Origin of the sequence: Paracoccus sp. SSJ (genome assembly GCF_030234105.1) — a bacterium.
GTDB classification, from domain to species: Bacteria; Pseudomonadota; Alphaproteobacteria; order Rhodobacterales; family Rhodobacteraceae; genus Paracoccus; species Paracoccus denitrificans.
This window is the reverse complement of sequence record NZ_JASSPE010000003.1, coordinates 1-56,098: the sequence shown is the minus strand read 5'-3', so window position 1 is coordinate 56,098 and position 56,098 is coordinate 1. Positions and strand designations below refer to the sequence as shown.

The 56,098-nt window shown below is 68.4% G+C and carries 53 protein-coding genes (1 of these 53 cut by a window edge); 15 read left to right on the top strand and 38 right to left on the bottom strand.

What is annotated here, in order from left to right:
- Positions 1-894 carry the 5' portion of a YeeE/YedE family protein gene (locus QPR87_RS04180; RefSeq protein WP_041530453.1) on the bottom strand. It extends 168 nt beyond the left edge of the window, so only the first 894 of its 1,062 coding nucleotides appear in the window; it begins with the start codon at positions 892-894; the stop codon falls past the left edge of the window.
- A 463-nt stretch (positions 895-1,357) separates the two neighbouring features.
- Here QPR87_RS04180 and QPR87_RS04175 point away from each other — a divergent pair, with 463 nt between their 5' ends.
- Complete coding sequence (locus QPR87_RS04175) at positions 1,358-2,371, top strand: glycosyltransferase family 2 protein (RefSeq protein WP_285048491.1); 1,014 nt, start codon at positions 1,358-1,360, stop codon at positions 2,369-2,371.
- The gene (locus QPR87_RS04170) at positions 2,368-3,441 is read left to right on the top strand and encodes a hypothetical protein (protein ID WP_285048490.1); all 1,074 of its coding nucleotides are present in this window, start codon (positions 2,368-2,370) and stop codon (positions 3,439-3,441) included. The genes QPR87_RS04175 and QPR87_RS04170 overlap by 4 nt, the downstream gene beginning before the upstream one ends.
- A 15-nt stretch (positions 3,442-3,456) precedes the next feature.
- Here QPR87_RS04170 and QPR87_RS04165 read toward each other — a convergent pair whose 3' ends face one another.
- Positions 3,457-3,825 (bottom strand): winged helix-turn-helix transcriptional regulator, encoded by a 369-nt coding sequence (locus tag QPR87_RS04165; RefSeq protein ID WP_011750393.1) that lies wholly within the window; start codon positions 3,823-3,825, stop codon positions 3,457-3,459.
- 135 nt (positions 3,826-3,960) lie between these two features.
- On the opposite strand from QPR87_RS04165, the gene QPR87_RS04160 reads away from it, so the two are divergent.
- Positions 3,961-4,509 (top strand): FMN-dependent NADH-azoreductase, encoded by a 549-nt coding sequence (locus QPR87_RS04160; protein WP_011750394.1) that lies wholly within the window; start codon positions 3,961-3,963, stop codon positions 4,507-4,509.
- Positions 4,510-4,528: 19 nt separating this feature from the next.
- Here the strand turns inward: QPR87_RS04160 and QPR87_RS04155 are convergent, their stop codons facing one another.
- From QPR87_RS04155 to QPR87_RS04120, 8 genes are all read right to left on the bottom strand, one after another.
- Positions 4,529-5,698: an NnrS family protein gene (locus QPR87_RS04155; RefSeq protein ID WP_285048488.1), complete on the bottom strand. Its 1,170-nt coding sequence runs from the start codon at positions 5,696-5,698 to the stop codon at positions 4,529-4,531.
- The gene (locus tag QPR87_RS04150; protein ID WP_011750396.1) at positions 5,695-6,444 is read right to left on the bottom strand and encodes an ABC transporter ATP-binding protein; all 750 of its coding nucleotides are present in this window, start codon (positions 6,442-6,444) and stop codon (positions 5,695-5,697) included. Before QPR87_RS04150 ends, QPR87_RS04155 begins: the two co-directional genes overlap by 4 nt.
- Positions 6,441-7,259: an ABC transporter permease gene (locus QPR87_RS04145; protein WP_011750397.1), complete on the bottom strand. Its 819-nt coding sequence runs from the start codon at positions 7,257-7,259 to the stop codon at positions 6,441-6,443. The genes QPR87_RS04150 and QPR87_RS04145 overlap by 4 nt, the downstream gene beginning before the upstream one ends.
- Positions 7,256-8,251: an ABC transporter substrate-binding protein gene (locus QPR87_RS04140; RefSeq protein ID WP_285048486.1), complete on the bottom strand. Its 996-nt coding sequence runs from the start codon at positions 8,249-8,251 to the stop codon at positions 7,256-7,258. The genes QPR87_RS04145 and QPR87_RS04140 overlap by 4 nt, the downstream gene beginning before the upstream one ends.
- A 106-nt stretch (positions 8,252-8,357) precedes the next feature.
- Positions 8,358-8,663, bottom strand: a complete 306-nt coding sequence (locus tag QPR87_RS04135) for a TehB family protein (protein ID WP_285048484.1) — start codon at positions 8,661-8,663, stop codon at positions 8,358-8,360.
- Positions 8,660-9,280, bottom strand: a complete 621-nt coding sequence (locus QPR87_RS04130; RefSeq protein WP_285048482.1) for a hypothetical protein — start codon at positions 9,278-9,280, stop codon at positions 8,660-8,662. The genes QPR87_RS04135 and QPR87_RS04130 overlap by 4 nt, the downstream gene beginning before the upstream one ends.
- 3 nt (positions 9,281-9,283) lie before the next feature.
- On the bottom strand, positions 9,284-9,691 hold the full coding sequence (locus QPR87_RS04125; protein ID WP_104491071.1) for an RrF2 family transcriptional regulator: 408 nt from the start codon (positions 9,689-9,691) through the stop codon (positions 9,284-9,286).
- 140 nt (positions 9,692-9,831) lie between these two features.
- Positions 9,832-12,051, bottom strand: a complete 2,220-nt coding sequence (locus QPR87_RS04120) for a TonB-dependent receptor family protein (protein ID WP_285048480.1) — start codon at positions 12,049-12,051, stop codon at positions 9,832-9,834.
- Between the two features lie 323 nt (positions 12,052-12,374).
- Here QPR87_RS04120 and QPR87_RS04115 point away from each other — a divergent pair, with 323 nt between their 5' ends.
- Positions 12,375-13,307, top strand: a complete 933-nt coding sequence (locus QPR87_RS04115; RefSeq protein WP_011750403.1) for a sugar-binding transcriptional regulator — start codon at positions 12,375-12,377, stop codon at positions 13,305-13,307.
- 3 nt (positions 13,308-13,310) lie between these two features.
- Here QPR87_RS04115 and QPR87_RS04110 read toward each other — a convergent pair whose 3' ends face one another.
- From QPR87_RS04110 to QPR87_RS04055, 12 genes are all read right to left on the bottom strand, one after another.
- A complete protein-coding gene (locus QPR87_RS04110; RefSeq protein ID WP_285048478.1) occupies positions 13,311-14,753 on the bottom strand; it encodes an FGGY-family carbohydrate kinase in 1,443 nt (480 codons plus the stop codon).
- Positions 14,754-14,767: 14 nt separating this feature from the next.
- Positions 14,768-15,424 carry an HAD family hydrolase gene (locus QPR87_RS04105; RefSeq protein WP_230999903.1) on the bottom strand — a complete coding sequence of 219 codons (657 nt, stop codon included), beginning with the start codon at positions 15,422-15,424 and terminating at the stop codon, positions 14,768-14,770.
- Between the two features lie 3 nt (positions 15,425-15,427).
- Entirely contained in the window at positions 15,428-16,891 is a 1,464-nt protein-coding gene (locus QPR87_RS04100; protein ID WP_285048476.1) for a mannitol dehydrogenase family protein, read from the bottom strand.
- 69 nt (positions 16,892-16,960) lie between these two features.
- Positions 16,961-17,959 (bottom strand): ABC transporter ATP-binding protein, encoded by a 999-nt coding sequence (locus QPR87_RS04095; RefSeq protein ID WP_011750407.1) that lies wholly within the window; start codon positions 17,957-17,959, stop codon positions 16,961-16,963.
- Positions 17,960-17,970: 11 nt separating this feature from the next.
- The gene (locus QPR87_RS04090) at positions 17,971-18,801 is read right to left on the bottom strand and encodes a carbohydrate ABC transporter permease (RefSeq protein ID WP_285048474.1); all 831 of its coding nucleotides are present in this window, start codon (positions 18,799-18,801) and stop codon (positions 17,971-17,973) included.
- Positions 18,802-18,806: 5 nt separating this feature from the next.
- A complete protein-coding gene (locus tag QPR87_RS04085; protein ID WP_011750409.1) occupies positions 18,807-19,676 on the bottom strand; it encodes a carbohydrate ABC transporter permease in 870 nt (289 codons plus the stop codon).
- Positions 19,677-19,774: 98 nt separating this feature from the next.
- A complete protein-coding gene (locus tag QPR87_RS04080; RefSeq protein ID WP_285048472.1) occupies positions 19,775-21,082 on the bottom strand; it encodes an ABC transporter substrate-binding protein in 1,308 nt (435 codons plus the stop codon).
- A gap of 148 nt (positions 21,083-21,230) precedes the next feature.
- Positions 21,231-21,695, bottom strand: coding sequence for a preQ(1) synthase (gene queF / locus QPR87_RS04075; protein WP_285048470.1), 465 nt, complete (start codon positions 21,693-21,695; stop codon positions 21,231-21,233).
- Positions 21,696-21,710: 15 nt separating this feature from the next.
- Entirely contained in the window at positions 21,711-22,418 is a 708-nt protein-coding gene (gene queE, locus QPR87_RS04070) for a 7-carboxy-7-deazaguanine synthase QueE (protein WP_285048468.1), read from the bottom strand.
- Positions 22,415-22,768: a 6-pyruvoyl trahydropterin synthase family protein gene (locus QPR87_RS04065; RefSeq protein ID WP_011750413.1), complete on the bottom strand. Its 354-nt coding sequence runs from the start codon at positions 22,766-22,768 to the stop codon at positions 22,415-22,417. The genes queE and QPR87_RS04065 overlap by 4 nt, the downstream gene beginning before the upstream one ends.
- Positions 22,768-23,469 (bottom strand): 7-cyano-7-deazaguanine synthase QueC, encoded by a 702-nt coding sequence (gene queC / locus QPR87_RS04060; RefSeq protein WP_285048466.1) that lies wholly within the window; start codon positions 23,467-23,469, stop codon positions 22,768-22,770. The genes QPR87_RS04065 and queC overlap by 1 nt, the downstream gene beginning before the upstream one ends.
- 94 nt (positions 23,470-23,563) lie before the next feature.
- Positions 23,564-23,770, bottom strand: coding sequence for a hypothetical protein (locus QPR87_RS04055; RefSeq protein ID WP_285048465.1), 207 nt, complete (start codon positions 23,768-23,770; stop codon positions 23,564-23,566).
- Here QPR87_RS04055 and ligD point away from each other — a divergent pair.
- Positions 23,742-24,659 (top strand): non-homologous end-joining DNA ligase, encoded by a 918-nt coding sequence (ligD, locus tag QPR87_RS04050; RefSeq protein ID WP_285048464.1) that lies wholly within the window; start codon positions 23,742-23,744, stop codon positions 24,657-24,659. The two genes, QPR87_RS04055 and ligD, sit on opposite strands and share 29 nt — an antisense overlap.
- A 9-nt stretch (positions 24,660-24,668) precedes the next feature.
- Here the strand turns inward: ligD and QPR87_RS04045 are convergent, their stop codons facing one another.
- Genes QPR87_RS04045 through ugpB form a run of 4 tightly spaced genes read right to left on the bottom strand, consistent with a single transcriptional unit; the run spans position 24,669 to position 28,813 of the window.
- Positions 24,669-25,730 carry a sn-glycerol-3-phosphate import ATP-binding protein UgpC gene (locus QPR87_RS04045; RefSeq protein ID WP_011750416.1) on the bottom strand — a complete coding sequence of 354 codons (1,062 nt, stop codon included), beginning with the start codon at positions 25,728-25,730 and terminating at the stop codon, positions 24,669-24,671.
- Positions 25,731-26,594 (bottom strand): sn-glycerol-3-phosphate ABC transporter permease UgpE, encoded by an 864-nt coding sequence (gene ugpE, locus QPR87_RS04040; RefSeq protein WP_011750417.1) that lies wholly within the window; start codon positions 26,592-26,594, stop codon positions 25,731-25,733.
- Positions 26,587-27,468 (bottom strand): sn-glycerol-3-phosphate ABC transporter permease UgpA, encoded by an 882-nt coding sequence (gene ugpA / locus QPR87_RS04035; protein WP_011750418.1) that lies wholly within the window; start codon positions 27,466-27,468, stop codon positions 26,587-26,589. Before ugpA ends, ugpE begins: the two co-directional genes overlap by 8 nt.
- Positions 27,469-27,517: 49 nt before the next feature.
- Complete coding sequence (ugpB, locus tag QPR87_RS04030) at positions 27,518-28,813, bottom strand: sn-glycerol-3-phosphate ABC transporter substrate-binding protein UgpB (RefSeq protein ID WP_011750419.1); 1,296 nt, start codon at positions 28,811-28,813, stop codon at positions 27,518-27,520.
- 439 nt (positions 28,814-29,252) lie between these two features.
- On the opposite strand from ugpB, the gene QPR87_RS04025 reads away from it, so the two are divergent.
- From QPR87_RS04025 to QPR87_RS04015, 3 genes are read left to right on the top strand one after another with little or no spacing between them, the layout of a single operon-like run.
- Positions 29,253-30,131, top strand: a complete 879-nt coding sequence (locus QPR87_RS04025; RefSeq protein ID WP_285048462.1) for a YcaO-like family protein — start codon at positions 29,253-29,255, stop codon at positions 30,129-30,131.
- Between the two features lie 8 nt (positions 30,132-30,139).
- Positions 30,140-31,555, top strand: a complete 1,416-nt coding sequence (locus tag QPR87_RS04020; RefSeq protein ID WP_285048461.1) for a peroxidase family protein — start codon at positions 30,140-30,142, stop codon at positions 31,553-31,555.
- Between the two features lie 13 nt (positions 31,556-31,568).
- Positions 31,569-32,297, top strand: a complete 729-nt coding sequence (locus QPR87_RS04015; RefSeq protein WP_104491082.1) for a hypothetical protein — start codon at positions 31,569-31,571, stop codon at positions 32,295-32,297.
- Here QPR87_RS04015 and QPR87_RS04010 read toward each other — a convergent pair.
- The 6 genes from QPR87_RS04010 to QPR87_RS03985 form a co-directional block, all read right to left on the bottom strand.
- Positions 32,294-34,183, bottom strand: coding sequence for an AfsR/SARP family transcriptional regulator (locus QPR87_RS04010; protein ID WP_285048460.1), 1,890 nt, complete (start codon positions 34,181-34,183; stop codon positions 32,294-32,296). The genes QPR87_RS04015 and QPR87_RS04010 overlap by 4 nt on opposite strands.
- Positions 34,184-34,310: 127 nt before the next feature.
- Positions 34,311-35,090 (bottom strand): SagB/ThcOx family dehydrogenase, encoded by a 780-nt coding sequence (locus tag QPR87_RS04005; RefSeq protein WP_285048459.1) that lies wholly within the window; start codon positions 35,088-35,090, stop codon positions 34,311-34,313.
- Positions 35,091-35,094: 4 nt separating this feature from the next.
- Positions 35,095-36,405, bottom strand: a complete 1,311-nt coding sequence (locus QPR87_RS04000; RefSeq protein ID WP_285048458.1) for a YcaO-like family protein — start codon at positions 36,403-36,405, stop codon at positions 35,095-35,097.
- On the bottom strand, positions 36,402-37,517 hold the full coding sequence (locus tag QPR87_RS03995; protein WP_285048457.1) for a TOMM precursor leader peptide-binding protein: 1,116 nt from the start codon (positions 37,515-37,517) through the stop codon (positions 36,402-36,404). The genes QPR87_RS04000 and QPR87_RS03995 overlap by 4 nt, the downstream gene beginning before the upstream one ends.
- A complete protein-coding gene (locus QPR87_RS03990; RefSeq protein WP_285048455.1) occupies positions 37,489-39,351 on the bottom strand; it encodes a RiPP maturation radical SAM C-methyltransferase in 1,863 nt (620 codons plus the stop codon). Before QPR87_RS03990 ends, QPR87_RS03995 begins: the two co-directional genes overlap by 29 nt.
- A 31-nt stretch (positions 39,352-39,382) precedes the next feature.
- A complete protein-coding gene (locus tag QPR87_RS03985; protein ID WP_011750428.1) occupies positions 39,383-39,775 on the bottom strand; it encodes a hypothetical protein in 393 nt (130 codons plus the stop codon).
- A 605-nt stretch (positions 39,776-40,380) separates the two neighbouring features.
- On the opposite strand from QPR87_RS03985, the gene QPR87_RS03980 reads away from it, so the two are divergent.
- A complete protein-coding gene (locus tag QPR87_RS03980) occupies positions 40,381-42,081 on the top strand; it encodes an ABC transporter ATP-binding protein (protein WP_285048454.1) in 1,701 nt (566 codons plus the stop codon).
- Positions 42,082-42,186: 105 nt separating this feature from the next.
- On the opposite strand, the gene QPR87_RS03975 is transcribed toward QPR87_RS03980, so the two are convergent.
- Positions 42,187-44,247, bottom strand: a complete 2,061-nt coding sequence (locus QPR87_RS03975) for a TonB-dependent receptor domain-containing protein (protein WP_285048453.1) — start codon at positions 44,245-44,247, stop codon at positions 42,187-42,189.
- A 159-nt stretch (positions 44,248-44,406) separates the two neighbouring features.
- Here QPR87_RS03975 and QPR87_RS03970 point away from each other — a divergent pair, with 159 nt between their 5' ends.
- The 6 genes from QPR87_RS03970 (at position 44,407) to QPR87_RS03945 (ending at position 51,076) form a co-directional block, all read left to right on the top strand.
- Positions 44,407-45,447 (top strand): hemin-degrading factor, encoded by a 1,041-nt coding sequence (locus QPR87_RS03970; protein WP_011750431.1) that lies wholly within the window; start codon positions 44,407-44,409, stop codon positions 45,445-45,447.
- Positions 45,444-46,319 (top strand): heme/hemin ABC transporter substrate-binding protein, encoded by an 876-nt coding sequence (locus QPR87_RS03965; RefSeq protein WP_285048452.1) that lies wholly within the window; start codon positions 45,444-45,446, stop codon positions 46,317-46,319. Before QPR87_RS03970 ends, QPR87_RS03965 begins: the two co-directional genes overlap by 4 nt.
- On the top strand, positions 46,319-47,395 hold the full coding sequence (locus tag QPR87_RS03960) for a FecCD family ABC transporter permease (RefSeq protein ID WP_285048450.1): 1,077 nt from the start codon (positions 46,319-46,321) through the stop codon (positions 47,393-47,395). The genes QPR87_RS03965 and QPR87_RS03960 overlap by 1 nt, the downstream gene beginning before the upstream one ends.
- Positions 47,392-48,165, top strand: a complete 774-nt coding sequence (locus QPR87_RS03955) for a heme ABC transporter ATP-binding protein (protein ID WP_285048448.1) — start codon at positions 47,392-47,394, stop codon at positions 48,163-48,165. Before QPR87_RS03960 ends, QPR87_RS03955 begins: the two co-directional genes overlap by 4 nt.
- A 100-nt stretch (positions 48,166-48,265) precedes the next feature.
- Complete coding sequence (locus tag QPR87_RS03950; protein WP_285048447.1) at positions 48,266-49,249, top strand: zinc-dependent alcohol dehydrogenase family protein; 984 nt, start codon at positions 48,266-48,268, stop codon at positions 49,247-49,249.
- A gap of 57 nt (positions 49,250-49,306) precedes the next feature.
- Positions 49,307-51,076, top strand: coding sequence for a PHA/PHB synthase family protein (locus QPR87_RS03945; protein ID WP_285048446.1), 1,770 nt, complete (start codon positions 49,307-49,309; stop codon positions 51,074-51,076).
- Here the strand turns inward: QPR87_RS03945 and QPR87_RS03940 are convergent.
- The 5 genes from QPR87_RS03940 to QPR87_RS03920 form a co-directional block, all read right to left on the bottom strand.
- Positions 51,073-52,176, bottom strand: a complete 1,104-nt coding sequence (locus QPR87_RS03940) for an acetate/propionate family kinase (protein WP_285048445.1) — start codon at positions 52,174-52,176, stop codon at positions 51,073-51,075. The two genes, QPR87_RS03945 and QPR87_RS03940, sit on opposite strands and share 4 nt — an antisense overlap.
- Positions 52,173-53,207, bottom strand: coding sequence for a bifunctional enoyl-CoA hydratase/phosphate acetyltransferase (locus tag QPR87_RS03935; protein ID WP_267892658.1), 1,035 nt, complete (start codon positions 53,205-53,207; stop codon positions 52,173-52,175). The genes QPR87_RS03940 and QPR87_RS03935 overlap by 4 nt, the downstream gene beginning before the upstream one ends.
- Positions 53,208-53,272: 65 nt before the next feature.
- Entirely contained in the window at positions 53,273-53,644 is a 372-nt protein-coding gene (locus QPR87_RS03930) for a response regulator transcription factor (RefSeq protein ID WP_285048444.1), read from the bottom strand.
- Positions 53,645-53,737: 93 nt separating this feature from the next.
- Positions 53,738-55,453 (bottom strand): cation acetate symporter, encoded by a 1,716-nt coding sequence (locus tag QPR87_RS03925; protein WP_285048443.1) that lies wholly within the window; start codon positions 55,451-55,453, stop codon positions 53,738-53,740.
- Positions 55,450-55,758, bottom strand: coding sequence for a DUF485 domain-containing protein (locus tag QPR87_RS03920; RefSeq protein ID WP_011750441.1), 309 nt, complete (start codon positions 55,756-55,758; stop codon positions 55,450-55,452). Before QPR87_RS03920 ends, QPR87_RS03925 begins: the two co-directional genes overlap by 4 nt.
- Positions 55,759-56,098 lie beyond the last annotated feature (340 nt).

The window sequence follows — 56,098 nt, the reverse complement described above, 5'->3', positions numbered from 1 at the left end:
CGCCGCCCCCAGCATCGAGCGCCGCATCTGCCCCTCGCCCTCGAAGCCCTGGAACTTCAGCCGCCGCTTCAGCGCCGCCGACAGAAAGGCCCCGGCAAAGACGCCCGGCACCAGGCCGATGTCGAAATCCAGCCCCGGTTTTTCCGTCAGAAAGAACATCAGCGTGCTGGCAGAGGGCCCCGAGAAGGTGGCCGATGTCACGCTGACCGGCTCGAAAGCCTGTTGCGACAGGGAAAAGGTCAGCACCCAGCCAAGCGCCACCGCAAATCCCGCACCCGAAGCGAAGACAAGCACCCGCACGCCGATCCGGTTCGCCCGTGCCAGCCAAAGCGCCGCCGCGGCAAAGCCGAAGCCGATCAGGATGGCGCCGGATTCGGGCAGGGGCAGCGCCGTCAGCAGGCTGACATTGCGCCCGCCCGCCGTGGTCCACAGCCCCGCAAGCTCTTGCCGCAAGGGGGCCAGCCAGCCATGCAGCGCCATCTGCGCCACCACCGCGAAGATCAGCCCCGACACGACCGAGCGCAGGTTCCCGGTGGCGGCCAGCACCAAGAGCCGCCCCGAACAGCCCCGCGCCAGCACCATGCCCGCGCCGAACATCAGCCCGCCAATCACCGCACCGGACCAACTGCCGGTAACGGCCATCATCCGGGCGTCCTCGGCTCGAAACAGCCCCAGCAGGCGCGCGCCCTGCACCCAGATGACCGCAGTGGAAAAGGTCAGCAGCCACACGGCAACCCTGGGCCCCAGGCTGCCGCGGGCGAACTCCACCGTCGCGGCCCGCAGGCAAAAGGACGAACGCTCGGCGGAAAAGCCGAAGACGGCGCCGACCAGAAGACCGAAGAGCGCCGCCAGATACGGCTCGGGGAAATGCTCGAGAAGAAGGGCAAGGTCCATGACAACCGTCCTTTTCGACATATGACCCCAGGCATGTCGGCCGCGCCTTGACATGAATCATATCCCCGCCGCCGCGAATCCAGAAGCGCCAGGGCATGGAGAGATATCTGCGGGCCAAGGGCCGCAGCCCCTCCTGCCACCCATCCTGACGTTCAAGGTTGTTCGGCGGATCGGGGTTTCGCCAATAACGAGCGCACCGCCATTTTTTACACGCCGGGCGCCTGTATTTTAAGGCATAGCGGACACTTGCGCGCTTGACTTGGTCCCGGGACGCACTCAATCTTATTTGAAAGGCCAGCGATCCAAGGGGGAAATAAGGGAACCGTATATCCAGGGATGTTCTCGGCCATCAGGAAACCACGCCGTCTTCTGGAATCGGGCAATTGGAGATCGAATGATTAGCCGCATAATCGGCGGGGTCTCCCGCGTGGTCAGGAGAAGGGTGGCCCAGCAAAGGCGCTGGATGAAAACGCGGCATCTGCATGGCCCGGAATTCGTGGAACTTTCCGATACGCAAGCCATGGTGACATTGCTTGCACGCAACTCTTCCTGGTTCATTCGGAAGTTCATCGAGCATCATTTTTCGCTTGGCGCAGCACATATCCTTGTGATCGACAACGGCTCGACCGATGCAACCGTAGATATTTGCAGGAATTATGATCGGCTGACCGTTCTGCAGAACGACCTGCCGGCCAAGCTGTATGAAAGCGCATTGCGCTCGGAATTGTCGCAAAGGGTTGCAAAGGGCGGATGGATACTGTTCGCCGATTCCGACGAGCTGATCGAAATTCCCACCGGTGGGTTGACCCGGTTGCTGGGATATTGCAACGATCGGGGATATACTTCGGTCTTGGGGCAAATGCTCGATCACTTCTCAACCCTGCCCTATCGTGAATTGCGATATATGGATTATGCGGAATCCATCAAGGCGCATAATCTCTATTCCGTCAGGCATATCGAGGTCATTCCATATTCCGACCAACATGCCACGAGCTTCAACTGGTTCCTTCGCAACAATATATGCAACCATCCGCAAATAAGCTTTCGGCGCGGCGGCGTGCGGGCCGAGCTTTTCGGAGAAAATCCCTTTCTGTCGAAACATTCCCTCGTGCGGAACCTGCCCGGCATAACGCCGATGCCGCACCCGCATTGCGCCACGAACGTCACGCTGGCCGATACCATGCTGCTTGTCCGCCATTACAAGCTGGCCGGGGATTGGGTGGCGCGCGACCGGCTGGCGATCCGCGAGGGCCGGTGGGATCACGGCGAGGACAGCAGGCGCATTTCCGCCATCGGCGACGAAAACGCCATGCGGCTGGACCCGCAGGAGCCTCGTCCATGGCGCGGGATCGATACCTTGCGGGACGAGGGCTTTCTGTTCTCGTCAGCGGAGTTTCTCGCCGCCATGCAGGACGATCCCGAAACATCCGGCCAAGTCGCATGCGCCCAGATCAGAGCAGGGGGAGCGGGTCCTTGAAAATCCTTCTTTTCCAGATCTACGGAAATCAGCGCGCCTATCATCTTGAACTGACCTACAGCGTCCTTTCCGCCATGCGCTTTCTGCAGGACGACCCGGCCGGGATTCGCATTGTCCTGGCCGCGGATGCGGAAAACCGTCGCCCCGATCTTCCCGCCGATCACCTGCCGATCACGCCCGATACGCTTCTGGAATGGCAGATGAACGGCAGCTATACCCATGCCATCCAGGCCCATGCCCTGCACCATGCCGTCCGGCATTTCGACGCGCCGACGATCCTGATCGACAGCGATACCGTTTTCCACGCCCACCCCAAGCACCTGTTCGACCGGATCGGGCCGGGCAAGACCCTGATGCATGCCCGCGAAGGAATATTGCGGGACAGCCCGGAATGGCCGGAATGGGAAAGCCTGATCCGCAATACCAGCGGCGTATTGGCAGGCTGGCCGGTCGACCGGAATACGGTCATGCACAATGCCGGCGTTCTGGGCCTGCACCCCAGCGACGCCGCGCTCATGGAGGGCGTAAAGGCCGCGATGCAGGAAATCCGCGCACAAAGCTCGGTGTTCACGGCCGTGCAACTGGCCGCGTCGCTGGGTTTCGGCAATGAGACGGAACTGTCGGATTGCGACGACCTGGTCGAGCATTATTGGAACGGGCCGCGGGCCTATTACCACTATCAGATCAAGCGCATGTTTCCGAAAATCCTGCAAGGTGGCGGGATAGAGGGAATGAACACGCCGCTTGCACCGCTGGAAAGAAACCCGCCCTGCCGGATGGGAAACCGCATTGCCGCGCGAATCAAGCGGATGCGGCGGGGCGGCGATGGCGAATATGCCTATGCCTATCTGGCCTATCTCAATGCGCTGTCGCTGCGCAGAAGCGATATGGACATGGCGAATGTGTGGGCGGTCACGGCATTGGACATGCTGTCATGGGGCGTATCGCGCCAACACCAGGAAATCACTACGGATTTCGCGCATTTCTCTCCGGCCGGCCTGGATGCGCAAGACTGGATGCAACCCACCTTGCGCCGGCGTTGGCATGATTACTGGGCGGCGCGGACATGACCTGAAAAGGCGGGGCTAGACCTTTTCGCCATTCGCCCGGTCGAAGCGCGACTGGGCGGTATGGATCGCGTCGATATTCGCCATCGCCCATTCCGCAAGGGCGCAGACCGGCTTGCGCAGCGATTGGCCAAGCTCGGTCAGTTCGTAATCCACGCGGGGCGGGATGCTGGGCGTCACCGTGCGCGACACCAGCCCGTCGCGTTCCAGCCCGCGCAGGGTCAGCGTCAGCATGCGCTGGGAAATGCTGGGGATCTCGCGCCGCAATTCGTTGAACCGCTTCGGCCCTTCGGCCAGGACCGAGACGATCAGCAAGCTCCATTTGTCGCCGATCCTTTGCAGGACGGCGGTGAAGGCCCTGCAACCGAAACTGTTCGGATCATGCATCTGGTTTCTCCGGTTACCTCGGTGTGACCAGGTCACAGCCATGTAAGTGCGGCACAGGATTGTGCCTTCTTGCGGGGGGTTCCCCGATGGTTACTTAGGGGATCTGAGTATAGATTCCATACCTAGGAGACAAGAGTGACCATCCTGCATATCGACAGCAGCATCACCGGCGAGAACAGCGTCAGCCGCATCGTCAGCCAGGCGATCATCGACCGGCTGGCCGAGGCGCAGCCCGGCATCCCCGTCATTCGCCGCGATCTTGCCAGCGCGCCGCTGCCGCACCTGACGCTGGATGCGCTTGGCGACACTTCGGTGCTGGACGAGTTCCTGGCCGCCGATACGGTGGTGATCGGCGCGCCGATGTATAACTTCACCCTGCCCAGCCAGCTCAAGGCATGGATCGACCGCATCGTCGTTGCCGGCAAGACCTTCCGCTATACCGCCGAAGGGCCGGAGGGGCTGGCCAAGGGCAAGCGCGTGATCGTCGCCCTGGCGCGCGGCGGTTTTTACAGCGACGAGGCCAGGATCGCGCTGGAGCATCTGGAGAGCTATCTGCGCTCGGTCTTTGCCTTCATCGGCATCGAGGCCGAATTCGTGATGGCCGATGGCGTGAGCATCGGTCCCGAACAGCGCCAGGCCGCCATCGACCAGGCGCTTGGCCAGACCCGGCAGCTTGCCGCCTGAGCGCGCCGCCGCCTGTCCTTCACGGCAGGCGGCTGATCGCCGGCCAGTAATCGGCCAGCCACAGCAGGAACGCCGCCGCCCACAGGACCGCCGCGACCAGATGCAGCGGGCCGGGCGGCCAGGGCATCAGCCCCATCTCGGGCAGGGCGCGCAGCAGCACCGCCGCGGCGGCCAGCACGAAAGCGGCCCGGGTCTGCCAGTTCAGGCCCAGCCCCTGCCCGGTATGGAACCGCCCCGCAATCGCCAGCACCGCCAGGACGCCCAGGCCCAAGCCCCCCATCAGCGCCAGGTGCAGCGGCCCGGCCTCGGCCCAGGGCGCGCCCAAGGCTGCGGCACCCAGACCCAGCAGCCCCACGCCGGCAAAGCCCGCCGCCGCCATCAGCACCATGATCTCGGCGCGAAACGCCTCGGGGCCGACAAAGCCCTCGGCCATGCGGTCCATGAAGGCGGCGCCGGCGGCGATCCACAGAAAGCCCGCGACCGCCGGCGACAGGCCCGCAACCTGCCCGATCAGCGCCAGGGCCACCAGCCCGGCCGACAGGTTCAGCCGCCCCGGATGCGGCCGGAAGGGCGAGGTCCTTTCGCTGGGGTCCAGCACGATGTTCGTGACCGGCACGGTGATCCGCGCCAGGGCAAGGGCGAGCAGCCCCAGAAACACCAGCCCCGCGATGCGCAGCCATTCCGCCGCCGCCTCGGCCTGCCCCGCCAGCATCGCCATGCGCGCCATCAGCCCCGCCAGCGTCAGCGCGAAAAGCCAGCCCGCAAAGCTTAGCAGCCGCGTCGTGCGCTGCTCCAGCGAGACCTTCAGGAAATAGGCCAGCAGCAGCACCAGCCAGGCCAGATCCGCCAGCATCGCCGGCAGGATCAGCGCGTCCGCGCCCATAAGCCCCGCGATCCGTGCCAGCCCCCAAAGCGCGGCAAGCCACCACAGCGGCCGCCCGCGCAGGCGCGGCGTGTCGGTCCATTCCGGCGCGGCAGTGGTCAGAAAGCCCAGCAGCGCCGCGCCCCAGGCGCCGAAGATCATCTCGTTCGCATGCCAGATGCCGGGCGGGATCCGGCGCGCAAAGGGCAGGTCGAAGGACCAGAGCGCCACCCAAAGCAGCGGCCACAACGCCGCATGCAGCGCCGCCAGCGGAAAGAACAGCCTGAAGCCTTCGTCGGAAAGCACGCGATGCAAGGGGGGCTTCATGGGCGCAGCCGTTCGTCGATGTCGTGGATATGCGCAAACAGCGGGTCGGCGGTCAGGTAATGCTGGCGCAGGGCAAAGATCGCCGCCTCGTCGCGGGTTCCGGGGTTGCCGGGCGGCAGGCGCTCGCCCGCGATGCCGCGCCCGCCCGCGTCCAGCACCAGGATGCGGTGGCTGATGCGGATCGCCTCCAGCAGGTCGTGGGTGATGAACAGCGCCGCGAACCGCGCCGAGGCGGCGGCCTCGATCACCAGGTCCTGCATCCGCCGCTTCAGCGCGACATCCAGCGCCGTAAAGGGTTCGTCGAAATAGATGAAATCCGGGTCGGTCACCAGCGCGCGGGCGATGGCGGCGCGCTGGCGCATGCCGCCCGAAAGCTCGGAGGGGTATTTCCCCAGGTCCTCGGGCAAGAGCCCGGCGCGCAGCGCGGCATCTCCGATCATCCGGCGCCGCATCCGGCGCGGCGCGCGCGACAGGCGCAGCGGAAAGCCGATATTGCCGGCCGCCGTCGCCCAAGGCATCAGTCGCGGATCCTGAAACACCATCGCATGGCGAAGGTAGCGGCGGGCGACGCGCCCCTCGCGCGGCTCGACCAGCCCGGCGGCGATATGGGCGAGGGTCGACTTGCCCGAACCCGACGGCCCGACCAGCGCCACGATCTCTTGCCGCTCGACGGTCAGGGTGATGCCCTCCAGCACGGTGCGGCCGAAAAAGGCGTGGCCGATGCGATTCAGCTCCAGCAGGCTCATCGCTTGACGCCCCAGGGTGCGGCGGCCTCGCGCCAGCGTTCCAGTTCGGCCCGGACCGGGCGGATCAGGACGTATTCGACAGCGATCAGCGCGGCGACGGCCAGGCTGACCCAGGCCAGCGCCTCGGCGATGTCCAGCATGGCCCGCGCCCGCGCCAGCGCACCGCCGATGCCGCCGGCATTGGCCAGCAGCTCCGCCATGATCGCGACCTTGAAGGCCGAGCCGAGTGCCAGGATCAGCGCCGGGAACAGCTGCGCCGAAATCTGCCGGGCCGATACGAACAGGAAGCGCCGCAAGGGGCCGGCGCCAAAGACCCGCGCCATGTCGTCAAGGCCGCGGTCGCGCGTCACCACCCCCTCGACCGCGCCGACAAAGACCACAGGCGTGGCCGAGATCAGGATCGTCACCGCCACGGTCATGTCCGAGGGGCCGAACCAGATCATCGCCAGCACGATCCAGGCGATCGGCGGCACGCCCAGAAGCAGGGTCAGGACCGGCCGCGACAGCCGCAGCGTGGCCGGCGAATAGCCCGCCGCCACCCCGGCCAGCGTGCCGATCAGCGCGCAAAGCCCGAAACCGGCCAGCGCCCGGGCGGTGGTCAGCGCCAGCAATTCCTGCGCCCTGCCCTCGTGCAAAAGCCGCGCCGCGGCGGCCAGCGTGTCCAGCGGCGCGGTCAGGATGAAGTCGCCATAGGCCTCGTGCCCCGCCTGCCACAGCGCACCGATCAGCGCGAGCCCCGCCAGCCCGGCCCAGGCCGACCACAGGAACCGGCCCAGCCGCGCCAGCCGGTCGAGACAGGCCGCAAGCAGGCTCACAGCAGATAGAACCCCGCATCGGGCAGCTTGCCGCCGATGATCGCGGCATCGGTTTCCGCCATCAGCGACAGGATCGCCTCGACGGCCGGCCGCGCCTCTCCGGCCGGGCGCACGGCCAGCCGGGAATGGGGAACCGACAGCGCCAGGATCGGGGCGGGCATGTCCAGCGGGCCGGAGGCTTCGGTCGCGGCCTGCACCGGATCGGCCAGAACCTCGTCATTCGCCCGCACCAGCGCGGCCTGCAACGGCTCCAGCAGTTCCGCCCCCTCGGCCAGAAAGGCGTCGGTCGCGGCCAGCCCGGCCTGCGGCAGCACCGGGCCGACATCGCCCTGCCGGCCCCATTCCGCTTGCAGGTCGATCACCCGGGCGAAAGCCTTGCCCACCGTCCGGCCGCGCATGATCGCGACGCTGGAGGCAGGCTCGCTCAGCAGCGCCGCCTCGATCTGGCCGGCCAGCAGCATCTGCGCGGCCTCGATGGGGCTGCCGACGGGCACCAGTTGCACCTTGTCGGCGATGCCCTGCCGCGCCAGCAGCGCGCGCAGCACGAAATCGGGCGTGTCGTTGACGAAGGGCACGGCCAACCGCCGGCCCTCCAGCGCCGCGAGATCCGCGACCGTGCCGGATTCGGCCACGATGAACAGCAGCCCGTCCGTCATCGTATTGACCAGCCGCAGCCCCATGCCGCGGTTGTAAAGGTTCGCCGCGACCTGCACCGGCACCACCGACAGGTCGATGGTCCCCGAGGTCAGGCCGGCGCGCAACTCGTCCGGGCTGCGCCAGACGGTCAGCGACACCTCGGCCGACAGATCCTTCAGCGCGCCGCTGGCCACGGCATGGGCCAGGGTGATGCTGGGTCCGGCAGGCGGGCCGAACAGCGCCAGACGGGCAAGCGGCGCAGCGCGCAGGAGGCGGGGTGCCGCCAGCGTGGCGGCCAGCGCCCCCGCCCCGGCAAGGACGGTGCGGCGCGAGGGATTGCGAAGGATAAGGGACATGGCTGCCCTCCTGGCAGGCGCAAAGTGAACGAGGGGTCGCTGGCGGAGGGCTGGCGCGGCGTTGTCGATACCATAGGCCGGCACGGCCGGGCATCCTTGACATAGGTCAGGTCGAGGCCGCGAAATCGCCCGGCCGGGCACAGAACTCGACGAAAAACCGCACCGGCGCCGGGGCCGCAACCTCGTGCGGCCGCTCTGGATGGATCAGCGGATGGATGCCCGGCCCCAGCAGCAGTTCGGCACCGTCCACCAGATCGCGAAAGAGCAGCCGCCCCTCCAGCACATGCAGCCGCGCCCAGGTGCCGGGGCGGGTGGCATGGGCACGCAAGAGACCACCCGGCACGGTGGTTTCAGTGAATTCCGGGGTGCGCCGATAGGGGGCGGCGTCACCGGGCCAAGCCGGGCGGTTCATTCCGCCGGCCAGTCGTAGAGATGGATCAGCTTGGGGTCGTCGGCCGCCGCCAGCATCCGGCGCACCCGGTCCTGGAACAATACCGCGAAACGGGCCTGTTCGGCCGGATCGGTCAGTCCCGCGACCGCGGGCGGCATCAGGTCGGCGATGGCCGGGTCGTGCGGGACATGGCCGGTGTCGATGTCGATGACCACGCCCGCGCCATCATCGCGCCGCCGCAGCGCCATGACGCCGTCGATCGGCGCCTCGAAGCGCAAAAGCCCGCGGCGCGAGAACAGATGCCCCGACCCGATGCCGTGAAAGCCGCCCTCGGCCGCGGCACCCGTGACCAGCGTCGCGACCGAGGCGGTGACGCCGGTCGTGCCCTGCGCAACACCGTCGCGCATATGGACCTCGATGCCGCCGCGTTCGGGCAGGTCGTCGCCGTAAAGCCATTCCAGCCCGGCCAGCACCATCAGCCAGGCGCCGGCGACTACCGGGCAGGAATGGCCGCAAAGCCGCACGGCATCGGCATAGCGATAGGTCATCGCCCCGCCCTCGGCCGTGCCGAGAAAACCCGCCAGCGGATCACGGACCCGGATCACCGGCGCATCGTCGAAGAAGGCGGGAAAACCCATGGCTCACTCCTGTTCGTCGGCCAGCAGGTCGGCCAGCGTGCGGCGGTCCATCACCTGCAGGAAGGCGGCAAGCGCATCCCGGATCGCCGCGTCCAGCGCACCGGGGCGGTTGGGATCGCGGATCTCTTCGGGGCCGAAGCATTCGGCGGCGGCCATGTCCGGCTCGGTCACCCGCAGCACCTCGCCCAGCCGCAGCGCGGCCGGATCGCGGCCCAGCTCCAGCCCGCCCGAGCGGCCGCGAACCGAGTTCAGGAACCCTGCCCGCGTCAGCACATTGGCCACCTTGGTCAGATGGCTGCGCGAGATGTCATAGGCAAGGGCCGCCTCTTCGATGGTCACCAGCCGGTCGGGATGGCGCGCCGCATAGATCAGCAGCCGCAGCGCGTAATCCGAAAAGCTGGTCAGTCGCATGAAGGGGGCTTCCTCGATCCGCCCGCACAAAAGCACGGCCCGCGCCCGCCGGTCAATGGCACGCACCGGGACACGGTGCGGCCCTCTCGCATGAACCGCAGGCAAGGCATGGGGCATCCGGGCGGCGGCGCGCTCCATCATCAGAACCGCAGCCGCGTGCCCAGATAGAAGGCCCGCCCTTCGCCCGGGATGAAGGCCGCCTGCCCCGCCGAGGCCTGGTCCACGACCAGCGTCGAGGCGGCATAGCGTTCATCCGTCAGGTTGGTGACCTGGAGATGGACCAGGGCATTCGGCGTCAGCGCGTATTCGACCCCCAGATCGACCAGCGCATAAGAGTCGTTGAATACCGTGTTCATGTTGTCCACCGGCGTCTTGCCCGGCACCCAATGCAGCTTGCCGGTGACCGTCAGCCGCTCGGCCGGGCGCCAGTCCAGCACCAGCGAGATCACGTTGCGCGGCGCGCCGGCGATGCGGTTGTCGCCGCGCAAGGGATCGTCGTCAAAGCGGAAATCCTGCCAGGTCCATGCCAGCCGCGCCGCCAGCGTTTCCGCAAGATCGCCCGACAGGCCAAGCTCGACCCCGCTGTGCCGCGTCCGCCCGGCATTGACCGAGGCCAGCGTGGCGCCGGTCACGTCGCGCAGCGAAAGCAGTTCGTTCTTCAGCCGCGCGTGATAGACGGTCGCGTCCCAGGACAGGTTCTGCCATGTCCCGCGCCAGCCCAGCTCCAGCGTGGTCGAGGTCTGCGCCTCCAGGTCGGGCGTCGCGAACATCGCCGCCGGCGCCGCGGGATCGGCGGGGTTCGGCCGGCCCGGCCCGCTGTTCGGCGTGCCGCCCACCGTGCCCAGCAGGTCGTCATGGGTCGGCGGCTCGAATCCGCGCGCCAGCGAGATCCAGGCGAACTGCCCCTCGGCCGGGGTCCAGGACAGGGCCAGCGCCGGCGTGAAGCCGCTATAGCTGCGGTCGTAGCTGGTCGAGACCGCCGGCACCGCCCCATCGGGCAGGCGCATGCCGGGGTTCATCGGACTGTAGGCCACCGTCGGCCGGGTCGCCCCGCCCCAGCGGTCATCGCTTTCGCGACTGGCATGGTTGAAGGCGATCGAGGGCGACAGGGTGAACCCGCCCAGCGGCAGGTTCGCCCCGGCAAAGACCGACAGCGTATCGGCCGTCAGCCGGTTGCGGCCGAAGGCCGGGCCGCGCGCGCCGCCCAGGTTGTGGAAATAATCGCGGTCGGCCTTGCCGAAGGACCAGGTCAGGCCGGTCTCGAACAACGGCAACGCGCCCTCGCCCAGCCGGCTGTAGCGCGCGGTCAGCGTCGCGTCGGTGCCCTCGGTGTCGCGGAACCCAGCCGAGATCGGAAAGGCAAAGCTGTCATCCGTCCGCGACAGGCTCAAGCCGAAGTCATAGATGTCCGCGCCGCGCTCCAGCGTCGTCCGCGCCCCGGCCAGGGTCTGCCGGGTCTCGCGCCGCGGCCGGTCGCGCAGCACGTTCGGCCCCGGCCCCACCGGCACGCCGCCGACGATCACCGGCCCGGCATGGTTGCTTTCTGGATCGTTCTGGATCGCGTCCCAGGTCAGCGGCCCGGCCACGTCGAATTCCAGGTCGGTATGGCTGAGGAACAGCCGCGTCACCGCCTCGCCCGTCTGCAAGGTGACGTTGCCGCCGATCCCCGTGCGGCGCGAGCCGTTGTAGTCGCGATAGCCGTCCTTCTGCGCATGTTCGAAGCGCAGCAGCACATCGGCGCGCTCGCCGTCGATGCCATAGCTGCCCGCGACCTCGCCCCGCCCGAAGCTGCCGCCGCCGAAGCTGAGCCGCATCCCCGGCGCCGAGGCCCCCGAGGGCGAGGCGAAGTTGATCGCGCCGCCCAGCACGTTCGCGCCGATGCGATTGGCCGAGGCGCCGCGAAACACCTCGATGCTCTCGGCCTGGCCGGGCGCCGCAAGGCCGACGACATAGGAGCCGTCGGCGCGGTTCACCGGCATGCCGTCCTGAAGGATCAGCAGGCCGCGCTCGGCCGGGTTCTGTTGCAGGCCCGAGCCGCGGATCTGGATGCGCGGCTGGTCGTTGCCGCCGAAGAACTCCTGCACGACGACGCCGGGCACCTCGGACAGCGTGTCGGCCAGCGTCGGCGCCGCCTCGCCCGACGCATCGCTGCGGTCGATCAGCGCCACAGCGCCCGGCGTCGCCTCGAAGCGCCGCGCGGTGGTGTCGGCGCGGATCTCGATCTGGTCCAGCACGATCACCGCGCCGGGCGAGGCCGATTGCGCCAGCGCAGCACCCGCCTGCAAGGACAGGCCGGCGGCCAGCCCGGTCAGCGCGGGGATCATCCGGGGAAAGGCTCTGGTCTTGTCGTCTGCATCCATGGCGGCACGTCCTTGATCTTCCCGCGAGGGACAGCGCCGGCGGCGATGCACAGGCGCGAGGGTGGCAATGAGACGGCTGGCACAAGGCTTGCGATGCGGCATGGCGGCTGCGGGCATGGGCTGCGGGCGCGCCGGAATGAGCCCGTCTTGGATAGGCCAATCAAACATGAATGTGAAGGTCATATTTTAGCCAAGGCACTTTTGCCGCAGCCCGGCGCGCGAGCGGGTGCGCGGGGTGCGCGCTGGACAGCCCGGTCGCCGGCAAGCTACACAGGGACGGCAAAAGCGACCCGAAACAGCGCGAAAGACGGAAAAGCCAACCCATGTCGAACCAGGGCCGGAAACTGGAACAGGCGGCCAAGGCGGCGTGGCTCTCTTACGTCGCGGGCAAGACCCAGGACGAGATCGCGGGGATCATGGGCATCTCGCGCCAGACCGCGCAGCGCCTGGTCGCGCAGGCCATGGCCGAGGGCATCGTCAAGATCCGCATCGACCATCCCTTTGCCCATTGCATGGACCTTGCCGCCGAATTGCAGCGCAAGTACCGGCTGGATTTCTGCCAGATCGCGCCCTCGGACGCGCCCGAGGCCGGGGTGGCCCTGATGCTGGCCGACGTGATCGAGCAATGGCTGCGCCGGGCCGAGCCGATGACCATGGCGATCGGCACCGGCCGCACCCTGCGCAGCGCCATCGCGCAATTGCCGCATATCGACTGCCCGCAGCACCGCATCGTCTCGCTGACCGGCAATATCGCACCGGACGGCTCGACTGCCTATTACAACGTGCTGTTCACGCTTTCGGACCTGGTCAGCGCGCGCAGCTTTCCCCTGCCGCTGCCGGTCATCGCCCCCAGCGTGCGCGAACGGCAGGCAGTCAACAGCCAGCCCAGCATCGAGCGGCTGATCCGCATGTCCGCCGGGGCCGCGGTCGCCTTCGTCGGCATCGGCACGGTGGGCGCGCAGGCTCCGCTGATGCTGGACGGGTTCCTGTCGCAGCCCGACCTGGACGCGCTGGTCGCGGCCGGCGCGGTAGGCGAGATCACCGGCTGGGCCTATGACGCGCGGGGCGCGCTGGTGGCGGGGCTCAGCAACGACCGCGTGGCCTCGGCACCGATCCCGCCGCGCGAGACGACGCTGGTGATCGGCGCGGCCCATGGCGCCGAAAAGGTGCCGGCGATCCGCGGCGCGCTGCGCGGCGGGCTGATCAGCGGGCTGATCACCGATGCCGCGACCGGGGCCGCATTGCTGGCCGATTGATCCCTACATCGCCGCGATCTCGGCGCGCTGCTGCTGCATGCGCAGAAAGATGCGCCAGTCCCGCTCGCGCCGGGCACGGGCGGCGGGGTCGGGGCGGGTCACCTCGACTGGCCTTGCGAAACGGTCGCGCGCCGGGCGGATTCCGCCCAGCAAAGGCGCGGCGGCGGCGATGGCGGTGCCGCGCAGCACCGCATCCTCGGGCTGCCAGTGGATCTCGGCCCCGGTCGCATCGGCGTAAAGCTGGCGCAGCAGGGCCGAACGCGCCTGGCCCCCGGCCATGGCCAGCGCGGCGGGCGCCAGGCCCATATGCGCGATGACCTGCCGCGTCCCCAGCGCAATGCCGACCGCCGCGCGCCAGTAAAGCGCATCCAGCGCCGGCGCGCTGCGTTCCAGCGTCAGGCCGTGGATCGCGCCGCGCAGCAGCGGATCGGCAAAGGGCGTGCGGCTGCCCTTGATGTCGGGCAGGACGTGCAGGTCGGGCTCCGGCTCGGGATCGGCGGCGATGCGGGCCAGGATCTCGTCATGGCTGACCGGCTGCGGATAAAGCCCGCGCACCCGCTCCAGCAACGCGCCGGTGGCGGATTGGCCTCCCTCGGTCACGCTTTCCCCGGGCAGGATCGCACCGGGATAGGGCCCCCACAGCGCCGGGCGCGGCGCGAGCCCTGTCGCCATGACGCAATTCGAGGTGCCGGCGATCAGCGCCGGCATGTCCGGCGCCGCGCCAAGCGCGCCGGCAAAGGCGTCGATCAGCCCGGTGGCGACCAGCGCTTCGGGCTCCAGCCCCAGCTCGGCCGCGCCCTGCGGCGACAGCGGACCGATCCGCGTGCCGGGCGGCAGGACCGCGCCGGGGCGCGGGAAATCGGTAATGCCGAGCTTTTCCAGCAGATCCGCCTGCCAGCCGCCCCGGTCGGGCAGCCAGGGCCATTTCGCCGCGGCCGCGCAAAGCGACCGCGCCTCGATCCCGGTGGCGCGAAAGGCCAGGTGGTCGCAAAGGTCGCGCACCCCAGCCAGCACGGCCCAGACCTCGGGCCGATGGCGGGCCAGCCACATCAGCTTCGGCGTCTGCATCTCGGGCGAGACCGAGCCCCCGGCCCGCGCGACGATCTCATGCGGGATGTGGCTGAGTTCGCCCGCCTCGGCGATGGCGCGGTGGTCGTGCCAGGCGATCACGTCGGGCGCAAAGCCCGGCGCCTCGACCACCAGCGAGCAGGTGGCGTCGAAGGCCAGCGCGCCCACCTGTGCCGGGCTGGCGCCGGCCTGCCGCCGCGCCTCGGCCAGCGCTTCGGCCACGGCCTGCCAGATCTCGGCGAAATCGTGCATGGATTGCCGGTCCGGCCCCGGAACGGTGGCGAAACCCCGGCTCGCGCGCGCGACCAGCCGGCCGTCGAGGGTAAAGAGCCCCGCTCGCGCACGGGCCGAGCCCACATCCACGGCCCCGATCAGCACGCCGATTCCCCTTCCTAGCCCAGACCGGCGAGAGTTTTGGGCAAATCCCGGGCATGGTCAATCAGCGCGTCGGGGGCCAGCGCCGCCAGCTTTTCGGCCAGGCGCGCGGGCGCGGCATGGCTGCCGCCCAGAAAGCCGATCACCCGCATCCCCGCCGCCCGTGCGGCGGACAGGCCGGCCGGGCTGTCCTCGATCACCACGCAATCGGCCGGCGCGATGCCCAGATGCCGGGCGGTGAACAGGAACAGGTCGGGCTCGGGCTTGCCGCGCGCCACCTGCGTCGCGGAATAGACATGCGGTCCGAAAAGCGGCGCGAGGCCCGTCAGCGACAAGGACAGCCGCAACCGCTCGGGCGCGCTGGAGGAGGCCACGGCGCGCGGCCCGGAAAGCTGCGCCAGCGCCTCGGCCATGCCGGGCACCGGGCGCAATTCGCGGCGCAAGCGCAAGGCCAGCGCTTCGGCATAGCCGGGCAGCGCCGGACCCAGGTCGACGCCATGGTCCCGCGCCGCCTCGACGATGGTCGAGAACGAGCGGCCCAGGAATTCGTCATAGATGCGGGTGCGGGTGATGGGCGCACCCAGCCTTTGCAAAAGCGCCTCGATCTCGGCCGCGGCAAGCGGTTCGGAATCGACCAGCACGCCATCGCAATCGAAGATCAGCCCCCGCGCCACCGCCTAGCCCTTGAGATAGGCATCAAGCGTCGCGCGCGTGCCCCTGTCCCACAGCATGGCGAGCCATCGCGCGAAAGGCTCGGCCAGGCGCGGATCGCGGCCGGTCCCGCCATAGATCTCGGCCATGCCGAGCCAGGCCGAAGGGTCGGTCCGGGCCGCCTGCGCCACCTGGACGAGCTTGTCCCAATCCGGGTCGTTCGGCTCGATCACCGCGCCGCTGTCGGTGGTCCCGGCGCAATAGCGGCACCACAGCGCCGATTCCAGCGCCAGCCCCTCGACCGGCAACCCGCGCTCCAGCCGGTGCGCGATGGTCGGCACGATGAATTTCGGCTGCCGGTTCGAGCCGTCCAGGCAAAGCCGGCGCACCGTGTCGCCGATCTTGGGATTGGCGCAGCGTTCGGCCACCTTGGCGAAATAGGCGCCAAGGTCGGTGCCGGGCACCGGCGGCACGGCCGGGATGATCTCATCCGCCTCGATCTTTTCCAGGAAGGCGCGGACCTGCGCGTCCTCCATCGCCTCATGCACGAAATGGATGTCCAGAAGCCCGGCCGGATAGGCGATCACCGCATGGCCGCCGTTCAGGATGCGGATCTTCATCAGCTCCCACGGCGTCACGTCGGCGACGAACTCGACACCGGCCTTTTCCAGCGGCGGCCGGCCGGCGGGGAAATTGTCCTCGAGCACCCATTGGATGAAATCCTCGCAAAACACCGGGGCGTCGTCATGGATGCCGAAATCCTCGCGCACCATGCGGCGCTCGCGATCCGAGGTCGCCGGCGTGATGCGGTCCACCATGGCATTCGGAAAGGCGACATTCGCCAGGATCCATTCGGCCAGCTGCGTGTCCAAGAGCCGCGCTGTTTCAGCCACCGCCTCGCGGGTGACATGGCCGTTATGCGGGATGTTGTCGCAGCACATGACGGTGAAGGGCGCGTGCCCCGCCGCCCGGCGCGCCTTCAGCCCCGCGACGATCAGGCCGAAGACGGTCTGCGGCGCGTCGGGGCTGGCGGCATCTGCGGCGATGGCGGGATGCGTGGGGTCGAAATGCCCGGTGGCGGCGTCGATGAAATAGCCGCCCTCGGTGATGGTCAGCGCCACGATGCGGATCGCCGGATCGGCCAGCGCCGCGATCACCCGCCGATGGTCGCCCGGCGCGATATAGTCCACGATCGGCCCCAGCACGCGCGCGTCCGAGCGCTCGGCCGATTGCTCGACCAGCGTATAGAGGTAATCCTGCGCGGCCAGCGTGTCGCGCATCCTGGCGTCGCCCGGCATGACGCCGGCGCCGATGATGGCGAAGTCCTGCGCCAGCCCCATGTTCATCAGCCGGTCCAGATAGGCGGCCTGATGGGCACGAAAGAAATTGCCGACCCCGAAATGCAGGATGCCGGCGCGCAGGGCGGCGCGGTCGTAGCCCGGCACCGGCTGGCCGAGGCGGTCGAGGGTCTGGTTGGAAAGCCTGTCCATCCGAATTCATCCCGGTTCTGTATTGCAGGAAACAGGGCCGCGGACGCGACCCCGAGGGGAAAGGCGCGGCTAGAGCGCCAGCCCCTGCTGGTCGAAGCGATAGACCCGGCCGTCCTGCGGGGTCAGGTAGATGCGGTCGCCGTGATGAACCGGAAACTCGCCCGCCGCCCGCGCGACGATATGGGTGCCGCCGTCCAGGTCGACATGCAGGAAGGTATCCGACCCCAGATGCTCGGCCACGCCCACGGTGCCGGCGAACTGGCCCTCGCTGGTGGACATGGCGAAATGCTCGGGCCGCACGCCGATGGCATGGGCGCCCAGCCGGGCCGCCGCCTCGCCCTCGATGAAGTTCATGTTCGGGCTGCCGATGAAACCGGCGACGAAGCGGTTCCGCGGCGTGCGGTACAGCTCCAGCGGGCTGCCGACCTGCTCGACCAGGCCGGCGCGCAGGACGACGATCTTGTCGGCCATGGTCATCGCCTCGACCTGGTCGTGGGTGACGTAGATCATCGTCGTCGCCAGCTTCTTGTGCAGTTCGGAAATCTCGACCCGCATGTTCACCCGCAACGCCGCATCGAGGTTCGACAAGGGCTCGTCGAACAGGAAGGCCGATGGCTCGCGCACGATGGCGCGGCCGATGGCGACGCGCTGGCGCTGGCCGCCCGACAGCTGGCCGGGGCGGCGGTCCAGGTAATCGGTCAGGTTCAGGATGCCTGCCGCGTGCTGGACGCGCCGCTCCTGCTCATCCGCCGCCATGCCCGCCATCTTCAGCGGAAAGGCGATGTTCTTCCTGACCGACATATGCGGGTAAAGCGCATAGGACTGGAACACCATGGCAAGCTTGCGCTTTGCCGGTGCCGCCTGGGTCACGTCCTGCCCGTCGATCAGGATCTGGCCCGAGGTCACGTCCTCGAGCCCCGCGATCAGCCGCAAGAGCGTGGACTTGCCGCAGCCCGAGGGGCCGACGAAGACCACGAACTCGCCGTCGTGGATCTCCAGATCGACGCCCGGGATGACCTCGACATCGCCGAAAGCCTTGCGGACCTGTTGAAGCGTGATGCTACCCATCATTCCCCCCTTTATTTCACCGCGCCGAAGGTCAGGCCGCGCACGAGTTGCTTCTGGCTGAACCAGCCGAGGATCAGGATCGGGGCGATGGCCATGGTGCTCGCCGCCGAGAGTTTCGCGTAGAAAAGCCCTTCGGGACTGGAATAGCTGGCGATGAAGGTCGTCAGCGGTGCCGCCTTGCTGGTGGTCAGGTTCAGCGTCCAGAACGCCTCGTTCCAGGCCAGGATCACGTTCAGAAGCAGCGTCGAGGCGATGCCGGGCACGGCCATCGGCGTCAGCACATGCAGGATCTCGTTCTTGAGGCTTGCCCCGTCCATCTGCGCCGCTTCCAGGATCTCGGACGGGATCTCGCGGAAATAGGTATAGAGCATCCAGGTGATGATCGGCAGGTTGATCAGCATCAGCACCACGGTGATGCCCATCCGCGTATCCAGAAGCCCCCAGCTGCGGAACAGCAGATACATCGGGATCAGCACGCCGGCGGCCGGCATCATCTTGGTGGACAGCATCCACATCAGCAGGTCCTTGGTGCGCTTGGCCGGCTGGAAGGCCATCGACCAGGCGGCCGGAATGGCGATCAGAAGGCCCAAGAGCGTCGAACCGACCGAGATGATGACCGAGTTCATGAAATGCCGGAAATAGGGCGAGCGGGACTGCACCTCGGCATAGTTCTGGGTCGTCCAGTCGAAGAACAGGAACTTCGGCGGCGAGGCGATGGCGTCGGCCTCGGACTTGAAGCTGGTCAGGATCGTCCAGAGGATCGGAAAGAAGATCAGCAGCGCCACGCCCCAGGCCAGGATGGTAAAGCCCCAGCGGCGGGTATCGGAAATCTTGCGGGCCATGGTTCTTACTCCAGCGTCTTGCCGATCATCCGCATCAGGAAGATCGCGACGATATTGGCAAGGATGACGGCGATGATGCCCCCGGCGGATGCGCCGCCCACGTCGAATTGCAAAAGCGCCTGCGAAAAGACCAGATAGGTCAGGTTGGTGGACTGATAGCCGGGCCCGCCATTGGTGGTGACCAGGATCTCGGCAAAGACCGAAAGCAGGAAGATCGTCTCGATCAGGATCACCACGGTGATGGCGCGCGACAGGTGCGGCAGGATCAGGTGGATGAACTTGGACAGCGCGCTGGCCCCGTCCATCTCGGCCGCCTCCATCTGCTCGCTGTCCAGCGATTGCAGCGCCGTCAGCAGGATCAGCGTGGCAAAGGGCAGCCATTGCCAGGCGACGATCAGGATGATCGACATCAGCGGATATTGCGCGAGGAAATCGATGGGCTGCGCGCCCACCGCCTTGGCAAGCCAGGCGAAAAGCCCGTTCACCGGGTTCATGAACATGTTCTTCCACACCAGCGCCGAGACGGTCGGCATGATGAAGAAGGGCGCGATCACCAAGATGCGCACGATCCCTTGCCCGAACATGGGCTGGTCCAGCAGCAGCGCCAGCAGGATGCCGCCGCCCACGGTGATGACCAGCACGCCCCCGACCAGCAGCAGCGTGTTCTGCATCGCGGTCCAGAAGGCGGGATCGGACAGGAAATACTTGTAGTTGGTCCAGCCGATGAACTGTTCCATGCCGGGCGAGAGCAGGTTGTAGCTCTGGAAGCTGAACCACAGCGTCATGGCCAGCGGCACGATCATCCAGCCCAGAAGCAGCAGGACCGAGGGCGCGACCATCAGGCGCGCGAGTGTTTTCTGATGTCGGGTAGCCATCGGCGCGCCTCCCACGCGAGCGATGAGGGTTCGGATTGCGGCAGGGGCCGGGCTCGCCGCCCCCCGCCCGGTTCGTGGCCGTCAGGCCAGGCCGCGCATCACTTCGGATAGCCGGCCTTGGCCATCTCGCGCTCGGCGATCTGCTGGGCCATCTGCAGCGCCTGGTCGACGCTGGCCTGCCCGGCCAGGGCGGCCGAGAATTGCTGGCCGACCGCGGTGCCAAGCGCCTGGAACTCGGGGATGCCCACCCATTGCGTGCCGATATAGGGCACCTCGACGGTGGTCGGATTCTTCAGGTCGGCCGACATGATGCTGTCGAGCGTCGGCTTGGCGAAGGGCGCGGCCTCCTGATAGGCGGGGTTCTCGTAGAGCGAGGTCCGGGTGCCCGGCGGCACGTTCGCCCAGCCCTCTTCCGCCGCGACCTGCTCGGTATAGGCTTTCGAGGTCGCCCAGGCGACGAACTTCTTGGCCGCATCCGGCGCGTCGGTCGAGGACGGGATCGCCAGCGTCCAGGCCCAAAGCCACATCTGCGGCTTCTCGCCCTCGGGGGCCAGCGCATAGCCGACCTTGTCGGCCACGGTCGAATCCTTGGGGTTCGACACGAAGCTTGCCGCCACGGTGGCGTCGATCCACATGCCGCATTTGCCGGTCTGGAACAGCGCCAGGTTCTCGTTGAAGCCGTTGGACGAGGCGCCGGGCGGGCCGGCCTCGTTCATGATCGCGACGTAGTCGGTCAGCGCCTTCTTCCACGCCTCGCCGGTGAATTGCGGCTTCCATTCCATGTCGAACCAGGGCGCACCGTAGCTTGCGCCCATCGAGGTCAGAAAGGCCATGTTCTCGCCCCAGCCGGCCTTGCCGCGCAGGCAGATGCCATAGACCTCGGCCGACTTGTCGGTCATCTTGCGCGCCGCGTCATAGATGAAGTCCCAGGTCGGGCGCTCGGGCATCTCCAGCCCGGCCTTTTCCATCAGGTCGGTGCGATACATGATCATCGCGGATTCGCCATAGAAGGGCGCGGCATAAAGCTTGCCGTCCAGCGACAGCCCCTCGGCGATGGGCGGCAGGATGTCGGCGGCATCGTAATCCGCGCCCATGTCCTCAAGCGCCAGGAGCCAGCCTTGCTTGGCCCAGATCGGGACCTCGTAATTGCCGACGGTCACGATGTCATATTGCCCGCCCTTGGTGGCGATGTCGGTGGTGACGCGCTGGCGCAGCACGTTCTCTTCCAGCGTGACCCATTCCAGCTGGATGTCCGGGTTCGCGTCGGTGAACGGCTTGGTCATCTTCTGCATGCGGATCATGTCGCCGTTGTTCACGGTGGCGATGGTCAGCGTCTCGGCCCATGCGGGCGCGGCCAGCGCCGTCATGGCGCAGGCCCCCATCAGGCCGCGCAGCATCATGCTCATTCGATTGTCCTCCCCTGCGGATCAGCATTTGCTAATACGATGGGCAAATGCTCACATATTCGCAGCGGGACTGTCAAGCGAAATCGGCGCGGCCCGATACCCGGGACCGCGCCGACCGATGATTTCTTGCAGGGTGGTGGGGCCGGATTCAGCCGCGGCCGCGATAGGGCGGCACGCCCTGATCGGGGATCCAGACCCCCTCGGGCATGGGGCCGGTCTGCCAGAACACGTCGATGGGCATGCCGCCGCGCGGATACCAATAGCCGCCGATGCGCAGCCAGCGCGGCGCAAGGAACCCTGCCAGCCGCCGACCGATCGAGACGGTGCAGTCCTCGTGAAAAGCACCGTGATTCCGGAAGCTTCCAAGGTAAAGCTTCAGCGACTTCGATTCGACCAGCCATTCGCCCGGCACATAGTCGATCACCAGGTGCGCGAAATCCGGCTGCCCGGTCATCGGGCAAAGCGAGGTGAACTCGGGCGCGGTGAAGCGCACGTTGTAGGCCACGTCGGCCTGCGGGTTCCGCACCCGCTCCAGCTCGGCCTTGTCGGGGCTTTCGGGCAGCAGGGTGGCGCCGCCCAGTTGCTTGAGGCCGCTATAGATCGTCTCGGTCATGGTTCCCTCCGAATGTCAGACGCCGCGCCGGTTGCCCCAGATCAGGACATGCAGCTGCGGCAGGATGCGCGGTTTCAGCCAGCCGCGGCCGACCGTGTTCTCGACCAGCCACAGCAGCCGGTCGGCCAGGGCCTGCGGATCGACCGGCAGGGCGGGATCGGTCTCGGGGTTGCCGGGTTGCAGGTAAAGCGGCAGGCCGGGATGGCGGGCGGCAACCTCGCGCGCCCAGTCCAGGTCGACCTGGTCGAAGATCACGATCTTCAGCACCCGCTGCCCCGCACCCTCGCCCGCCTTCAGGCAGCGGTCGAAAGCGTCCCAATCGACCACCTGCCCGCTCGACGGCGGCTTCGGCGACAGCACCAGCGTGGACAGCTCCGCGAACCAGGGCTGCGCGACCGAGCCCTGCGTCTCGCAGGCGAAGCGGTAGCCCGCGGCGCGTCCCAGCGCGATCAGCGGGGCGAAATCCTGGATCGCCGGATTGCCGCCGGACAGCGAGACGGTCAGCGGCTGGCCCCCGGACAGGCGCCGCACCTCGGCCCAGATCGCCTCGGCGCTCATCGGCCGCCATTCGTGGCGATGGCTGCTGTCCACGGCATGCGGGCTGTCGCACCAGAGGCAGCGATAATCGCAGCCGCCGGCACGGACAAAGACCGTGGGCTCGCCGATCAGCGCGCCCTCGCCCTGGATGGTCGGGCCGAAGATTTCCGCGATACGCAGCGTCATGGCCGATACTCGGCCCAGGTCTTGGGCGTCTCGGACACCCGGACCGCCACCGTCTCGGGCCAGCGCGCCTTGCACCAGTCATGGAAATGCCGCGCCATGTTCTCGGCGGTCGAAGGACCGTCCAGCACGTCGTTCAGGTGGCGATGGTCGAAATGCGTGTCGATATAGTGCTTCAGCGGCGCAAGCTCGTGATAGTCGCGCACGAAGCCGTCGGCATTCAGTTCCTCCGCCGCCAGTTCGACCACGACGATGTAATTGTGCCCGTGCAGCCGGGCGCATTGGTGGTCGGGCGGCAGATGCGCAAGCTGGTGCGAGGCCGAGAAATGGAACTCCTTCGAGATGCGGAACATCAGGCCCGCTCCCGTTCCGCGATGGCCTGCCGCCAGAAATCCGCGTCCTCATAGGCGGTCGGGTCGGGGATGCCGGCCAGATGGAACGCCTCGCGCCGTTCGACGCAGGTGCCGCAGCGCCCGCAGTGAAGCGCTCCACCCTTGTAGCAGGACCAGGTCTCGGCAAAGGGCGTGTCGTGGCGGGCGCCCTCGGTCACGATGTCGGCTTTGGTGCGATGCACGAAGGGCGTCAGCAGCCGCACCTGTGCATAGCCGTCCAGTGCGGCGTCCTGCATCTGCTGGAACGCCTGGGTAAAGGCGGGGCGGCAGTCGGGATAGATGAAATGGTCGCCGCCATGCACGGCGGCCGCCACCGCCTGATCGCCCATCGCCGCCGCCATGCCGAAGGCGACGGTCAGCATGATGGCGTTGCGGTTCGGGACCACGGTGATGCGCATGGTCTCCTCGGCATAATGCCCGTCCGGCACCTCGGCCCCGCCGGTCAGGGCCGAGCCGGTCAGCACCGCCCCCACGCCGCGCATGTCGATGACGTGATGCGGCACGCCCAGCCGCCGGGCGGCGGCGGCGGCGTAATCCAGCTCCTTGCGGTGGCGCTGGCCGTAGTCGAAGGAGATCAGGCGCGTCAGCCCGCCTTGCGCGGCGACCATATGCGCCAGCGAAACGGAATCGAGTCCGCCCGAGCAGACAACTATCGTCTTCATGATGTGACCCTTGTTTTGATGACCGGGTAGGCTGCGACCGGTATGGGCGCCCGACATAGCGGGCTTTGGCCGGCGGCGCAACCGCCGGGCCGCATCACTCGGAAAGGTCCAGCGCCGGGGTTTCGCCGCTTTCCTGCAGATGCCGGACCGCCTGCCAGCGCCCGTCGCGGCACACAACAGCGGTGACGCTGGGCCGGATGCGGATCGGATGGCCGGCGGCGAACCACAACCCCGCCGCCGGCGTTGGTCCCGAAAGCAGCAAGGAGCCGACCATGACCGAGCGGATCGAGGGTGTGACCATCTCGCATCCCGAGCGGGTGATCTTTGCCGATGCCGGGCCGGGCAAGGCGGGGCTGACCAAGGCGAGGCTGACCAAGGCGGGGCTGGCGCGTTACTACCAGCAGATCGCGCCCCTGATGCTGGAAGAGGCCGCGAACCGCCCGCTGTCGCTTCTGCGCCTGCCCGACGGGATGGCGGGCGAGCGGTTCTTTCAGAAGCATCCAGGCAAGGGCTTTCCCAAGGCGATCCGGCAGATGCAGATCACCGAAAGCGACGGCGAAGCCGCGCCCTATGCCTATGTCACCGATGCCGCGGGGCTGGTCGCCGCCGTGCAGATGGGCACGGTCGAGTTCCATATCTGGCCCGCCCGCCGCGACCGGCTGGAGCGGCCCGACCGGCTGGTCCTGGACCTCGACCCCGATGAGGGGCTGGGCTTCGATGCGGTGCGCAGCGCCGCCCTGTCGCTGCGCGGCCGGCTGCTGGACCTGGGGCTTGAGCCCTGGGCGATGCTGACCGGCGGCAAGGGCGTGCATCTGGTGGTCCCGCTGCGCCGCAGCCTCGGCTGGGACGATCTCAAGCGTTTCGCCCGCAGCTTTGCCGCGCTTTGCGCGCAAGAGGAACCGGGTCGCTATACGGTGGAACTGGCCAAGGCCAGCCGCAAGGGCCGGATCTTCATCGACTGGCTGCGCAACGAGCGCGGCTCGACGGCGGTCGCACCCTTTTCCGTGCGCGCCCGGCCCGGCGCGCCGGTGGCGGCCCCGATCGGCTGGGACGAACTGGCCCGGATCAGCACCGCCCGCGCCTTCGGCATCGCGGCGGCGCAAGAGCGCGGCTGGGCCGGCGTGACGCGGATGCAACAAAGCCTGACCCGGCCCATGTTCGAGGCGGTGGAGAAGGCGCTGGCCGGTTGAACGCCCCCTTCAGCCCTCGATGCGCCGTCCGCTGACGGGATCGAAGAAATGCAGATGCGCCGGATCCGGCACCGCCTCGACCCGGTCGCCGCGCGACAGTTGGCTGGTGCCGGGCAGGCGCAGCACCATCGGCACCTCGGAGCCCTCGATCATGCCGTAGCCGAAGGCATCCGCGCCCAGCCTTTCGACCGAACGCAGCACAACCGGAATCGCCGCCTCGCCCGGCTGTGCGGTTCGCAGATGCTCGGGGCGCAGGCCAAGCCGAAGGTCGCCGCCGCGCGGCACCGGCAGCGGCAGGACCGCGCCGCCCGGCAGGGTGACGCGCCCGTCGGCAGCATCGACGGTAAAGATGTTCATTGCCGGCGAGCCGATGAAACCGGCGACGAACTCGCTGGCCGGCCGCTCATAGACTTCCAGCGGCGTCGCGATCTGTTCCGCCACGCCCTTGTTCATCACGATCAGCCGGTCGGCCAGCGTCATTGCCTCGACCTGGTCATGGGTGACGTAAAGCGTGGTCTGGCCGGTGCGCAGGTGCATCTCCTTGATCTGCAAGCGCATCTGCACCCGCAGCTTGGCATCGAGGTTCGACAGCGGCTCGTCCAGCAGCAGCGCGGCCGGCTCGCGCACCAGCGCCCGGCCCATGGCGACGCGCTGGCGCTGGCCGCCCGACAGCGCACGCGGCTTGCGGTCCAGATAGGGCTCCAGCTCCAGCATGGTCGCGGCCTTGGCCACGCGGGCCTCGATCTCGGTTTTCGGCAGTTTCGCGATCTTGAGGCCGTAAGCCATGTTCTCGCGCACCGACATATGCGGATAAAGCGCATAGTTCTGGAACACCATGGCGATGTCGCGCTGGCGCGGTTCCAGGTCGTTGACCACCTTGCCGCCGATCTCGACCGTGCCGGCGCTGATGGCTTCCAGCCCGGCCACCATGCGCAGCAGCGTGGACTTGCCGCAGCCCGAGGGGCCGACGATCACCACGAACTCGCCGTCGGCGATCTCCATGGTGATGCCGTGGATGACCTGGTTTCCCGCATAGCTCTTGCGGACGTCGTTGAGCAGGATGCGGGCCATCTATTTCTCCGTCTCGACCAGGCCCTTGACGAACCAGCGCTGCATCAGCACCACCACCAGGATCGGCGGCAGGATGGCCAGCACGCTTGTGACCATCACGAGGTTCCAGGGCGTATCGGCATCGGCAAAGGAGATCATCTTCTTCAGCGCGATGACGATGGTGTTCATTTCGTTGGAATTGGTGACCAGCAGCGGCCACAGGTATTGCGTCCAGCCATAGATGAACTGGATCACGAAGATCGCCGCGACATTGGTCAGCGACAGGGGCCACAGGATGTCCTTGAAGAACCGCCATGGCCCGGCGCCGTCGACGCGCGCCGCCTCCAGCAACTCGTCCGGGATGGTCATGAAGAACTGCCGGAACAGAAGCGTCGCGGTGGCCGAGGCGATCAGCGGCAGGATCAGCCCCGGATAGGTGTCGATCAGCCCCAGGTCGACCATGACCTTGTAGGTGGGCTGGATGCGCACCTCGACCGGCAGCATCAGCGTGATGAAGATCAGCCAGAAACAGGCCATGCGCAGCGGAAACCGGAAGAAGACGATGGCATAGGCCGAGGCCATCGAGATCGCGATCTTTCCCAGCGCGATGCCCATGGCGACGATGGTGGTATTGGCCAACAGCCGCCACAGGCTGACCCCGCCGATGCGGCTGATCCCGCCCGAGAAGGCGTCGGAATAGTTCCGCGCCGCCTCGGGTCCGGGCAGCAGGGGCAGCGGCGGGCGCAGGATGGTCTGCACCGAATGGGTCGAGGCGACGAAGACGTAATAGACCGGAAAGGCCACCACGATCACGCCCAGCACCATCCAGAAATGCGCCAGCAATCGCCCGGCGCCGCGCGCGGCCAGCGGAGAGGGCTCAGCCATAATGCACCCTCCTCTCGATGAAGCGGAACTGGAAGGCGGTCAGCGCGATCACGATGATCATCAGGATCACCGATTGCGCGGCGGAATCGCCCATGATCAGGTTCACGAAGCCGTCGTTATAGACCTTGTAGACCAGCGTCTCGGTCGCCTTGCCCGGGCCGCCGCCGGTCACGGCATGGATGATGCCGAAGGTGTCGAACAGCGCATAGACCGTATTCACCACCAGCAGGAAGAATGTCGTCGGCGCCAGCAGCGGAAAGGTGATGGTCCAGAAGGCATGGCGGCGCGAGGCGCCGTCGATGGCCGCAGCCTCCAGAAGCGATCGGGGAACCGCCTGCAAGCCCGCGACGAAGAACAGGAAATTATAGCTGATCTGCTTCCACGTCGCGGCCGCGACCACCAGCGCCATCGCCTGTTCGCCATCCAGCAGCGGGTTCCAGTAGATGCCCATCTGCCGCAGCGGCCAGGCCAGCGTGCCGAAGCTGGGATTGAACATGAACAGCCACAGCATGCCGGCGATGGCGGGCGCCACCGCATAGGGCCAGATCATCAATGTGCGGTAGAAGCCCTTGCCGCGAATGATCTTTTCCGCCTGCACCGCCAGGAACAGCGCAATCGCCATGGCGCAAAAGGCGACGAGCACCGAGAACACCACCGTCACCCGGACCGAGTTCAGATAGTTCGGATCGCTCAGCACCTTGCGGAAATTCGCCAGCCCCACGAAGGTCGTCTTCAGGCCAAAGGCATCCTCGCGCAGCACGGACTGGCGAAAGGCCTGCGCCGCCGGCCAATAGAAGAAGATCAGCGTGATCGCCAGTTGCGGCGCCAGCAGCAGCCAGGGCAGCAGCTTGTGCGGAAAGACCGTGCGTCTCATCCGTCCCCCTTGTCGGATCGGGCGGGCGCCGAAACGCCCGCCCTTGGTTTCAGCCGCCCACGGCTTCCCTGATCGCGGCATTGCCGCGCTCGACGGCGTTCTTCAGCGCCGTGGCCGCGTCCTGCTGGCCGGCCAGCATCTTTTCGTATTCCTCGTTCTGGATGTCGCGCAGCTGCGGCAGGTTCGGCGCGCGCACGCCCTTGGAGTTCTCGGTCGGCTCTTTGCCCATCATCTGCAGGATCGGCGTCTCGCGGCCCGGGTTCTGCTGGTAGAAGTCCGAACCCTTCGTGACTTCGTAAGCCGCCATGGTCACCGGCAGATAGCCCGACTGCTCGTGCAGGTATTGCTGCACGTCGGTCTGCGACAGGTAGTTGAAGAAGGCGGCGACGCCCTTGTAGGTCTCTTCCGACTTGCCGCCCATCACCCAGAGCGAGGCGCCGCCCGGCGTGGTGTTCTGCGGCGCACCCTCGGCCGTCTCGTCATAGGGCAGCTGGCCGATGCCGTAGTTCATGCCCGACTTGACGATGTCGCCAAGCCCGCCCGAGCTTTCGGTCAGGATGCCGCATTCGCCCGAGGTGAAGTTCTGCTTGGCCTCGCTGGTGCGGCCGCCATAGACGAAGACGCCCTCTTTCGCCAGATCCGCAAGCTCCTGGAAGTGCTTGACGAACAGCGGGCCGTCGATCTTCAGTTCGGGCGGGCCGGCCAGGCCGTTCTCGTTCGTGCCCCAGCTGACGTCGTTCCAGGCGGCGAAGTTCTCGGTATGGATCCAGGTCAGCCAGGTCGAGGTATAGCCGCAGGTCGCGGCCCCCGATTCCTTGATCTGGCGCGCGGCGGCCCAGACCTCGGCCCAGGTCTTGGGCGGGTTCTCGACATCCAGCCCCGCCTTTTCGAAGATGTCCTTGTTGTAATACAGGATCGGCGAGGAGGAGTTGTAGGGAAAGGACAGCATGTCGCCCTCGGGCGTCGAGTAATAGCCGACGATGCCGGGCAGATACTGCCCCTTGTCGAAGGCATAGCCGCCCTCTTGCAGCACCTCGGCCACCGGCTTGATCGCGCCCTGCGCGCCCATCATCACGCCCGTGCCCACGTCGAAGACCTGAATGATGTCGGGCGCCTGCCCAGCGCGGAAGGCGGCGATGCCGGCGTTCAGCGTCTCGGGATAGGTGCCCTTGAAGACCGGCTTCACCTCGTAATCCGATTGGCTCGCGTTGAAGTCGCCGGCGATCTTGGTCACCACCTCGGCATTGGCGCCGGTCATCGCGTGCCACCACGAGATTTCGGTCTTGGCCTCGGCCGCGACGGGCAGCGCCATCATCCCCGCAAGCCAGAATAGGGTTCTTTGCATGGTAATCCTCCGAGTCGTGCCTTGCGGCGTCATCGTTCCCGGACGGCAGCACCTGGGCCAGAGCCCGCCATGCGCCATCCGCCTCCCTCTGCGGATTTGTCACCTGCCAGGGGCCGGGGTGTCAATTCGCAACTGGACCGTCTGGTATGGCAGGCAGCAGGCAGACACCGCGCCGGTCACCGCGGCTCTGTCGCATTGTTTTATGAAAATTCAATGACACCAATATGTAGTCTTCGAATTATCATGTTGTTTCTTGCTTGATGCGCATGGCCTGTGCATCGGAAAGCGGCCCGGGTTCCGTAGCGTCCGCCCGCCGGCATCCGGCAGCGCCACGGAATGTTTGCCATTCGTCCCGCCAGCGGGCGCGGGAAATTCACGCCGCAATCACAGGCTTGCGCGAAGATCGGGAAAGCCCTCTGCCAAGGACACCCGCGACGCGATGGAAAAACCCGGCCCCCGCGCCCCCGACCTGACCGAAAACTGGCAACGCCATGACTGGCGCGAAAGCTTCTTTGCCCCCGGCTTCGTCATCCTGCAGGCGCTGACCCGGGACGGCCTCACCGCCAGCGGCGCCGGCCGGAACCGGGACGAAGCCTTCGACCGCTGCATCGGCGAGACCGCCGAGATCCTGGCGCTGGCCGCCTTTCGCGCCGGGGACGGCGCGTTCGAGCCCTGGCGCGACGGGCTGGCGGCGCATCCCGATCCCGGCCCGGCGCGCGAGGCCGCGATGGACGAAGCCTGCGAACGGCGCGCGGTCGCGGATTGGTGGCTGGGCCGGCGTCCCGCCGTGCCGGTGGCTGCGGAATGGGTTCGGCAGGCCGGGCTGGCCGCACAGCTTGATCGCGCGCGCGACGGGGCGGCGCTGCGGCGGCGCACCGACTGGTGGCAGATCGGGGCCGCGGGCGACCCTCGCATCATGATCTGCCGCAGCATGAGCCCCGAGGGGCAGGACCCGGTGCTGGGCTATGGCGCCCATCGCGATCCGGTGCGGGCGGCCGGGAAAGCCCTGCGCGAGCTGCTGCTGATGGAGTTGAACCTGATGGAGCTGCTGGCCGCCCGCTCCTTTGGCCGCGAGGGCGCGCTGCAAGCGGTGCGCAACCGCATCCGCGGCTATGCCCGCCGCGCCGCCCTGCTGTTCCCCGAGGCCGTCGCCATCCATCCCGCGCCGCCGGGCGATGCGGATGCCGGCGGCTGCTTCGACACCCCGCCCGCCTGCCATGAGATCTCGCCGCCCGAAGGGCCGCTCAGCGTCTGGATCTGCCGTCCCGACGCAGCCGCGCCGCCTTTCACCGACGAGACGGGCCTGCCCTATCTGTGAGGATTGCGATGCGCGACGACAGCTTGGCCAGAAACCTGCGGGCACCGGGACCGGGGCAAGGCGGCTGCCCCATGGGCTGCGCGCCGCTGATGGGGTCGCTGCGCGACATGGGGGCGCTGGCCTCGCCGCTGTCCCAGGCCGACGACCGCCCCGACATCGGCCAGCGCCTGCCCCAGATCCTGCTGAACACAACGCCCGACTGGCGCGCGGCCTGCCTTGAGCTGACCGCGCATATCCCCTCGGGCTATACCTATCTGGCGCAACTGATGGGCCATGACATGGGCAGCAGCGTGCCGGCCGACAGCGTGCCCTATACCCGGCCCGAAGGCGGCGTCGGCCCGGCCAGGCGCTACAACCTGATCGACAATCCGCTGACGCTGGAAACGGTCTATGGTCCCGGCCCGGCCATGCTGACGCATGTCTACGATCCCGAGACCTGCCTGTTCCGCCTGACCCGCGGTGCGCGGCTGGCACGGCTTTATGGCCGTGCCGCCGGCGCCTCGTCGGACCCCGATCCCCGGCCGATCCGGGCGCTCTATGACGAGCGCAACCGCGACTCGCTGATGCTGCACGAGCTGACGGTGGCCTGGATGCAGTTCCACAACCGGCTGGCCCGCCACCTGATGGCCGAGGAGCTGGAGCCGTTCCGTGCCTATGTCCTGGCCCGCGCCCATGCCCTGCGCTGCTGGCACGGCATCCTGGCCGGCGACCTGCTGCCGCGATTCCTGCATCCCCAGATCGCGGCGCTGGACGGCGATGCCCTGCCCGGTTGCTGGGCGCTGGACGAGACCACGTTGCTGCACGGGCTGTGCCGCGCCTTCCACGCCCTGCCGCTGGCGGCCTATCATCTGGGCCGCTCGGGACTGCACAACCTGGGCACGCTGCTCAAGCGCGGCTACGCCCCCAGCGAGGCCGAGACCGACTGGCATATCGACTGGCCGCTGTTCCTCGGCGCCAGCCCCGGCGCGCCGCTGACCGGCATCTCGGCCAGCGTGGCGCCCGAACTGCGCGCGCCGGTGACGGCGGCGGCGGTGATCGCGCTCGACAACCGCTCGGCCGCCGAGGCCGGCTCACTGCGGCCCGGCAACGATCCGATCCGCGCCGCCATCGCCGCCCTGCCCGGCGACTGGCCCACGCGCATCGCCCCCGCCCGGCTGGCCGACGATTTCGCCGCCGCCCATCCGCAGGCGCCGATCCGCATCGATGCCGAGGGGCTGGAATGGGGGCCGCTCTACCAGTTCCTGATGGTCGAGGCGCAGCTGCACGGCCGGCTGGGCGGCTTCGGCCCGCTGGGCAGCGCCTTGTTGCGCGGCTCGGTCCTGGGCTCGATCCGCCGCGTCGTGCTGGCGCCCGAAACCGAAGCGACCGCCGGCCTGCCCCGGCCCGCGACCATGCTGGAACTGATCACGCTTGCCAGGCAATAACGGAGAAACGACCATGACAGGGACGCGCCGCAAATACATCATCATCGGGGCCGAGGTGGACCAGCCCGAGGCGTGGCTGCACAAGGACGGCAGCATCAGCGCCAAAAAGGGCGGCGACGGCGAGCCGCTGAACGTCGAATATATCGGCCGGCTGATGGTCGATCTGTCGCAGCGGGGCAAGTCCGGCGTGCCCAAGGCCGAACTGGACGCGCTGGAGGAACGCATCAAGCGCGCGCTGGTGGTGCAGGATTTCTCGGCCCATGACGGCACGGCGCCGCTGAGCGATGCCGAGCGAGAGGCGATCCTGGACGCCACCACCGTCCGCATCGAGTTCGAAAGCCGCCGCCGCGGCAGCAAAAAGCCCGACCGCAACACCCGCATCCTGGTCGTGCCCTCGGACGAGACGCTGGCCATCGCCGATGCCATGCTGCGCGCCCAGGGCGAGGCCGAGGGGTTTCGCCCGCCGCTGTCCTATGAACTGGACCGGGCGCTGATGCTGGCCGGCATGCAGACCGAGATCATGGAGATGGTGCGTGAGTTCGCCGCCCGCGCCGAGCCGGGCTGGACCCCGGCGCTGCAAACCGCGCTGGAGGCGCATGTCGAGCAGGCGATCCGCGAGCGCAGCCGCTTCAAGGACGCCAGCGGCAGGCCGGCCAGGGACGTGAAGAACGAGATCATGTCGAGCCCCCTGCGCGCCTTTCACCGCTCGGTCGGGATCTATGCCACGAACATGTGCCGCTAGGCGTGAAAGCGGCAACTGGACGCGCCGGCCTGTTCCAGCGTCTCGCGCAGCTCTTGCCGCCAGTCTTCGTTGCGCAGGGGAAAGATGGACAGGAACCAGTCGAGGATCTGCGCATCCGTCGGGTCGAGGGGGCCGTGCCATTGCCCGCGCAACTCGGCCAGATAGGCGTGAATCCGCCGCGCCGCCGCCTCGGCCTGTCCCAGCCGCCACAAGGCGGCGCTGTGCCAGCCGCCCACCGTCGGCATCAGCCCGGCGCCGCCTTCGCATTGCCGCGCCGCCGCCGCGAAGTCGCCGCACAGATAATCCGCCGCCGCCAGATAGATCCGGTGAAAGGGCTCCATCACCGCGGCATGGCGCTTGGTCTCGGCCACCAGCCCGGCGGCCTTCCCCAGATCGCCCGCAAAGGCGCAGCCGAGCGCGCAGGAGGCCAGCGTCAGCGGGTTGTTGCGGTTCAGCACCAGCGCCTGGTCGAAATGGAACTCGGCCAGGTCGAAATAGCCCAGATGGCAAAAGCACCAGGCCAGCACGCGATGCGCGCGAGTGTCCAGCGGATCGGCGGTGACGGCGACGATGGCGTGATGCATGGCGTCGCGCTTGAGCTCCTCGGTCTGGTAGGTGCCGGGCAAAAGCACATGGCGCACGTTCAGCGCGCCCGCCAGTTCGGCATGGGCGGGGCCGAAGGGCGGCGAGCGCGCGGCGATCTCGCGCAGGATGGCCAGCGCCTCGGCCTCGGTCTCGGGCGACCAGCTGTCCAGAAGCGCCTGCGCCCTGAGCCAGTTGTCATAGATGCCCGAGCCGGAATCCGACAGCGACCGGTCCGAGACCACCACCGACAGCGCATTGGCGATGTTGGACAGCAGGACGCGGACCTTGGCCTCCCAATCGGTCTGCGGCGCCTCGATCCATTCCGACCAGACCAGATGCCCGCCGGCGCCGCGCTGCACCTCGACGAAAAGCCGCAGCCCGGCGGGCAGGTGGAACGGCTTCAGCGTGACGCGCACCTGCGCGGGATCGGGGGCGCCCTCCTCGACGATGCACCATTCGCGGAAGCGGCCCATGCGCATGCGCAGATCCGAGAAGAGCACGTTGGTCAGGCTTTCCAGCCCGTGCCCCTCGCCCTCGGCCTCCAGCAGCAGGACCGACAGGCTGGCCTGCGGCAGCCGGTCGCGCTGCCGGTGCTGCCCGCCGCCGCCGGGGTCCAGCTTGATCGCCGCCAGCAGCTCGACGGTCTCGGCCTCGGGCTCCTGGTCGAACATCTCGTCCAGATGGGCGTAAAGCGTGTTGTAGCGCTCGATGGCGCGGGTCGGCCGGCCCGCCTGCCAGTCGAGCCGCATCAGAAGCCGCGTGGCGTTCTCGTTCGACGGCTCCAGCGCGACGGCGAATTCGGCCAGCGCGCGCTGGGTTTCCGGGTCGGAACCCGCAAGCCCCGCAAGGCGGCGGTCCAGCACCTGCCGCACCCCGGCCAGCAGGCCGGCACGGGTGATCGCCAGCCAGCTGTCGAACGAGGCGCTGATCCCCTCGAGCTGCACGGTCTGGTCGATCAGCAGCCGGATGCGGCCGGCCTCGCCGGCATCCCAGCCCGAGGCCGACAGCCGCGCCGCCAGCTCTTCCTGCAGCACGAAGCCGCCCGGCAGGCGCAGCGCGATCTCGCCCGCGCTGGTTTCCAGCGCCCAGCCCGGCATGACCTCCATGGCGCGGCGGATATGCTTGACCGCCTGCCGATAAGAGGCCGAGGCCTTGTGCTCGTCCGAGTTCTGCCAGAACAGGTCGGTGACCTTTTCCGTGCGATGCACCGGCGTCCGGTCGGCCAGCAGGAAATACAGAAGCGCCCGCGCCTTGCGCAGCCGCAGCGCCTCAAGAACCTGCAAAAGGCCGTCCAACTGCATATGCATCCCTTGCCGCGACTCGCACCTGACGCGCGACACACCCGCAACCCATGAGTTTTCCAAGGATTCGCCATAACGGGGCGGCGATCAACGGTTCATCGCGGCAAAGCGGCGGTTTTTGCCGGCGCTACCCGGCCGAACCGCCGGGCCGCGCCTCGCCCGGGGCGACGGGGCGGCCGAAGGCCAGGGTATAGACCACGCCCTCCCCGGGCTGGGAAAGCCCGATCAGCGCATTCAGCCGGCTGTCGCGGAATCCGCCCATGCACAGGCTCGCCAACCCCTGCTCGGCCGCCGCAAGGCAAAGGTTCTGCGCGGCATGCCCTGCCTCGAGCAGCACATAGCGATAGCCGCGCGGCCCGTATTTCTTCTGCGTGCGCGAAAAGATCGCGGCCAGGCACAGGATGACCGGCGCCTCGGCCACGAAGGGCCAGGTGTAGAACATCGGCTCGGCCTCGGCCTGCCAGGGGCCGGGGCGCAGCAGTTCCATCGCATCGCCCTGGGCGTCGTAGTGATGGATGCCGGGCGCCAGCCCCTCGACCCGCGCCACCAGCGCATAGATCTCCAGCGGATAGGTGCCGCCGGCCGAGGGCACGCTGCGGCGCAGGAACCGGCCGCCGGTCTCGAATGGCTCGGGGCCGGTCAGCCCGTATCCGGCGCGCATCAGCCGCGCCAGGGCCGCAAGCGGCAACGGCTCGGGCAGGAAGGCGCGGGTCGAGCGACGCCCCATCGCCAGCGCCTCGACCCCGCCCGGATCGGTTGCGGGCAAGACCACGCGCGGCGCCTGCGGATAGCTGCGGAAATCCTGCAGATAGGGACCGGCGCGATAGGCGGCCTCGTTCAGCCAAGGCTCGGAATTCAGGTGAAACAGGCGAGACAGGGCGGTGGGGTCGTGGACGGGGATGCTCATCGGATCACGCCAGCGGATGGGGACAGGGATTCAGGTCGGCCTCGGCCAGCGGCTCGGCGCGCAGGCCCCAGCGCAGCGGCGCCTCGTAAAGCCGGCGCCCGCCCAGGCGGCCCTCGCCATGGCCGAAATGGATCGGCTGGAACCCGGTCGCAAAGCAGCGCACCACGCGCGGGCCAAGCGGCGCGATGTCCGGCGCGGTGATATCGACATAGGCGATGCGGGCACCGGCGGCATTCGCGACCTCGACCAGCCGGGCCAGCACCGCCTCGGGGTCCGGGACAGCCGGGCGCGGCAGGTCGTCCAGCCGCACCCGGCTGCCCGAGGCGAACAAGAAATCGAACGCGCCCAGATTGCGCGGCAGGGCATGATAAAGCGGGTGGTCGTCGAGGTCGCGCACATCCTCGGGGCCGCGCAACCGCTCGGCCGCGTCGCTGCGGGCAAGGCGCGAGATCATGCTGGGCCGGGCCTGGCACAGCTCGAACATCGCCTTGTCGACGGCAGAGGCCGGGTCGGGGTCGCAACCCATGCCGACGATGCGCGCGCCCTGCGCCGGGTCCGGGTTCTCGGCCACGGCCATGACCACGAAGGCGGCCTGGTCGGTGGCCAGCGACAAAAGCCGCACCACGACCCCGAAGCGGCGGTAGTGCCTGATGATCGCGGCGGCCATGCAGCCGGTCTCGGGCGTCTCGATCAGCGTGGCGGGCAGGCGGTTGAGCCAGGTGATCATCAGCGCATCGCGCTCGATCAACTCGCAAAGGCCACCGATGACGGCGCGGGTCAGGTCGGACCCTGCCGCCAGCCCGTTCGAGGTGACGGCGGCGACATGATCCTGGGGCCGGGGCAGCGGGCTGAGCAGATAGACCAGCCCCGCCGGCAGTTCGACCGGCCGGCCCGAGGGCAGCTCGACCCCCTCGATCCAGCTCGTCTCGGTCGCGGGGCTCCAGCGCGGATAGGGCAGGCCGGCGCGATATTGCGCCTCGGAATGCAGCACGCAATCGGCGGGGGTGATCGCGCCGGGCAGCGCCGGGCCGACGCGGACGCGCGAGGCGTCCCAGTGATAGGCCGAATACCGCTCGATCGCCTCGCCCAGGGCGGAAAGCCGCGCCTCGGCCTCGGTCCGGCCCTTGCCGGCATTCAGCCGTTCGGAGGGACCGGCGGCGCGGAAATCGTAATGCGCCAGCGTCGCCGTCCACAGATGCGGCGGACAGGGTTCCTCGGGGCCCCTGCCCTGCGGCGCGAGTTCGCGCACCAGCCCGCAACGGCGGCTGACCAGCGCCGCACCCAGCCGTTCGGCCTGCACCGCATCGTCCCTCATCTCGCCGTCCCGCCGCAGACCGGGCAGCCGGGCTTGCGCAGCACGCCATGCTTTTCCTGCCGCAGCCCGGGCAGTTCCACCACGAGGAAACGCCCGTCCAGCGCCGGCTCTCCGGCACCGGTCAGCACCGCGACCGCCTCGGCCGCCATCATGCCGCCGACGATATCGGCGCCCATGGCCAGGTTTTCGCGCCGGGCGGACAGATCGCGGCGCAGCCGGTCCAGATGCCGCTCCAGCGCGAAACGGGCCTGCGGATTGGCGGCGCAGGCGACCTCGCGCATGCGCCAGCACATGTAGCAGGCGGCATCGGGGTCGCCGGAAAAGCCGGGGCCGACGACAAGGTCCAGCCCCTCCATGCCACCGGCCAGCCAGCGCATGCCGAGGTCGCGGCAGGCCCGGTTCAGCTTCAGCACCAGGTTCAGCTCTCCGGCGTCGAGACAGCAAAGCACCATGGCCGCCCCCTCGATCAGCGCGGCGATGTCCTGCGGGCTGTCGGGGCGGGTGGTCCGGGCGCGGATGCGGCAATCCGGCGCCAGTTCGGCCAGCGCATCGGCCAGGGCCTCGGCGCGCAGGCTGCCGGCATCGCCGGGCCGAAACAGCGGCGAGAAATAGCTGTCGCTGGCGCCGACCTCGGCCGGATCGACGATCAGCAATTCGCCGATCCCGGCGGCCGCGAGACCACGCGCCGCCGCCGCACCCGGCCCGCCGGCCCCGAACAGCACCACGCGCGCCGCCGTCAGGTGCCGCTGAGCGGCACGGCCCTCGGGCGCGGCCTCGCTGAGCCAGGCGAGTTGCGGCTGCAACCCGGCCGGCAGGGCGGCCGCATCCGCCCCTCCGCCCTCGACCACGACCCCCTGCCCGCCCAGCATCTCCAGCGCGGCCTCCAGATCCTCGCGGGCGAAGATGTCGGCAACCTCGTCGCAGATCCGGTCGATGCCGGTGCGGCCGTCGAGCAGCGGCACTACCTCGCGGCTGAATTCGCGGAAGGAATGGCCCTTGAGCGTCAGCGCCCGCCGCCATGACACGATGCGCAGCAACTCGTCGCCGCCCTCGTCGGGGGGCTCGGCCCAGGTCAGGAAATGCTCAGGCAACAGCGGGTTCCGAAAGGGCATGGCTCTCTGCCTGGATGGTCGGGGGACGGATGCGGAAGACGGCGAGCGCCAGCGCGCGCTCGCCCTGCCGGGCGATCAGCCGTGCGCGGTCCAGATCGGCCAGTTCGGCCTCGATCCGCGCCTCGGGCTCGGCGGTGGCATGGGCAAGCCCGGCGATCGAGGCCGCGCTGTCGCAAAGCGCGTAAAGCCGCGCGGCAAGCCCGGTCAGCCGGTGGCGGCGGGCGGTCGCGACGGCACGGCTGTCGCGGATGGTGACGCCGCCCGCATCGAATTCCGCATCCAGCATGGGCCGGCCCTCGGGGGCCAGGCTGGCATTGCGCCAATCGGCGACCGCGGCCTGGACGGGGCTGACATAGACGGCCGGCTCGCAGCCCGGCTCGTGGTCGAAATCGAAGAAATAGGCCAGCCGCGACAATTCCCGCCGACCCAGCGGATAGACGTAGAAATAGGCCCTCGCCGGACGCATGCGGCGGATGCCCAGGGCCTCGGCCCGGCTGTGGAACGGGCTGAAGCGGTCCAGCCGCAGCATGCCGCAGGAACAGGGCGGGTCCAGATGCGTCAACCGCGGGATCAGCCGGGCCATGGCGGCATATTCCTCGGGTTCCTCGCCCGGAAAGCCGGAAAGCACGTTCCAGGCCACCTCGATCCCCAGCTCGCGGCACCAGCGCATCAACTGGATGTTCTGGAATCCGGTGCAGCCCTTGTCCATCAGCTTCAGCACCCGGTCGGAAAAGCTTTCGATGCCGGGCTGGATCTGGGTCACGCCCCCCGCCCGCATCTGCCGCAACTGGTCCAGCCGCAGGTTCGACTTGACCTCGTAGAACAGGTCGAGGTGATAGCCCGCCTCGGCCAGCCGCGGAAACAGCGTGGTGACGTATTTCATGTCGAGGATGTTGTCCACGCAGCCGACCCGGCTGGCCTTGTGGCGCTGTGCGAGCCAGGTGATCTCGTCAAAGGCCCGGTCGGGGGATTTCGAGCGGAAGGCCATGGTGTCGCCGTTCAGCCCGCAGAAGGTGCAGTGATGCTTGGCGCCCCACCAGCAGCCGCGCGAGGTCTCGAAGACCAGGTGCCCCTGGAACTGGCCCGCCAGCGGCGATTGCGCCAGGTGCAAGAAGTAATCGTCGAAATCGGGATAGGGCAGCCGGTCCATCTGCGTCACGCCCTGCGAGCGCAGCGGCGCCTCGGCCGCGCCCTGGTCCAGCACGCCGGGGATCGGCCCCGGCTCGCGACGACCCGAGAGCCGGTCGAGCAGCAGCGGAAAGCTGATATCCGCCTCGCCCGAGCAGACATGGTCGATCCAGGGAAAGCTGCGGATCATCTGCCAGCCCATCTCGCCTTCGCAATTCGCGCCGCCGAACACGACGACCGGCGGATCGGGCAGCGCCTTCAGCCGCCGCGCCAAGGCAAGGCAGGCGCAGGTCTGGTGAAAGACCGTGCTGAAACCGACCACGTCGGGACGGCGCGCGATGATTTGGGCCATGCAGGCGTCCAGATAATCCGGCAGCAGCGCCCGGATTTGCCGCATCGCGGCATAAATGTCGCGGTCATCGCCCAAATGCGGATGCAGAATGTCGCGAATGAATTCATCGGGCGATGATATTTCATCCCCGAACAATTCCGCGGAGAAAAGCCATTCGCCGATCAGCAGGTTCGGCGGGAAATTCGTGGCAATGCGCTGATAGGGCACCAGCCCGATGCGGGCGGCCATGTCGATATTCAGATAAAGCGCCTCGGCGCTGTGACCGGCCTCGCGCGCCTCGGCGATCAGCAGGCCGACACCCATGGCCGGCCGGCCGATATCGGCGAAGGGAACGACGGGAAACAGGACATGCATTCGCCCCTCCACTGGTCATGCAACGGGCTGCTCAGCCGCCCAGGCCGCCGAAACCTCCTCCGCTGAAGCCGCCGCCGCCGGGCGCGCAGCCGCCGCCGCATTCGTTGATGCAGGGCTGGATGATGGTGCAGGCGCGGATGGTGCAGGCTTGCACCACGCAAGGCCGGATACATTGCGAAATCACAGTGCATTGGCTGATCACGCAGGGGCGGACGCATTGCTGTATCACGCAGGCATCCGGCACGGGGGTCAGGGCCGGGCTGGTTGCCGCGGCCGCGGGCTGGGCCGTGGCCATCATCGAGGCGACCTTGTTATAGGCGCGCATTTCCTCTTCGGTGACCTCCAGGCCCTTCAGCTTATCCTCAAGCTCGGCCACCCGCATTTCCAGGGTCTTTCCCGTCTCCTTCTTCTCACTACCGGCCATCGTGGAATCCTCCGACAGAACGTGGGTTGCTCCATTTTCGATCCTATCACGAAATCTTGCGGCTCGATAATGTTTTCGTGAACACAGGCTGTTTCGAATAAACCATTAATCGAAAAGACTGCGGGTTGTGATTTTCACGATTGGGCTGCCTGAAATGAAAGCCGTCGGACACTCGATCATCACGAAAAAATGGGATTCCGGGGCCTGTCTTTTCCCGGTGCGGGAATATGCGGCATTCTTCCCTGGGTTGTCATGCCGCGCGATTCGCGCCGTGCCGGGAATATCCCGGCACGGCGACTGCGCCCCGGCCGCAAAAAAGCCGACAGGTTTCCCTGGAACGCCGTGGCGGAACGACGGCGCGATCCCAACGGCACACATGGCCGGCCGGTCAGGGCTGTCGGGGACCGGCCCTGGAGGCCGCGTAAGCCGGGGGCTTCCCCCCGCCCGCCGGATATGCCACGCACGGGGCCGCAGCGCCGTCATCGCCCTGCCCGAACTGGCCAAGCGGACGGAACGGGCGACCCGATGCGGCCGCGGGTGCTGCACCGCGAGGATGGCGACCCGTCGCCGGCCCCGCCCGACGAAGGAATTGGAAGGAAACTGCCATGCTGCGCGCGTTCTTCGCCTATTACCGCCCCTGGATGGGGCTTTTCTGGCTGGATTTCGGCTGCGCGGTGTTGTCGGGCCTGTTGGAGCTGGCCTTCCCGCTGGCGGTCACCGCCTTCATCGACCACCTGCTGCCGCAGGGCGACTGGGGCCTGACCATGCTGGCGGCTGCCGGGTTGCTGGGACTGTACACGCTGAATGCCGGGCTGATGGCGATCGTCACCTATTGGGGCCACAAGCTGGGCATCAACATCGAGACCGAGATGCGCGCCCGCGCCTTCGACCACCTGACCCGGCTGTCCTGGCGCTGGTATGACCGCGCCCGCACCGGCAAGCTGGTCGCCCGCGTCACCCGCGACCTGGAAGAGATCGGCGAGGTCGCCCATCACGGCCCCGAGGATGCCTTCATCGCCATCATGACCTTTTTCGGCGCCTTCGCGCTGATGTTCGCGATCAATCCCGATCTGGCGCTGGTCGTGGCGCTGGTGGTGCCGGCGATGCTGGCGCTGGTGATCGTCTATGGCGGGCGCATGACGCAGACCTGGCAGGCGATCTACTCCCGCGTCGGCGATTTCAACGTCCGGCTGGAAGAGGCGCTTGGCGGCGTGCGCGTCGTGCAGGCCTTCGGCAACGAAGCGCATGAAAGCGAACTGTTCGCCGCCGACAACCAGCGTTATCGCGCCGCCAAGCTCGATGCCTATCGCATCATGGCCGGATCGCTGGCGCTGCAATACATGGGGCTGCGGCTGGTGCAGGTGGTGGTGATGGTGATCGGCGCCGGCTTCGTGCTGACAGGCGCGTTGACCACCGGCGGCTTCGTCGGCTTCCTGCTGCTCGTCGGCGTCTTCTACCGCCCGCTGGAAAAGATCGCCGCGGTGATCGAGACCTATCCGCGCGGCATCGCCGGCTTTCGCCGCTATCAGGAACTGCTGGCGACCGAGCCCGAGATCCGCGACGCCCCGGATGCCGTTCCCGCCCCGCCGCTTGGGGGCGACATCCGCTTCGAGGGCGTGGGCTTTTCCTACGATGCCAACCGCCCGATCCTGCGAGGCATCGACCTGACCATCCGCTCGGGCGAGACGGTGGCCTTCGTCGGCCCCTCGGGCGCCGGCAAGACGACGCTGCTGGCGCTGCTGCCCCGCTTTTACGAACCGACGCAGGGCCGCATCACCGTGGACGGCATCGCGCTGGACCGGATGCAGCTTCACAGCCTGCGCCGCCAGATCGGGCTGGTCAGCCAAGACGTGTTCCTGTTCGGCGGCACGCTGCGCGAGAACATCGCCTATGGCCGGCTGGGTGCCTCGGACGCCGAGATCATCGAGGCTGCGCGCCAGGCCCGGCTGGGGCCGCTGATCGAAAGCCTGCCCGAAGGGCTCGACACCCTTGTCGGCGAACGCGGGGTGATGCTGTCGGGCGGGCAGAAGCAGCGCGTCGCCATCGCCCGCGCCTTCCTCAAGAACCCGCCGATCCTGATCCTGGACGAAGCGACCTCGGCGCTGGACAGCCAGACCGAACGCGAGATCCAGTCGGCGCTGGACGCGCTGGCCCTGGGCCGCACCACGCTGGTCATCGCGCATCGGCTGGGCACGATCCGCCATGCCGACCGCATCGTGGTCATGCAGGAGGGCCGCATCGTCGAGGCGGGCGATCACGGCGCGCTGATCGCCCGCGGCGGGGCCTATGCCCGGCTGGCAGGGTGATCGCCCAGGCGGCGCAGGGACGCTTGAGTATTTGGGGAACGGTGAAGCCCTCAAGGGAAACGGCCAGCCTTGCAAGGCTGGCCGTCATCCCCGGGGTGGTGCGGATCAGAAGCTGCGAGAGACCGACAGCTTGAAGTTCCGCCCCGGCGCCGGACCGCTGAGCCAGGTTGCGGGCGTGTAGTCGCGGTCGGTGACATTGTCGCCGCCGACATGGACCTTGATCCCCGCCGCCGCACCGCCTTGTGGCACCCAGGTGGCAAAGACGTCATGCACGCCGTAGCCGGCGCGATGCGTGCCGTTAGGCTTGTCGCGGCCATCGGCCAGCGTGCTGCGCAGGCCAAGGCGCAAAGCGTCGCTGGCTTGCCAGATCGCCTGCAGGGTCACGCGGTTGTTGGGCAGCGTGTCCAGGTCGGCACCGTCCTGATCCACCCCATTCACGACCGAGAAGGCCGCTCCGAACTCCCATGCGGCGACGGAATAGGTCGCCTCGAGTTCACCGCCGCGCAGATAGGCGCGGTCGATATTGACATAGGCCGGCATCGGCGCGGGCGCATTGGTGCGCACGATCATGTCGTCGATATGGTTTCGGAACAGCGTGAGCTTCACCACCGCCTCGTCGCTCGCGGTCAGGATGCCGCTGCCGTGATAGGACAGGCCCAGCTCGATGTTCTTGCCCTTCTCGTCCTTCAGGTCACCCGAAGGCGCGCCTCCCATGAAGCTGTCGTAAAGTTCGTCCACCGTCGGCATGCGGTTCACGAAAGCCACTGAGCCAAAGACCGACAGGCTGTCGTTCAGGCGGTAGATGGCGGCGACCTGCGGTTCGACCGAATCCGCGTCGTAGGTGTCATCCGTCACCGTGACCGAGGATTTCGGCTCGGTGCGCTGCTTTTCGTAGCGCAGGCCGGAGTTGATCGTCAGGTCGCCCCAGGTCAATTCGGACAACGCATAGGCGGCCCAGGCGCGGGTATAGGCCTCGGGATGCGAGCTCGACGGAACGCTGGAGGAGCGGTCCTGTTTCAGCACCTCGGCGCCGGTGGTCAGGTGGTGGTCGTAACCCGCCCCCGACAGGTCTGCGACGTTGCTCAGCTTGAATTTCCACAGCCGGTAGTCGCGTTCCCCCAGCAGAGAATCCATGATCGGCTCGTCCGGGTCGTCGCCCTGCCGCACGTCCTTGAGCGTGTTGGTATAGGACAGGGTCGCGGTCAGGTCGACGTAGCGATTGTCTTCGGGGTTCCAGCCCCAGATGAAGCGCGCGGTCTGGTCGCGGGTCGTGATGTCACCAACCCCCCAACCCGGAAAGCCGGGAAACAGCCCGACCTGCGCGCCTTCGAGCTGGTTGAAGTCCTGATCGTCGCCCTTGGCCTCCAGATGCTGATAGGAGAAGGCGACATACTGGTCGCCGAAGGTCTTCTTGGCTTTCAGAAGCAGGTTCGGCGTCTTGGAGTTCGCGCGCACGGTGGTATTGCCGTCCGCATCCTTGGTATCGCCCAGCTTGCGCCAGGCGAAGGCGGCGAGCGCCTCGAAATCCTCGGCCGGGCGCCAGCCAAGCGCGACGCTGCCCAGCACCGTGTCGGGATTGCTGGCATAGCCGAGCTTGCTCCGGCCGCCGAAGGTCTGGCCCTCGGCGATCAGGTCGCCGGCCTCGATCGTCTCCATGGCGATCACGCCGCCAAGCGCGCCCGAACCGTAAAGCGTGGACGAGCCGGGACCGCGCAACACCTCGACCTGGCGCAGGAAGTCAGGTTCCACGAACAAGGCACCCTGGCGGTAGGATTCGTAATATTTCTCTTCTCCATCGATCAGCTGGACGATGCCGGACTCTGACGCCGCGGCACCCGAGGAGCCGAAGCCGCGGATGTTGAACCCCTGCCCGAAGAAGCTGCCCGAGCCGACGCCGGCGACGCCGGGCACCGTGGCCAGCACCTCGCCGATATGGATGGGCGCGATGTCCTCAAGCTGCCGGCTGTCCACGACCGAGACCGATTGCGGCACTTCCGACGCCACCTTGGGCTTGCCGGCGCGCAACACGATCTGGTCGAGCACATAGGTGGATTGTGCGGAATCGGCCCCGGCGCGTTCCTGCGCCAGCAGCGGGGCGGTGAAGGTCAAGGCGGTCAGGCAGGCCGTTCCGGCCAGAAGTGCGCCGCGGATCGAGTGGCGTGGCATGTGTCCCCGTTGTCATGTCGTGAAGTTCGCGGCTGGCCACGGGGCTGGCATCTTGCGCGAAGTAAAATATTCTTAGTAAAACTGTCAATGATTCCTTGCGCCCTGACTGGAACCGAACAGGGCCGAGGCCGGCGCGCAACAGCAATGAAGGACACCGCGATGACCGACCATTCCCCCGCAGAGCTGCGCCGCATCCTGGCCGAGGACGGCGGCCGCCCCTTCGACCTGGCCGAGCGGCTGGGCGTCCCCGAGGCGGCGCTGGTCGCGGCCCGGATCGGCCACGGCACCACCCGCATCGACCCGCTGCCCGGCCGGCTGATCCCGCGGGTGCAGGCCCTGGGCGAGGTCATGGCGCTGACCCGCAACCGCTCTTGCGTGATCGAGAAGATCGGCACCTATAACGACTTCCACGACGGCGAACATGCCGCCATGACCGTGGACCCCGAGATCGACCTGCGCATCTTTCCGCGCCATTGGGTCCATGCCTTCGCCGTCGAGCAAGAGGCCGAGACGGGCACGCGCCGCTCGATCCAGGTCTTCGACGCGGCGGGCGATGCGGTCCACAAGATCCACCTGCGCGAGGGCTCGGACCTGCCGGCCTGGGAGGCGCTGAAGCGCGACCTGGCGCTGCCGGACCAGTCGGACACCGCCAGCTTCGAGCCCCGCGCGCCGGTCGAGCCGCCAAGGGCCGGCGCCGAGCGCGCCGATGCGCTGCGCCGGGAATGGGCGGCGATGACCGATACGCATCAGTTCAACATCCTGATCCGGCGGCTCAAGATGAACCGGCTGGGCGCCTATCGCATTGCCGGCGCGCCCCTGGTGCGGCCGCTGGCGGTCGAGGCGGTGCCGGCGCTTCTGGAGCGCGTCCATGCCGGGGGCGTGGGCGTGATGTTCTTCGTCGGCAACATGGGCTGCATCGAGATCCATTCCGGCAAGGTCCATTCGCTCAGGCCCATGGGGCCGTGGCTGAACGTGATGGACCCGCGCTTCAACCTGCACCTGCGCGGCGATCATGTCGCCGAGGTCTGGGCGGTGGACAAGCCCACCAAGCGCGGCCCGGCCATCTCGGTCGAGGCGTTCGACGCCGAGGGGGCGCTGATCTTCCAATGCTTCGGGCTGCGCCCGGAAAAGGGCGGGAATGCCGAGCAATGGGCGACGCTGGTCGCCGACCTGCCAGCGCTGGCCGAGGCGGCGGAATGAAACGGCTGGCCCTTGCCCTGATCCTGCTGGCGGGCACCGCCGGCGCCGAGACCTATCCCGAGGCCCGGCGCGTGCTGTCGCTGGGCGGCTCGGTGACCGAGATCGTCTATGCGCTTGGCGAAGAGGCGCGGCTGATCGGCCGCGACACCACCTCGAACTGGCCGCCCGAGGCCAATGCCCTGCCCGATGTCGGCTATGTCCGCGCGCTGTCGCCCGAAGGGGTGCTGTCGGTCTCGCCCGACCTGATCATCGCCGAGGACGGCGCCGGCCCGCCCGAAGCGGTGGCGGTGCTGCAATCGGCCGGGGTGGCCTTTGTCAGCGTCGAGGAACGCTATGACGCCGAAGGCGTGCTGGACAAGGTCGATGCGGTCGCCGAGGCGCTCGGCGTGCCCGACAAGGGCCGCGCGCTGCACGAAAGGCTGGCGGCCGACCTGCAAACGGCGCTCGGCCGGGCGCAGGCCGTGGGCGAGCCGAAGAAGGTGCTGTTCGTGCTGTCCCTGCAGGGCGGGCGCGTCATGGCCGGCGGCGCGGACACGGCGGCGGACGGCATCATCCGGCTGGCCGGGGCGCAGAACGCCATGCAGGGCGTCCAGGGCTACAAGCCCGTCACCGACGAGGCGGTGATCGAGGCGGCGCCCGATGTCATCCTGATGATGCGGCGCGGCGACGAACGGGCGGACGCGGATGCCAATGGCGGCAGCAGCCACACGGCGGCGAAAGAGGCCGCGCTGGCCATGCCGGCGCTGGCCCAGACCCCGGCCGGGCGCGAGGGCCGGCTGGTGATGATGGACGGGCTGAAACTGCTGGGCTTCGGCCCCCGCACCGGCGAAGCCGCGGTCGAGCTGCACGACCTGATCTATGCGGGGTCGTGATGGTGGCCGTGACGCCCGACCTTCGCCCCGAACGGCTGGAAGGGGACCGCAGCCACCGTGCCCGGCGCCTGGGCCTGTTCCTGGCGCTGCTGCTGGCCGCAGTGGCGGTGATCTCGCTGGGCTGGGGGGCCTCGGGGACGTCGCTTACGCGGGCGGTCTCGGACCTGATGGCGGGGCGCGAGCTTGCGGTGCAGGACCGGGTGGTGCTGATGGACATCCGCCTGCCGCGCGTGCTGATGGGCATCTTCGTCGGTGCCTCGCTGGCGGTCTCGGGCGCGGTGATGCAGGGGCTGTTTCGCAACCCGCTGGCCGATCCGGGCATCGTCGGCGTCAGCTCGGGCGCCTCGCTGGGCGCGATCCTGGCCATCGTGCTGGGCAGCACGCTGCCAGCCGGGATCGCGGCGTTCTTCGGCTGGTATCTGGTGCCCGTCGCGGCCTTTGCCGGCGGCTGGCTGACCACCATCGCGCTTTACCGCATCGCCACGCGGCGCGGGCGCACCTCGGTCGCGACCATGCTGCTGGCCGGCATCGCGCTGGCCGCGATCATGGGGGCGCTTTCGGGCGTGGTGATCCTGCGCGCCAGTGACCGGGAATTGCGCGACCTGACCTTCTGGGGGCTGGGCTCGCTTGCCGGGGCGAACTGGCCCAAGCTGCTGGCCGGGGCGCCGATCATGGCGCTGGCGCTGCTTTACGCCCCCTGGCTGGCGCGCGGGCTGAACGCGCTGGCGCTGGGAGAGGCGGCGGCCGGCCATGTCGGCATTCGGGTGCAAAAGGTCAAGAACCGCGCCATCCTGACCGTCGCCGCCGCCACCGGCGCCGCCGTCGCGGTCTCGGGCGGCATCGGCTTCGTCGGCATCGTCGTGCCGCACCTCTTGCGGCTGGCCAGCGGGCCGGATCACCGCTGGCTGCTGGTCAACTCGGCGCTTCTGGGCGCGGTGACGCTGCTGCTGGCCGACATGGTCAGCCGCACCGTCATCGCCCCGGCCGAACTGCCGATCGGCATCGTCACCGCCATCATGGGCGGGCCGTTCTTCCTGTGGATCCTGCTGCGCAACCGGGGAGTGCTGGACCTGTGAACCTGATCGCCACCGACATCCGGGTCAGCCTTGGCCGCAAGGAAATCCTGCACGGCGTCTCGGTCGAGGCGCGCGCGGGCGAGATCACCGCCATCGTCGGGCCGAACGGCTCGGGCAAGACCACGCTGATGCGCAGCCTGACCGGAGAGCTGTTCTGCCGCGGCCGCATCGCCCTGAACGGGCGCGACATCGCCCGCATGTCGCCCGAGGAGCTGGCGCAGCGCCGGGGCGTGCTGCCGCAGGCCGCCGCGCTGTCCTTCCCCTTCACCGTGGCCGAGGTGGTGCGCATCGGCGTCGAGGCACGCGGCGAGCGCGCCGAGGCGCTGGTGCCGGCGACGCTGGCGGCGGTCGATCTGCCGGGCTTTTCCGGCCGGCTTTACCAGGAGCTGTCGGGCGGCGAACAGCAGCGGGTGCAGCTTGCCCGCGTGCTGGCGCAGGTCTGGCAGCCGGTAGACGCGGACGGCCCGCGCTGGCTGATGCTGGACGAGCCGGTCAGCAGCCTGGACATCGCGCATCAGCTGACGGTGATGCGGCTGGCCGCCGATTACGCCCAGGCCGGCGGCGGCGTGGTCGCGGTCATGCACGACCTGAACCTGACTGCGCTTTTCGCGCAAAAGCTGGTGCTGATGAGCGGCGGCCGCGTGCTGTGCCAGGGCCGGCCCGGCGAGGTGCTGACCGACGACTCCCTGTCGCTCGCCTATGGCTGCCGGCTGCGGGTCAATGCCGTGCCCGACAGCGGCATCTGGGTGCTGCCCCACGCGGCGGCGTGACCGGCAAGCGCGAAAACTCCGCGACCTAAAGCCGCGCCCATTTGCAAGCCGGGCCCGCCGCCCGCATATTGGGCATGACCCCGGCGATGGGAGAAGGCGGATGCATGCCATGGTGCTGGAACGGATCGGCGCGCCGCTGGTCTGGACCGAACTTCCCGACCGCGAGCCCGGCCCGGCCCAGATCCGGGTCGCCGTCTCGGCCTGCGGCGTCTGCCGCACCGACCTGCATGTGGTCGACGGAGAGTTGCCCGACCCGGTGCTGCCGATCATCCCGGGGCATGAGGTCGTCGGCCGGATCGAGGCGCTTGGCCCCGGCGTCGCCGGCCTTGCCCTGGGCCAGCGGGTCGGCATCCCCTGGCTGGGCCATAGCTGCGGCGCCTGCCCCTATTGCCGCGAGGGGCGCGAAAACCTGTGCGATGCGCCGGGCTTCACCGGCTATACCCGCGACGGCGGCTATGCGACCTCGGTGATCGCCGACGCGCGTTTCGCCTTTCCCCTGGGCGAGACGGGCGAGGACGTGGCGCTGGCGCCGCTGCTTTGCGCCGGGCTGATCGGCTGGCGCGCGCTGGTGATCGCGGGCAAGGCGCCCCGGCTGGGACTTTACGGCTTTGGCGCCGCGGCCCATATCGTCGCGCAGGTGGCGGCATGGCAGGGCCGTACGGTCCATGCCTTCACCCGCCCCGGCGACCTGCGCTCGCAGGACTTCGCGCGCAGCCTGGGCGCGGTCTGGACAGGCGGCTCGGACCAGGCGCCGCCCGAACCCCTGGATGCGGCGATCATCTTCGCCCCGGTGGGCGATCTGGTGCCCCTGGCGTTGAAAGCGGTGCGCAAGGGCGGCCGCGTGGTCTGCGCCGGCATCCATATGAGCGACATCCCCGCCTTTCCCTATGCCCTGCTCTGGCATGAACGCCAGATCGCCTCGGTCGCCAACCTGACGCGGCAGGACGGGCTGAACTTCCTGTCGCTCGCGCCCCGCATCGGGATCGCGACCGAAACCACGACCTATCCGCTGCGCGAGGCCAATCGCGCGCTGGACGACCTGCGCGCCGGCCGTTTCGACGGCGCGGCCGTGCTGGTGCCCTGAGCCGCCCGCCGGGCGCGGTGGCGCCCGGCCCATGCCTTTCCTGCCGGGATCCCTGCCATGACGCATAAGGTGAACACCCCCGAAGCCGGCCCCGCCGGGACCGATGCCGCCCCGTATCGCACCATCGACCGGCTGCGCGAGGCAATGGCCGCCGGATTCGGCACCGGCGTCTCGCCCCTGGCGCTTGGCATGGCGCTGATCGACTGGTCGGCGCATCTGGCCGCCGCGCCGGGCAAGCGGCTGGAACTGGCCGACCGGGCCGCGCGCGAGACGGCCGAGCTTATGGCCCATATCGCCGCGCTGGCCACGGACCCCAAGGCCGAGCCGGTGATCCGCCCCGGCCCGCAGGACCGGCGATTTGCCGCCGCGGCCTGGCAGAACCCGCCCTTCAGCATCTGGGTCCAGGGCTTCCTGCTGGCGCGGCAATGGTGGCACGAGGCCACCCATGACGTGCCCGGAACCGATCCGCATTACGAAAACCTGCTTTCGGCAATGGTGCGGCAATGGCTCGACATGGCCTCTCCGGCAAACCTGCCCTTCACCAATCCCGAGATCATCGCCCGCAGCATGCAGACCGCCGGGCTGAACCATCTGGCCGGCATGCGCAACTGGTTCGAGGACATGGCGCGGCTCGCCGCCGGCAAGCCCCCGGTCGGGACAGAACAGTTCCGCGTCGGTTACGAGGTCGCGGCGACGCCCGGCAAGGTGGTGTTCCGCAATCACCTGATCGAGCTGATCCAATACGCCCCCGCGACCGAAACCGTGCTGGCCGAGCCGGTGCTGCTGATCCCGGCCTGGATCATGAAATACTATATCCTGGACCTATCGCCGGAAAACTCGCTGGTCCGGCATCTGGTCCAGGCCGGGCATACGGTCTTTTGCCTGTCCTGGCGCAATCCCACGGCCGACGACCGCGACCTGACGCTGGACGACTACCGCCGCCTGGGGGTCATGGCGGCGGTCGAGGCAATCAATGCCATCCTGCCCGGGCGGGGCATCCATGCGGCGGGCTATTGCCTGGGCGGCACGCTGCTGGCCATCGCGGCGGCGGCCATGGCCGGGGCGCGGGACGACCGGCTGGCCAGCGTCTCGCTCCTGGCGGCGCAGACGGATTTCACCGAGCCGGGGGACCTGGCGCTGTTCGTCGACCACGACCAGCTGCACAGCCTGGAAAACGCGATGCGGCAGCGCGGCTACCTGACGGCCGAGCAGATGCTGGGCGCCTTTCGCTTCCTGCGCTCGAACGACCTGGTCTGGTCGCGCATGGTGCGCGCCTACCTGATGGGCGAGCGCGAGCCGATGACCGACATCCTGGCCTGGAGCAGCGATTCCACCCGCATGCCCTATCGCATGCAGGACGAATACCTGCGCCGGCTCTATCTGGAAAACGCGCTGGCCGGCGACCGGCTGCGGGCGGACGGCCGTCCCGTGGCGCTGCGCAACCTTCGCGCGCCGATCTTTGCCGTCGGCACCGAAGAGGATTACGTCGCCCCCTGGCGATCGGTCTATCAGCTGCATTGCCTCAGCGATGCCGAGCTGACCTTCGTGCTGGCGGACAAGGATCATCTGGCGGGCATCATCTTCGACCCCTCGCAGCCGGGCAGCCATTACCGCATCGCCACCCGCGGCCCGGACGATACCTGCCTGCCCCCCGAGGACTGGCTGCGCGCCGCCGCATGGCGCGAGGGCTCATGGTGGCCGGCCTGGAGCGGCTGGCTGGCGCGGCATTCCGCCGCCGAGCGGGTGGCGCCCCCGGGCATCGGCGCCGCCGCCGCGGGCTATCCGGTGCTGGAGGATGCCCCGGGCAGCTATGTCCGCCAGCGCTAGGCCAGCAGCGCGGCGGCCTCCATCGCCATCATGCATTCCTCGTTGGCGGGGATGACCAGCGTGGCGAAATCGCCCAGCGGCGCCATGTGGCGCAGGATCGCCTCGCGCACCGGGGCGGCGTTCTCGCCGATGCCGCCGGTAAAGACCATCGCGTCGATGCCGCCCAGCGAAACCGCCATCGCGGCCGCCGCCTGCGCGCATCTCAGCGCAAAGAAGTCCAGCGCAAAGCGCGACTGCGCCGAGCCGTCCGTCAGCAGCGCCGCGACATCGTTCGAGCGGCCCGACATGCCCAAAAGGCCCGAGCGGTTATAGATCAGATCCTCGATCTCTTCGGGCGCCATGCCGAAGCTGCGCTGCATCAGCAGGATGGCGCCGGGATCGACCGCGCCCGAGCGCGTGCCCATGGGGATGCCGTCCACCGCGGTCATGCCCATGGTGGTATCGACGCTGCGCCCCTGATGCATGGCGCAAAGGCTGGCGCCATTGCCCAGATGCGCGGCGACGATCCGGCCGCGATGCAGCTCGGGATGGTCGCGCGCCAGAACCTGCGCCAGCCATTGATAGGACAGGCCGTGAAAGCCATAGCGGCGCACGCCCTGCTCGAACAGCGGCTCGGGCAGGGCGAAATGGGTGAACAGCGCGTCGCGCCCGGCATGAAAGGCGGTGTCGAAACAGGCGAGGTTCGGCACGTCCTCGCCCACCAGCCGGCGGGCGGCGGCGATGGCGGCCAGGCCATGCGGCTGGTGCAGCGGCGCCAGCGGGATCAGCGCCGCCAGATCGACCAGCACCTGCGGCGTCACCGGGGTCGAGCGGGTATAGCGCGTGCCGCCATGCACGATGCGATGCGCCACCGCCTCGATCCGCCAGCCCTCGTCATGGGCGTCGATGAAATCCAGCACCGCCTGCATGGCGGCGGCATGATCGCCGCCGGCGACCGGGCTGCGGACCTGGGACGCGCCGGTCAGTTCGGCCACCAGTTCGGCATCCGCGCCGATGCGGCTGACTGCACCGCGCGCCAAGAGCGCCAGCCCCTCGCGCGCAAAGACCCGGAACTTGAGGCTGGACGAGCCGGCGTTCAGCGTCAGGATCGCCGCGATCATTTCACCTGCCCCAGCCGGCGCGCCTCGGCCATCAGCACGGCCAGCGCGGTGGACAGCATGCGGGCGCGAACGGAATCGGCGCGGCTGGACAGCATGACCGGCACCCGCGCGCCCAGGACGATCCCCGCCGCATCGGCACCGCCCATGAAGATCAGCTGCTTGGCCAGCATGTTGCCCGATTCGATGTCGGGCACCAGCAGGATGTCGGCCTGCCCCGCCACCGGCGAGACGATGCCCTTTTCCCGCGCCGCCGCCGGGCTGATCGCATTGTCGAAGGCCAGCGGACCGTCCAGCTCCGCATCCTCGATCTGGCGGCGATCGGCCATCTTGCACAGCGCCGCCGCATCCAGCGTGGCCTGCATCTTGGGATTGACCGTCTCGACCGCGGCGAGGATCGCGACCTTGGGCCGCGCCGGCCCCCAGAGCACGCGCCAAAGCCCGATGGCATTATGCACGATGTCGGCCTTGACCATCAGGTCGGGCGCGATGTTGACCGCCGCATCGGTGATGATGAAGGGGCGCGGATAATCCTCGGTCAGCATCAGGAAGGCATGGCTGATCCGCCGCTCGGTGCGCAGCCCGCATTGCGGGTGAATGACCGCGCCCAGCAACTCGTCGGAATGCAGCGAACCCTTCATGATGGCGCCGACCTGGCCGGCCGCGGCCATCTGCGCGGCGCGGGCGGCGGCGGCATGGCTGTGCTCGGTATCGACGATCTCATAGGCGTCGGGGGCATGGCCGGCCTCGGCCAGCGCGGCGGCGATGCGGGCGGCGGGGCCGATCAGCACCGGCTCGATCAGCCCGGCCGAACGCGCCTCCTCCACCGCCTCGAAGACGGCGTGCTGCACCGGGTGGACCACGGCGGTGCGCAGAGGCGGCAGCCCGGCGCAGCGGTCGATGATGGCTTGATAGGCGTCGGTCATCGCTATCCTTCCGTTCTGGCCTTCCGTTCCGGCGCGAGTCCTGATCCCGAGGATCCCGATCTGCCGGCCGGAGACAAGCGAAATCCCGGTCGCGACCCGGAATGCCACAGGAAACGCCGGCCCGCTGCGACGATCCGACACGGGCAGGCAGGGTCCGGGGTCAGCGTTCGGGGTCAGCCGGTGGCGCCCAGCAGCCGCGCGATCTCGGCGCGCAGTTCCGACAACTCGAAGGGCTTGGCGATGAAGCCGTCAGCGCCAAGCGCCAACCCCTTGCGGCGCTCGACCACCGAGCCGCGCGCGGTCATCAGGAGCACCCGCACGTCGCGCAGGGCGGGATCGGCACGCAGCGCCCCGACGATCTCATAGCCCGAGATGTCGGGCAGCATGATGTCCAGAAGCACCAGGTCGGGCCGGTTGGCGCGGATCTCGTCCAGCGCACCGCCGCCGCCGGCGATCCGCCTGTAGCTGTGGCCGGCCCGCGCCAGCAGGAACTCCAGCGCGGCGGCGATGTTGTCCTCGTCCTCGACGATCAGGATATGGGCCATCACCCCTCCCAAAGACCGGACACCAGACCCGGCATGGCCGGATCGAGACGACGAAGGCCCGCCCCCGAAAGGGACGGGCCGCCATTCCCGGTTTCAGTGCGACGAGGCTTCCGACGCGCCGATCCCGGTTTCCGAGCGCACCTGCTGGGCCAAATAGCCCGCCCGGTCGATGCGTGCCCGCGCGCCGTTGTCCATCTTGGACACGATCCAGATGCCCAGGAAGGCCAGGGTCATCGAGAACAGCGCCGGCGAGGTATAGGGGAAGGGCGCCGATCCGGCAGGGTTGCCCAGCGTCGCCTCCCAGACCGAGGGCGACAGGATCGTCAGCACCACCGAGGAGATCAGCCCCAGGAAGCCGCCGGTCACCGCGCCCTTGGTCGTGCAATCCTTCCACAGCACCGACATGAACAGCACCGGGAAGTTGGCCGAGGCAGCCACCGCGAAGGCCAGCGACACCATGAAGGCGATGTTCTGGTTCTTGAAGGCGATGCCCAGCACGACCGCGACCAGGCCCAGCACCAGCGTGGTGATGCGCGAGACGCGCAGCTCGCTGCCCGGCGCGGGGTTGCCGTTCTTGATCACGGTCGCATAGAGGTCATGGCTGACCGCCGAGGCGCCCGAGAGCGTCAGCCCGGCGACCACCGCCAGGATGGTGGCGAAGGCCACGGCCGAGATGAAGCCCAGGAAGACGTTGCCGCCCACCGCCTGCGCCAGATGCACGGCCGCCATGTTGGAGCCGCCGACCAGCGCGCCGGAGCCGTCCAGGAACTCGGGATTGGTCAGCACGAAGGTGATGGCGCCAAAGCCGATGATGAAGGTCAGCAGGTAGAAGTAGCCGATCCAGCCGGTCGCCCACATCACCGACTTGCGCGCTTCCTTGGCGCTGGGAACGGTGAAGAAGCGCATCAGGATATGCGGCAGGCCGGCGGTACCGAACATCAGCGCCATGCCGAAGCTGATGGCCGAGATCGGATCCTTGATGAAAGTGCCCGGACCCATGATCGACTGGCCCGCAACCGCGGCTTCCTCGGTGGTCTTGCCGCCGGCGGTTGCCAGCTCGGCCTTGACGCGCACGGCATCGGCGAACATCGCCTCGGGGCTGAAGCCATAGTGCCACATGACCATGAAGGACATGAAGGACGCGCCGCCCAGCAGCAGGCAGGCCTTGATGATCTGCACCCAGGTCGTCGCGGTCATGCCGCCGAAAAGCACATAGATCATCATCAGCGCGCCGACGATCACCACGGCGATCCAGTAGTCCAGCCCGAACAGCAGCTGGATCAGTGAGCCCGCGCCCACCATCTGCGCGATCAGGTAGAAGGCCACCACGACCAGCGTGCCCGAGGCGGCGAAGATGCGCACCGGGGTCTGGGCAAAGCGGAAGGCCGCCACGTCGGCAAAGGTGAAGCGGCCCAGGTTGCGCAGCCGCTCGGCCATCAGGAAGGTCAGGATCGGCCAGCCGACCAGGAAGCCGATCGAATAGATCAGCCCGTCATAGCCCGAGATCATCACGGCGGCCGAAATCCCCAGGAAGGATGCGGCCGACATGTAGTCGCCGGCGATGGCGAGGCCGTTCTGGAAGCCGGTGATGCCGCCGCCGGCGGTATAGAAATCCGCCGCCGACTTGGTTTTCGCGGCCGCCCATTTGGTGATGTAGAGCGTCGCCAGCACGAAGGCGGCGAACATGGTGATGGCGGTCCAGTTCGTCGCCTGTTTCTCGGCGCCCTGGATCACGTCGGCGGCCATGGCGCTGCCGGGCACGGCCAGGGCCGCGGCCAGCAGGCCCTTGCGCAGGATGTTGTGGTTCATTTCAGCGCCTCCCGCCGGACCTTCTCGCTCAGCTCGTCGAACTCGCCGTTCGCGCGGCGGACATAGACGCCGGTGATGATGATGGTGAAGATGATCACGCCAAAGCCCAGCGGGATGCCCCAGGTCATGACGCCGTCGCCGATCCGCGCGGCGAGCATCTCCTTGTCGAAGGCGATCAGCAGGATATAGCCGTAATAGACGATCAGCATCGCGATCGTCAGGATCCAGCCATAGCGGGATCGCTTCGCCTTCAGTGATTGATAGTTCGGATCTGCGGCGATCCGTTCGGCCAGGTTGTCTTGCATCGGGGTCGTGCTCCTCCACTGCCACGATCTGCGGTCTTTTCGGCCGCGCCGGCGGCATGCCGGCGAAGTCGGGCCTTGCTGGGCGGCTGTCGGCGGTTGGCGGGTTTCTCAAGCCAAGCCGCAGCCGGTCCATGGGCGCGGTGCTGCGCCCATGGTGATCGGTGTCTTGTCCGGGGCCGGCGGCGCGTTGCCGCCGGCCGCTGCCGTCAGTGACGGTTCATTCTGTTTTCGATGAGTTGGTCCACGACGCCCGGGTCTGCGAGCGTGGAGATGTCTCCGAGGGCGCCGAAATCGTCCTCGGCGATCTTGCGCAGGATGCGGCGCATGATCTTGCCCGAAC

Coding starts and splice junctions, on each gene's coding strand:
- QPR87_RS03920 (WP_011750441.1), bottom strand. CDS start 55,758: ATGCAAGACAACCTGGCCGAACGGATCGCCGCAGATCCGAACTATCAA.
- QPR87_RS04015 (WP_104491082.1), top strand. CDS start 31,569: ATGACAGGGACGCGCCGCAAATACATCATCATCGGGGCCGAGGTGGAC.
- QPR87_RS03960 (WP_285048450.1), top strand. CDS start 46,319: ATGGTGGCCGTGACGCCCGACCTTCGCCCCGAACGGCTGGAAGGGGAC.
- QPR87_RS04055 (WP_285048465.1), bottom strand. CDS start 23,770: ATGGTCACACCCTCGATCCGCTCGGTCATGGTCGGCTCCTTGCTGCTT.
- QPR87_RS03985 (WP_011750428.1), bottom strand. CDS start 39,775: ATGGCCGGTAGTGAGAAGAAGGAGACGGGAAAGACCCTGGAAATGCGG.
- queE (WP_285048468.1), bottom strand. CDS start 22,418: ATGACGCTGCGTATCGCGGAAATCTTCGGCCCGACCATCCAGGGCGAG.
- ugpB (WP_011750419.1), bottom strand. CDS start 28,813: ATGCAAAGAACCCTATTCTGGCTTGCGGGGATGATGGCGCTGCCCGTC.
- QPR87_RS03995 (WP_285048457.1), bottom strand. CDS start 37,517: ATGCCCTTTCGGAACCCGCTGTTGCCTGAGCATTTCCTGACCTGGGCC.
- QPR87_RS04020 (WP_285048461.1), top strand. CDS start 30,140: ATGCGCGACGACAGCTTGGCCAGAAACCTGCGGGCACCGGGACCGGGG.
- QPR87_RS04005 (WP_285048459.1), bottom strand. CDS start 35,090: ATGAGCATCCCCGTCCACGACCCCACCGCCCTGTCTCGCCTGTTTCAC.
- QPR87_RS04125 (WP_104491071.1), bottom strand. CDS start 9,691: ATGCGACTGACCAGCTTTTCGGATTACGCGCTGCGGCTGCTGATCTAT.
- QPR87_RS04085 (WP_011750409.1), bottom strand. CDS start 19,676: ATGGCTACCCGACATCAGAAAACACTCGCGCGCCTGATGGTCGCGCCC.
- QPR87_RS03930 (WP_285048444.1), bottom strand. CDS start 53,644: ATGGCCCATATCCTGATCGTCGAGGACGAGGACAACATCGCCGCCGCG.
- queF (WP_285048470.1), bottom strand. CDS start 21,695: ATGACCGAGACGATCTATAGCGGCCTCAAGCAACTGGGCGGCGCCACC.
- QPR87_RS03975 (WP_285048453.1), bottom strand. CDS start 44,247: ATGCCACGCCACTCGATCCGCGGCGCACTTCTGGCCGGAACGGCCTGC.
- QPR87_RS03950 (WP_285048447.1), top strand. CDS start 48,266: ATGCATGCCATGGTGCTGGAACGGATCGGCGCGCCGCTGGTCTGGACC.
- QPR87_RS04115 (WP_011750403.1), top strand. CDS start 12,375: ATGTCGAACCAGGGCCGGAAACTGGAACAGGCGGCCAAGGCGGCGTGG.
- QPR87_RS03925 (WP_285048443.1), bottom strand. CDS start 55,453: ATGAACCACAACATCCTGCGCAAGGGCCTGCTGGCCGCGGCCCTGGCC.
- ugpE (WP_011750417.1), bottom strand. CDS start 26,594: ATGGCTGAGCCCTCTCCGCTGGCCGCGCGCGGCGCCGGGCGATTGCTG.
- QPR87_RS04100 (WP_285048476.1), bottom strand. CDS start 16,891: ATGGACAGGCTTTCCAACCAGACCCTCGACCGCCTCGGCCAGCCGGTG.
- QPR87_RS04120 (WP_285048480.1), bottom strand. CDS start 12,051: ATGGATGCAGACGACAAGACCAGAGCCTTTCCCCGGATGATCCCCGCG.
- QPR87_RS03970 (WP_011750431.1), top strand. CDS start 44,407: ATGACCGACCATTCCCCCGCAGAGCTGCGCCGCATCCTGGCCGAGGAC.
- QPR87_RS04000 (WP_285048458.1), bottom strand. CDS start 36,405: ATGAGGGACGATGCGGTGCAGGCCGAACGGCTGGGTGCGGCGCTGGTC.
- QPR87_RS04130 (WP_285048482.1), bottom strand. CDS start 9,280: ATGGGTTTTCCCGCCTTCTTCGACGATGCGCCGGTGATCCGGGTCCGT.
- QPR87_RS03945 (WP_285048446.1), top strand. CDS start 49,307: ATGACGCATAAGGTGAACACCCCCGAAGCCGGCCCCGCCGGGACCGAT.
- ligD (WP_285048464.1), top strand. CDS start 23,742: ATGACCGAGCGGATCGAGGGTGTGACCATCTCGCATCCCGAGCGGGTG.
- QPR87_RS04155 (WP_285048488.1), bottom strand. CDS start 5,698: ATGAAGCCCCCCTTGCATCGCGTGCTTTCCGACGAAGGCTTCAGGCTG.
- QPR87_RS04135 (WP_285048484.1), bottom strand. CDS start 8,663: ATGAACCGCCCGGCTTGGCCCGGTGACGCCGCCCCCTATCGGCGCACC.
- QPR87_RS03980 (WP_285048454.1), top strand. CDS start 40,381: ATGCTGCGCGCGTTCTTCGCCTATTACCGCCCCTGGATGGGGCTTTTC.
- queC (WP_285048466.1), bottom strand. CDS start 23,469: ATGAAGACGATAGTTGTCTGCTCGGGCGGACTCGATTCCGTTTCGCTG.
- QPR87_RS03940 (WP_285048445.1), bottom strand. CDS start 52,176: ATGATCGCGGCGATCCTGACGCTGAACGCCGGCTCGTCCAGCCTCAAG.
- QPR87_RS04150 (WP_011750396.1), bottom strand. CDS start 6,444: ATGAGCCTGCTGGAGCTGAATCGCATCGGCCACGCCTTTTTCGGCCGC.
- QPR87_RS03990 (WP_285048455.1), bottom strand. CDS start 39,351: ATGCATGTCCTGTTTCCCGTCGTTCCCTTCGCCGATATCGGCCGGCCG.
- QPR87_RS04025 (WP_285048462.1), top strand. CDS start 29,253: ATGGAAAAACCCGGCCCCCGCGCCCCCGACCTGACCGAAAACTGGCAA.
- ugpA (WP_011750418.1), bottom strand. CDS start 27,468: ATGAGACGCACGGTCTTTCCGCACAAGCTGCTGCCCTGGCTGCTGCTG.
- QPR87_RS04095 (WP_011750407.1), bottom strand. CDS start 17,959: ATGGGTAGCATCACGCTTCAACAGGTCCGCAAGGCTTTCGGCGATGTC.
- QPR87_RS04065 (WP_011750413.1), bottom strand. CDS start 22,768: ATGTTCCGCATCTCGAAGGAGTTCCATTTCTCGGCCTCGCACCAGCTT.
- QPR87_RS04140 (WP_285048486.1), bottom strand. CDS start 8,251: ATGTCCCTTATCCTTCGCAATCCCTCGCGCCGCACCGTCCTTGCCGGG.
- QPR87_RS04165 (WP_011750393.1), bottom strand. CDS start 3,825: ATGCATGATCCGAACAGTTTCGGTTGCAGGGCCTTCACCGCCGTCCTG.
- QPR87_RS04090 (WP_285048474.1), bottom strand. CDS start 18,801: ATGGCCCGCAAGATTTCCGATACCCGCCGCTGGGGCTTTACCATCCTG.
- QPR87_RS04175 (WP_285048491.1), top strand. CDS start 1,358: ATGAAAACGCGGCATCTGCATGGCCCGGAATTCGTGGAACTTTCCGAT.
- QPR87_RS04045 (WP_011750416.1), bottom strand. CDS start 25,730: ATGGCCCGCATCCTGCTCAACGACGTCCGCAAGAGCTATGCGGGAAAC.
- QPR87_RS04080 (WP_285048472.1), bottom strand. CDS start 21,082: ATGAGCATGATGCTGCGCGGCCTGATGGGGGCCTGCGCCATGACGGCG.
- QPR87_RS04010 (WP_285048460.1), bottom strand. CDS start 34,183: ATGCAGTTGGACGGCCTTTTGCAGGTTCTTGAGGCGCTGCGGCTGCGC.
- QPR87_RS03965 (WP_285048452.1), top strand. CDS start 45,444: ATGAAACGGCTGGCCCTTGCCCTGATCCTGCTGGCGGGCACCGCCGGC.